Origin of the sequence: Croceicoccus bisphenolivorans (assembly GCF_001634625.1) — a bacterium.
GTDB lineage: Bacteria > Pseudomonadota > Alphaproteobacteria > Sphingomonadales > Sphingomonadaceae > Croceicoccus > Croceicoccus bisphenolivorans.
Genome location: NZ_LRSE01000001.1, coordinates 1 through 55,805, shown reverse-complemented (window position 1 = coordinate 55,805; position 55,805 = coordinate 1). Strand labels below are relative to the sequence as shown.

The following is a 55,805-nucleotide window of genomic DNA, read 5'->3' as shown; positions in this document are numbered from 1 at the left end:
ATGGCCACGCAGCGCCGCTGGACACGCTTGAACTTCAGGCAGCGGATGAGATCCCGGTCGGCCTGTTCGGTTCGATCCGTGCGGCATGGGCGCGTTTCGTGGCCCTGATCGTGGGTCGTGGCCCGATTACGGTACTTCATCTCGAGCCTGACCTTCGCGAACGTCTGCGCGCTGCGGCCATGCGGCAGGGTCTGGACGACGCGATCGTCGCCGAGCGTGCGATCGAGGAATATCTTGGCGCGCTCGCGTCCAAGAGTGCTAACACCGCTTCCGCATCTACGTCGTGGAACTGAGAAGAAATCGAAAGCAAGGACAGCAGATCATGAGCAAGAGCTTCCGCTTCGAAACCCTGAACCGCACAGCCTTGCGGGCCGTCATCGCCGGCACCATGCTGGCCGGTGTTGCCGTGGCGCAGCCCGCACTTGCCGGATCCGTCGACAAGGCGAGCGAGGCGCTGAGCGAGAACGAGACCGACCGCGCGGTCCTCTACGCCGAAAAGGCGGTCGAGGAAGCACCGCGCGATGCTTCGCGCCGTGCCCTGCTTGGCCAGGCCTACTTGCGTGCCGGCCGTCTCGTTTCGGCCCGTGCCGCACTGAACGAGGCGATCACGCTGGGCGAAACCAACCCCCGCGTCGCGCTGATGCTGGCCCTTGCCGAAATCGGCAGTGGTTCGCCGCGCAACGGCGTAACCATCCTTGCGCAGCAGGGTAATTCCATTCCCGCAGCCGATCGCGGCCTTGCCTTCGCACTCGCCGGTGAAACCGCGCGGGGTGTCGAGATTATCTCCGCCGATATCCGCGCCGGTAACGACAATTCCAAGACCCGCCAGAACCTTGCCTATGCCTTCGCCCTCGACGGTCGCTGGCGTGAAGCCCGCCTGATGGCGGCGCAGGACGTTCCTGCCGACATGCTGGATCGTCGCATGACCGAGTGGGCGATGAATTCCCGCGCCGATCAGGTCGGCAACCGCGTCGCCGCGCTTGTCGGCGCAACGCTTCAGGCCGACAGCGGCATGCCGGTCGCGCTTGCTTTGGCTAACTTTCCGACACCTGCGGCCAAGGCCGCAGCGCCGATGATGGCAGAGGCCAAGCCTGTCGCCCCGGCACCGGTCAAGGCAGCCGCGAAGCCTGCTCCGGCTCCGGTCGTGGTGGCCAAGGCCGATCCCGCGCCGGTTGTCGTTGCAAAGGCGGCTGAACCCGTCGTGGTGGCCCGCGCGGAACCTGCCAAGTCGGAAGTGAAGACCGCTGCGGTTCCCGCTTCGAAGCCGGCCACGATGCAGATGGCCGTCATCCAGCCGACGCAAGAAAATCCTGCTGCCAAACCTGCGGCTATGAAAGTTGCGATGACAACTGCCAAGCCCGCGCCGGTCAAGGCCAAGGTGGCTGCACCCGCCCTGCCGGCTCCGTCGGCAAGTGGCACGCATGTTGCGCAGCTCGGCTCCTACACTTCGGAAGCCAACGCCCGCGCCGGGTGGAAGGTGTTCCAGTCGCGCTATGCCAATCTCAAGGGCGCACAGCCCGTGATCACGCAGGCCAAGGTGGACGGCAAGGATTACTGGCGCGTGGCCGCCGGCAGTTTCGATGCCAAGGGTGCCAATGCGATGTGCGCGGCCGTGAAGGCCAGCGGCAACGGCTGCCTGCCCATCGCGCAGTCGAGTGCCAAGGCCGACAGCAAGGTCCGCGTCGCCAAGGCGGACTAGGCACGGAAAGATTTGCTCCCGCCACGGGTAGGGGGACAGCGAGAGCGGCGCTCACCAAACGGTGACCGCCGCTTTTTGCATTCTTGCGTATGGCTTAGCCCCGCGATGGCGGGGTGTAGCTTCCTTCGGGAAGGCGGATCATGCCTTCCTGCGACGCGGTGGCGACAAGCTGGCCGTCGCGCGTGAAAAAATGCCCGCGCGTCAGGGCACGCCCGCTGCCGAGGAACGGGGAGTCGGTGACGAACAGGATCCAGTCGTCCACCCGCATGTCCGCATGGAACCACAAGGCGTGGTCGAGACTGGCCATTCGCGCCGCGTTGAACTTGGCCCGCAGGCCGCGCCTCAGCAGCGCTGTGCTCAACAGGCCGTAGTCGCTGAGATAAGTAAGCGCGAGCCGATGCTGGGCAGGGTCATCGGCCATCGGTGCCATGACCTTGAACCACAACACGGTGTGTTCCGCCCCGCCGGCGTTACCCTCCCACTGCGCGGCAGGCGCGCGCATTTCGAAGGCACGGTGCTTCACAAGGGCAGGCGCGGGGCCTTCGTATTCGACCGGATGACCGCGTGAGGGTGCGTCAAGCTCGTCCTGCAGGCCGTCGGGGCCCGGCACGTCGGGCATCTCGATCGGCCATGCCGGGGCGACCGACTTGCGCTGGAAGGATGCGGTCAGGTTCAGGATCGGCGTGCCGTTCTGCGATGCAATGACCCGCCGGTTGGAGAAACTGCCGCCGTCGAAATCCCGCTCCACCCGCAATTCGATGGGGAAATCCTCGTTCCCGCCGCGCAGGAAATAGGCGTGCAGCGAATGGGGATTGCGCCCTTCCTCCACCGTCTGTTGCGCGGCGGCGAGCGCCTGTGCAACCACCTGGCCGCCGAAGATCCGTCCCAGACCGTCCGGCATGCGCGGGGCGATGAAAATGTCGTTGGCGACTTTTTCGACGGTGAGCAGGCGGGACAGGATGCCAACGCGCTCTGCGTCCGTTCCGGAGACTTGTGCCCTGCGGGTATCGTTCATGCCGTTGCCATGGGCGGTCACCAGGTCGCCGTCAATGTCGTATTTATTGTATCCTTGCAAAGAAAAACGCCCCGCCCGGATTGCGCCGGACGGGGCGTTTTCCCGTTTATTTCGGGCCTGTCGTCAGCCGGCAGCAAGTGCCGCCAGCAGAAGCAGGGCCACGATGTTCGTGATCTTGATCATCGGGTTCACGGCCGGGCCGGCGGTGTCCTTGTAGGGATCGCCGACGGTGTCGCCCGTCACCGCAGCGTGGTGGGCGTCAGAGCCTTTGCCGCCGTGGTTGCCGTCCTCGATGTACTTCTTGGCGTTATCCCATGCGCCGCCGCCCGCGGTCATCGACAGGGCGACGAAAAGCCCGCCGACGATGACGCCGAGCAGCAGTGCGCCAAGCGCCGCGAAGCCGTTCTGCGGACCTGCGATCAGCGTGATCACGAAATAGACCACGATCGGCGCCAGCACCGGCAGCAGCGAAGGCACGATCATTTCCTTGATCGCGGCCTTCGTCACGAGGTCGACCGTGCGGGCGTAGTTCGGCTTGCTGGTGCCGGCCATGATGCCCGGATCGGCGGCGAACTGGTCGCGCACGTCCTTCACCACGTCGCCCGCCGCGCGGCCCACCGCCGTCATGCCCATCGAACCGAACAGGTACGGCAGCAACGCGCCCAGCAGCAGCCCGACGATGACGTATGGGTTCTCGAGGCTGAAATCGACATCGAGATCGGGGAAGAAGTGGGCAAGGTCGGTTGTGTAGGCGGCAAAAAGAACGAGAGCCGCAAGACCCGCCGAACCGATCGCGTAACCCTTGGTCACGGCCTTGGTGGTATTGCCCACGGCGTCGAGCGCGTCGGTCTTTTCGCGAACCGATGCGTCCATGTCGGCCATTTCCGCGATACCGCCCGCGTTGTCCGTCACCGGACCGTAAGCGTCGAGCGCCACGACCATGCCGGCCAATGCCAGCATCGCAGTTGCGCCGTAGGCAATGCCGATTAGGCCTGCCAGCTGGTACGCGATGATGATGCCCGCCACGATCACCAGCGTGGGAAGCGCGGTCGCCTCCATGCTGATGGCAAGGCCTTGGATCACGTTCGTGCCGTGGCCGGTTTCCGACGACTTGGCGATGGAACGTACCGGACGGAAGTTCGTGCCGGTATAATACTCGGTGATCCAGATGATCAGGCCGGTGATGGCAAGGCCCAGCATGGAACACCAGAACAGGTCCATACCGGTAAACCCGCCGACCTGGCTGGCCGTGCCTTCTTCCGACAGGGGCATGCCGGGATCGACATTGGCGACAAGGCCCGGATCGCCGGCCTGGATCGGCGTATTCATGTCGCCCAGCGCCAGTTGCGTAACGAACCAGATCGCCGGGATCGACAGGATCGCGGTGACGAGGAAGCCCTTGTACATCGCGCCCATGATGTTCGTGCCGCCACCAAGGCGAACGAAATATGTGCCGATGATCGAGGTGACGATGCACGAACCGCCGATCAGCAGCGGCAGCGCCATCAGGCCCTGAAGCTGCTCCACGCCCGAAAGCAGTAGTGCGGTCAGCACCATGGTGGCGCCCACGGTCACGACGTAGGTTTCGAACAGGTCGGCCGCCATGCCGGCGCAGTCGCCGACGTTGTCGCCCACGTTGTCCGCGATCACTGCGGGGTTGCGCGGATCGTCTTCGGGGATGCCCGCCTCGACCTTGCCGACAAGGTCGGCACCGACGTCGGCGGCTTTGGTGAAGATGCCGCCGCCAAGGCGCGCGAAGATCGAGATCAGCGATGCGCCGAAGGCCAGAGCCACCAGCGCATCGACCACGGTGCGGTTTTCGCCGCCCACCTCGTATCCGGCGATTGCCGTCAGGTAATAGTAGAAGCAGGCGATTGCCAAGAGGGCGAGGCCCGCCACCAGCATGCCGGTGATCGCACCTGCGCGGAACGCCAGCGTCAGGCCTTCCTGAAGGCCCTTCTGCGCGGCGGCGGCTGTGCGCACGTTGGAGCGGACCGAGATGTTCATCCCGATGAAGCCCGCAACGCCCGAAAGGATCGCGCCGATCACGAAGCCGACAGCGCTGATCGGTCCGAGGAACACGGCGACCAGCACCGCGACGATCACGCCGACGATGGCGATGGTGGTGTATTGCCGCTTCAGATAGGCCTGAGCCCCTTCCTGAACGGCGGCGGCGATTTCCTGCATTCTTTCGCTGCCGGCGGCAGCGCTCAGCACCTGTCGACTGGTGACGAAGCCGTAGATCACGGCAAGTAGCCCCAGGACAATGGCGATCGTGACCAAGTTCACTACGCAATCCCCTCCAAATATTGTTTCGCATCCCTTTTTCGGGATGTCGGCGGGGAAGCTACACGGAAAGGTGCGCGGCGCAAGCGCGCTTTGCACAGGTCCTGTTCATTAAACCCCGTGGCGATAGCCTAGCGAGGTTCCTTCTTCGGGGGGCACGCCGTCCAGCAGCAGCGGCGCTTCGCCGCGGGGCAGGACAGCGCCGATGCGCGTCGCCGGGACAGGAGGATCTTCGCCCGCTGGCAGCGTGAACAGCAACTGGTAGTCGTCTCCCCATGTCATCGCCTCAAGCCTTCGATCGGCCAGCCCGGGCGCGACGGGAACTGATGCGGCGGCGATATCGATCGTGGTGCCGCTGGCCTCGGCCATGCGGCGGGCATCGATCAGCAGGCCGTCCGATACGTCCATCATCGCACTGACGAGCCGGGCCAGTGCCAGCCCTTGGGCAACAAGCGGAACGGGGCGGCGATAGGACAGTGCGCCCGCCATGTCGCCACGTTGCAGTGCCTCGAACCCGGCAAGGGCAGCGCCGAGAGTGCCCGTAACCCACAGCGCTTCACCCGGTTTTGCATCCTGCCGCGACGGGGAAGGCGCGACGCTTGCGCGCCCGATCGCGGTCAGTCCGACGGCCCGCGCGGAAGACGGCGGTGCGCCGACCGTGTCGCCGCCCAGCAGGGGCACCTTGAAGTGCCTCACCGCTTCGGCAAGGCCATTGGCGAAGCGCAGGTCCCATCCGGCATCGCCAAGTGTATAGCCGAGCAGGATGGCTTGCGGCTCGGCACCCTTGGACGCAAGGTCCGACAGGTTGACCGCCACCAGCTTCCACGCGACGTCTGCCGCGTCCTGATCGGGATGCCAGTGCACCCCTTCGACCATCATGTCGTGGGTTACGACAAGCGTTGCATCGCCCACGCGAAGTTCGGCAGCATCGTCGGCAAGGCCGCGCGCGCCGGGATCTGTCGCGATGGCGCGCAGGGCGGCGATGAAACGATCCTCGCCGCTTTCGCGCACGTCAGGCCCGCACGTCTTTCGCGATTGCGTCCAGCAGGCCGTTCACGAATTTGGCTTCGCGTTCCTCGAAGAAGGCATGGGCGACATCGACATATTCGCTGATCGCCGCGGCCTTCGGCACATCGGCGCGGGCGAGCAGTTCGTAAGTGCCCGCGCGCAGGATCTGGATCATCGTCCGGTCCAGCCGCGAGAGCGACCAGCCTTCCGCCAGCTTGGCCGAAACCAGCGTGTCGATCTCGTCACGGCGCGAATCGACGCCCGTCACGATATCGTCGAAAAAGGCGACCTCCGCGTCGGCGTATTGCGCATCCTCGATCTCGCGGCCCAGCCGGTGCTGGTGAAATTCGTCGAGAAGCCGCGCCAGCGGGGTCTTCTCCATGTCGATCTGGTAAAGCGCCTGCACAGCGGCAAGGCGGGCGGCGGATCGGGATTTTGATCGTGCGTTCATTGGTCCGTTTTCAGGCGCAGGGCGCCGATATAGTCGCGCTTGCCGATCTCCACGCCAAGATGGCGGAGAAGGGCATAGGCGGTGGTGGCGTGGAACTGGAAATTGGGCAGAGAAAAGCTGAGCAGGAAGTGTTCGGCGGTGAACGGCAGGACGAAATCGTTGAACCGGAATTCGGCGTCCTTGCCGATCAGTGCCTCGAGTTCAGCCGGATCGATCGCCTGAAGTGCCGACACGGCATCGGAAATTTTTGTTCGCAGTCCGTCGAAATCCTGTGGCGGCTCCGATAGTTCCGGCCCGAAAGTCCCAGCCTTGGCACCCTCGATAGCCAGCTTGGAATGGGTGTGGCACGATTTCACCTGATAGGCGAAGTCGTTCATGTCGGGCGCGAGACGGGCGTTGATGATCCGCGACGGCTCCCACCCGTTCGCTTCGCAAAATGCTTCTGCCTTGTCGATCAGGCCGGCCACGGCACCAAGCTGCTGCAGGCAGGTCGGAACAAAAGCGTCGTAAAGCGTGATGGGCATCCTCAATCTCCCTTGCGCCGGTCGAGCCGGATTGAAACGGAACGGGCATGCGCGGGCAGCCCCTCTGCATTCGCCAGTTCCACTGCCGCCGGACCGATGGCCGCGAGCGCGGCATCGTCCAGTTCGATGAAGCTGGTGCGCTTCATGAAGTCCAGCACGGACAGGCCGCTGGCAAAGCGGGCGCGCCGCCCTGTTGGCAGCACGTGATTCGGCCCTGCGACATAATCGCCGATCGCTTCGGGGGTGCTGCGGCCGATGAAGACGGAGCCTGCATGCCGGATCGATTCCAGCAGCGGCTCCGGCGCTGCAACCGCAAGCTCCACGTGCTCGGCGGCAAGCGCGTTGGCCAGCGCGGGCGCTTCGTCAAGCGAGGCAACCTCGATGATGACGCCGTGATCCTTCCACGACTGTTCGGCCACCTTGCGCGTGTCCAGCATGGCAAGCTCGACACCGACACGGTCGGCCACGCGGTCGGCAAATTCGGCGTCGTCGGTGATCAGGATGGACTGGGCCACCGGATCGTGTTCCGCCTGGCTCAACAGGTCCGCCGCGATGAAGCCCGGATCGTTCTGGCCATCGGCAATGACAAGGATTTCGGACGGCCCCGCCACCATGTCGATGCCGACCGTGCCGTAAAGCTGCCGCTTCGCCTCTGCCACCCAGGCGTTGCCGGGGCCGGTGATCACGTCGACGGGCGCGATCCTGTCCGTGCCATAGGCGAGCGCGCCGACAGCATGGGCACCGCCGATGCGCCAGATTTCGTCCACGCCCGCAATATGCGCCGCGGCCAGCACCAGCGGATTGGCGTGGCCCTTCGGTGTCGGGGTAACGACGGCCAGCCGCCCGACCCCTGCGACCTTGGCCGGAATCGCATTCATGATCAGCGAAGACGGATAGGCCGCGCGGCCACCGGGAACATAAAGCCCGGCGGCGTCGACCGGACGCCAGATCGCGCCAAGCCTGACGCCCGCATCGTCGCGATAGTCACGGCGCTGCGGCAACTGCGCCTCGTGATAGGCGCGCACACGTTGCGCGGCGGTTTCCAGCGCATCGCGCAGCACACCGTCAAGCGCGTGATAGGCGGCGGCGCAAGCGTCTGCGGGAATGCACCAGTCGTCGTCGGACACGAGATCCCAGTGGTCGAAACGCTTGGTATAGTCGGCCAGCGCCTCGTCACCCTCCGCCTTTACCCGTTCGAGGATACGGCGAACGTCGCGGCTGACATCGTCATCCGCCTCTCGCCGGTCGGCAACGAGTCGGGCAAATGCCTTTGCAAAGCCGGGGTCGGAAGAGACCAGCCGCTTCATCAGGCCGCTTTCGCCTCTGCCGAGAGGGCACGGAAATTCTCGATCAATGCGCCCAGCCGTTCCGGATCGGTCTTCAGCGCCGCGCGATTGACGATCAGGCGCGCCGATACGGGCAGAAGCTCCGCCGTTTCGACAAGGCCGTTTTCACGCAGCGTCGTGCCGGTGGAGACGAGATCGACGATCTGGCTGGCGAGGCCGAGCGAGGGGGCAAGTTCCATTGCGCCGTTCAGCTTCACGCATTCGGCCTGAATACCCTTCGCCTCGAACCACCGGCGGGTGAGGTTGGGGTACTTGGTCGCCACGCGCAGGTGGCTGGCATTGCCCGATGAGGGGGCAACCGCATCCTTCGGCTCGGCTATGGACAGGCGGCAGTGCCCGATGTCGAGATCGACTGGCGCATAGAGATCGGGGTAGTCGAACTCCTCTATCACGTCGGAACCGACGATGCCCGCCTGCGCGGCGCCATGTGCCACGAACGTAGCCACGTCGAAGGCGCGCACGCGGATGACGCGTGTGTGCGGATCTTCGCAGGCGAATGAAAGCGAGCGGTTCTTCTTGTCGTGGAATCCTGCCTCCGGCACGATCCCGGCGCGCGCCATCAGCGGCAACGCTTCGTCGAGAATGCGCCCCTTGGGCACGGCGAAAGTGAGAGTGGCGGTCATGACAGGCGGGCAGATAGGCCGCATGGGGCGCTTAGGCTAGGGGTAACTGACGGTCTTGGGCTTTTCGGGGATGGGAATGAACTCCTTTTCATCCCCCGGAACGACGGGAAAGCGGCCTTCCGTCCAGTCTTCCTTCGCCTGTTCGATCCGTTCCATCCGGCTGGAAACGAAATTCCACCACACCCTGCGCGGGCCCATCGCTTCCCCGCCCAGCAGCATGATCCGCCCGCCGCTGACCGAGGCCAGCCGCATCGCACGCCCCGGCCGCAGGACATGGAGGGCATAGAGTGTAAGCGGTTCGCCATCGATCTCTGCCTCTCCCGAAATCAGCATGACGCCGCGTTCGTCCGCTTCGGCATCGATGGGCAGGCTTGCGCCAGCGGCCAGTGCGATGTCGGCATAGATCGTTTCCGAGTGGCAAGTCGTCGGCGCGGTTTCGCCCCACAGGCTGCCCATGATGATGCGGGCTTCGACACCGGTATCGGTGATGACGGGCAGATCCTGCGCGGCGGTGCCTTCGAAAGCGGGGTCGGTTTCCTCCAGCCGTTCGGGCAGGGCCAGCCATGTCTGCATGCCGAACAGGTGCAGGCCTGTCTCCCGCTCTGGCGGCGGGGTGCGTTCGGAATGGACGATGCCGCGCCCGGCCGTCATCAGGTTCACCGCACCGGGCCTGATCGTGGCAAAGGTGCCCAGCGAATCGCGATGGTCGATCGCGCCTTCGACAAGGTATGTCACGGTCGCAAGTCCGATGTGCGGGTGGGGGCGCACGTCCATCCCGCTGCCGGGATTGAGGAAGGCCGGACCGAATTCGTCGACGAAGACGAACGGGCCGACCATGCGCCTGCGCGGTGAAGGGACCGCGCGGCGAACGGTGAAACCGCCCAGATCGTGGCTGACAGGCTCTACCGTGATGTCGATCGCCGTCGACATGTCGTCCTCAATGCTCATGGGCGGCTTCTCCTGCGACGAGTGGTGTTTCGGGCGCTTTATTGGCGGCTGTTCTGGCTGAATGCGGTTTCGGTTTCGTTGCGATCATGCGCCACGTGGCGCGTTGGGGCAATGCCTCCACTCCGGATCAATACCTATCCCGTCCGCTCCGTTTTCGAATGGCTTCCGCGCTTACGAGGTCAATGGTCATGGTAACCGGGATCGTAAGCAAGTGACCACGGCCGAAGGGGTAATCCGGCCGCTTCCGGATGGATCCGCCAGCTTATCCGAAAGGGGGGAATGGCGGCGTGGTGCAAGCGTGCCGGGCCGTTGCAGAAACGATGGAGCAAGTTCGTCAATTTGTGGCCGATCCGGCCGTCGTGGAAGAACGCAGGTCGGGACTGGCCCCTTCGCAAAGGGTCGTGATCCAGTTTTCTCTGGGCCTGTCGGATTTTCTGGGCACCTATCTCGCCTTCGCGGGGGCGGGCATGTTGCATGGTCTGTCCGTCGGCGGTGGCGCGACGGTCTTTGCGACGATCGCGCCAGTTATGGTAGTCGCGATCGCCATGTTGACGGGGTCATACGACCGCATGGTCATCGGCAGACCGGCAGTGTCGGCGGGCAGGGGCGTGCGCGCGTTGGTTTATTCCGTCCTTGCAATCATTGTCTTGCTGTTTGCCGCCAAGGCCAGCCACGACGTATCGCGCATTTCCACTGTCGGTGGCCTGATCCTGGCATCGTGCGCAATGGTGGTAACACGCATCGTGTTTGCACTGCATGTGAAACAGCTTGGCGGCAACGTGATAGAGCGCAAGCTGTTGATCGAGGATGGCCGATCCGTACCCGGCATGTCATGGGCGCGCCGGATCGATGCGCGGGCGTTGGGGCTGCAACCGGACGCTGACGACCCGGTGACGATGAGCAGGATCGGTGAAGTCGTCCATCGCATGGACAGAGTCGTGGTTGCTTGCCCTGCGGACAAGCGCAAGGCTTGGGCCGCGCTGCTCAAAAGTTTCGACGCGCAATGCGAGATCGTGGACGAGTGTGTCGACAATCTGGGTGTGATTGGCGCGTCGCGCGTGGGCGGGCACGGTACGCTGGTTATTTCCGCGCACCCTCTGGCCATGCATTCGCGCCTTTTGAAGCGGGGGTTCGACATGATTGTGGCCGCCAGCGCAATCGTAATGTGCCTGCCGCTTTTCGCGGTAGTGGCACTGGCGATCCTGCTTGAGGATGGCGGACCGGTCTTCTTCCGCCAGCAGCGGATGGGGCAGGGCAACCGCACGTTCGACATGTTCAAGTTCCGCTCCATGGGCGTTGCGCAATGTGATCACGCCGCCGCGCAGCTGACCCGGCGTGGCGATGCGCGGGTTACGCGCGTCGGCCGTTTCATCAGGGCGACCTCCATGGATGAACTGCCGCAACTGCTCAACGTGCTTAAAGGGGAGATGAGCATCGTCGGCCCGCGCCCGCACGCTGCCATGGCGAAGGCGGGAGACAAGCTCTACTGGCAGGTCGACCGGCGCTATTGGGAACGCCACGCCCTGAAACCGGGCCTCACCGGTCTGGCGCAGGTTCGCGGGCATCGCGGCGCCACCGAACGGGAGGAGCAGTTGAGCAGCCGCCTCCAGGCCGATCTGGAATATCTGGACGGCTGGTCGATCTGGCGCGATCTGCGGATCGTTGCGGCCACGGCCCGCGTGCTTGTGCATCCGCAGGCGTTCTGACCTTCGTTAACCCGCACCCTAAGGCGGGAAGTTTCAGGCGGATCTTGCGGGGATGATCCGCGCGGGATTGCCGATGGCCCGCGCGTTGGCTGGCACATCTTCAAGCACCAGCGCATTGGCCGCGACGGTCGCGCCAGCGCCAATCCCGATATCGCCGACAAGGACTGCCCCAGCACCGACGAATGCACCATCGCCGACCACTGGCATTTGCGTGTCCGCCGGATTGCGGCGGCCCAAAGTGACATTCTGCAGGATGGTGACGCCCTTTGCCACTTTCGCGCCGTTGCCGATCACGATGCCGAACGGATGCGGGATGTAGAGGCCACCGCCGATTTCCGCGGTCGCGCCGATCTCGCTGGAATAGACCATTTCCAGTGTGAACAGGCCGATGCGAAACAGGGCCGGACCGACGACCGGCACGCGGCGCAACCGGCGTGCGATGCGGTGGCCCAGCACGAAATTAAACCCCGGGCGGAGCATGAGGTGGCGGGCGTAGAAGCGCCAACCGGGTGTCTTGCTCGCATGGTGCGCCCAGATGGCGACATCCTGCGCGACCAGTCGTCGCAGCGATTGTTCGGTAGCGGAGCCTGTAGTCTTGCTCATGACGGGTCAGTTGCCCGAAGGGATACGGCCTGTCGGTAGACCTCGACATATTCGCCTACCAGTCTTTCGACAGAGAAGCGGTGCGTCAGATCGCCATCGATGGCGATATTCTGCCGTCCGGTAGCGATGCTGTCCTGCATCAGCTCCGCCAGAGCCGAAATATCGCGTTTCGGGTAGACCCGCGCGTGCGGCGACATTGCGGCCACTTCCTTCGATCCACCGGCATCGGAAACGATAGCAGGCAGCCCGCTGGCCAGCGTTTCGATCAGCGTGCGCGGCATGGGCTCGGGCCAGATCGAGGGGATCACTGTCAAATCCACGTCAGCGAGAAATCGTTCGATCGGCACGAAGCCCAACCACGTCAGCGGCAACCCTGCGTACTTGTTTTTCAGGTGCGCCAGATAGCCTTCGTTACCGCGCCCCGCTATCGCCAGCGACCAACCGCTTTCCGGCAGGCGTCGGCAGGCATCTAGCAATATCCCGATCCCCTTTTCCGGTTTGATCGCCCCTGCAAATCCGAAGCGGAACGGGCTTCCATGCGCATCGGTGCGGCGGGGTGCATCCGGTAGCTCAGGAACCGCGTTGTAGATCGTTTTCGCCGCAGTGGCCCTGAACATCCCGAACGCGCGATGCTGCTCTATCATGTAAGTACTGTTCCCGACGACGACATCGACATCGGCTGCCGTCCTGATGCGCGGGGTGGTTATCGCCCTGCACGCGATGCAGCGCCTTGTGCAGTCCTGGCCATCACGGAACAAGCTGGCGCGCGCGCAGAGCAGGCTGAAATCGCGCAGCGTATGCACAACGGGCAGACCCATGCGCCTTGCCATTGGCACGATACCCGATCCGAAACCGGTGAGGTTGTTGGTGTGCAGAACATCGGGCGCGATTTGGTTCAGCAATTCGGCCACGGAATCTTCGACTGTTGCCTTCCCGCGATCGCGCAAGTGCCAGGCCGCCTTTTCCAGTTTCCCGCGCTGCTTGCCATCAAATGGCCAGTAGGCATTGCCATGCGGCAGCCTATGGACGCGAACTGACACCACGGTCTCTGTTCGGACGCTCCCGACATCATCCAGCACGATGGCGTGAACGTCGTGGCCGGTACGGGCCAATCCTTCGGCGAGAACGGCAACGCTGCGCTCTGCACCGCCGACAGTTGTGGGTGGATAGAGTGTGTTGATTATCGCGATCCGCATGGCATTTCGATGAGGCAACTGCGCCTTGGCGTCACCCCCTATATTCGTTTGTTTTCGAGCATTTGGGTCGGTTTCGGTGAGGGTTTCTACGGATGTCTCCAAAACGGTTCCGAAACGGGCTGCAACCCATGCGAGAAGCGGGGTAGCCGGATTTCAGGGTTACCTCGTTGGCAAGAACGAAGGAGAAAGTGATCATGGCAAGACTGTTTATCGGTGCGATGGCCGCAATGGCGGTAATGACCGGACCGGTTGCCGCCGCCGCAAAGCCCGTGCGCGCCAGCGACGCCGTGCCCACCGGTGTCGCAACGAATGTTTCGGCCAAGAACCTGCCGTCCCGCGCGTCGCGCAAGGCGGAGGAGAGTTCGGACATCCTGCCGCTGGCCTTCCTGATTCCGGCAATCATCGGGGCGGTTGTGGCCGGTGCGGTTGTCGTTACGGCTTCGTCGGACAGCAATGGCTGACTGATCGCGGCGGGTTCTGCGCGCTTCGCAAGAACCCGTCCGGTCGGATCGGGGGGCAACGAATACTGCGGCGCCTTTTCGCTTCGCGGGGCAAAGGCGGCTGCTTGCGCGGCATGGGATCTGGCATAGGAAGGGGTGGTTCGTGAACATATACCGTTTCGCTCCTTCGGATCGGGCCCGGCGCAGTCCCTCGCATTTTTCCTTGGCGGGAAGGGCCATGTTGCGGGGTGGTTTTTCGGTCGATCTCGCCCTGCTACTTTTGCTGTTGGTCGCAGTGCTGGCCGGCGGCGGCGGTTCTCCTTCGCCGCTGGGGGAAACGGTAGTGATTCTCGCCGCTATCGCGATCGTCATTGGGCTGGCGTTCAGCACGAACGGTGAAATCGGACGGCCGGATCGAAGTGCGGTTGCACTCGCGCTGTTGCTGCCACTGCTGGCGGTTGTGCAGCTGGTCCCGCTTCCGCCGGAACAGGCGCTTTCGCTACCTATGCGTGAAGGTCTGCGCGCGGCACTGGGCGCGGCGGGTGCAGCAGACGCGTGGTGGCCGCTGAGCCTTGATTCGATGTCAACGCTCTGGGCGTTGCTCGCCCTCGTGCCGCCCATGGCCGCGTTCCTGCTGGCAACACTCGTGCCGCGCGACAGGTTCGCGCTTGTTCTGGTGGCAGTCGCGTTGCTTGCCCTGCTGTCGGCGATGCTTGGGTGGCTGCAACTGCTGTCCGGTGGCGGTTTTCAAATCCATCCGCGCAGCATCGATGCCGGGCCGGGCGGGCTGTTTGCCAACCAGAACAGCCAGGGTGATATGCTGCTGATCGGCATGTGTGCGATACTGGCCCTCTGGTTTGATAGTGCGCCGGGCAGAATGGCCGGTCGTGCTATGCCTGCCTCGCTGGTGGTGGGTGCGGTTAGCATTCTGGGGCTCTCGGTCGTGCTCACTGGATCGCGTGCGGCAATGGTACTGCTGGTCGTGCCCGTGATGCTCTATTGCGCGCTTTTCGCCCGCAAGCGGTGGGCTGTCCGTTCGAAGCGGGAGCGGTTGCTGATGGTCGCTACGCCCGCAATCCTGCTGGTCTGGCTGGCACTTATGTGCTGGCAAGTACCGGCGATGGGTGACGCGGTCGCGCGTTTCGGCATCGGTAGCGAGGCGCGGATCAGCGATATCTGGCCTGACAGTATCGTGCTGGCGGGTGCGGCATTTCCGTGGGGAACGGGGCTGGGGACGTTCGCCCATGTCTTCCCGCTGGTCGAGCGGCTGGAGGTTATCGATACGACGTACGCCAATCGGGCGCACTGCGATTACCTCGAATTCGTGATCGAGGCGGGGATATTCGCGGTCGCGGTTCTGGCCATTGGCCTGGTTACGGTTCTGCGCAGCGCATGGCGAAAGGCGCGCCATGGCATGAATGCCGCAGACCTTTGGGCCGGTTCGGCCCTTGCGATCGTCGCTGCCCATTCGCTCGTCGACTATCCGCTTCGTTCAATTTCGCTGGCCGTGATCGCGGCCATTGCGCTTGGCCGCTTCATCACGGATCAGGGGGATCATAGCCATGTCTAGGGCTGCATCTGCGCACAGTCGCGCTGCCTTTGCCGTCGCCTGCCTTGCCTCGCTGGGTGCCTGCCAATCGGTGCCCGATGCATCGATGGCGCGCGGGGACGTGGCTTATACCGCCATGGGGCAGCAGCGGTCGGCGGGCCACGTCGCCTATCGCATCGGCCCGTTCGACCGGCTGACGATTTCCGTCTTCAACGAACCGTCATTGTCCTTTGCCGATATCCCCGTCGATGCCGAGGGACAGTTCGAATATCCGTTGATCGGCACGGTCGCCGCCGCCGGCAGGACGAGCGAGGAGTTGACCGCCGATATCAAGCGCCGGCTGGACCGCGACCATTACAACGATGCCCGCGTGACGATCTTCGTCAACAGTTCGGCCAGCCAGTTCGTCACGGTCGAAGGCGCGGTTACGGAGCCGGGGCGTTACGAACTGCCCAACGGCCGGGCGACCCTGCTGGAGGTGATCGCACAGGCGAAAAGCCCAACGCGAACGGCCAAGCTGGATCAGGTGATGGTGTTCCGCATGGTAGAGGGGCAGCGCATGGGGGCGGTGTTCGATCTGGTCGATATCCGCACCGGCGCGGCAGACAATCCTGCCCTGCGCGGCGGAGACATCGTGGTGGTGAATAATTCCGCGGTGAAGGGCGCGTTCCGCGACTTCCTGCTGACGGCCCCGTTCTTCAACGTATTCCGGACGTTCTGAACATGAACAGCATATCATCGATCACGAATGCCATGCCGGACCGGAGCGGCTTTGATGCCATGGATAGCGTGCCGGTTCTGGACCTGCGGCGGATTGCCGGTGCGATATGGTTCCACAGGTGGCTGATCGCCGGTGTGACGGCGGGGTGCATCATGCTCGGGCTGGTGGCAACGATGCTGCTGACGCCAAGGTACACGGCATCGGCTAGCGTCCAGATCGATCAGGAAGAGCAGCAGATCCTGGAATCGCAGACCGAGCTTTCCGGTGCGGCGTGGCAGGATGCGGAACGGTTCCTGAAGACCCATGTCGATGTGCTGCGCAGCCGCCGGATGGCCAAACGCGTGGCCGGTGAATTGAAGCTGTTCGACAATGCGGACGATTTCTTCGCCAAGATGCAGGTGTCCCCTTCGCCTGCTGCCGCTGGAAAGGCGGCAAGGGATGAACTGGTGCTGCGCACGATTGCCGAAAATCTCGACATTCACCTTCCGGCTACCTCGCGGATCGTGACGGTCAGCTTCACCAGCCCCGATGCGGAATTTTCGGCGCGGTTCGCAAACGCCTTTGTCGCCAGTTACTTGCGATATAATGTGGATCGCAGGCTGGACAGCACGGCCTATGCCCGCGACTTCCTCTCGCGCCAGCTTGGCGAGGCGAGAGACCGGCTGGAAGCGGCAGAGCGGGATGCGAACGACTATGCCCGATCGGTCGGGCTGGTGCGCACGTCGCCCGGTGCTGCCGGTGTGCCCGATCTGTCGATCACGGCGGTGGACCTTGGCAACGACAACAACGCGCTGGCCGATGCCCGCAACCAGCGGATTGCCGCGCAGAGCAAATGGTCGCTCGTGGCCGGTGCGCCCGACATGGCCATCGGGGATGCGATTTCGAACCAGGCCATGCAGCAGTTGATCGCCAGCCGCGCGGAAGTCGATGCCGAGCTGCAGGCACAGCTCGCCGACAAGAAGCCGACCCATCCGGCGGTTGCTCCTCTGCGCAACCGGCTGGCCGAATACGATGCGCAGATCGCGAAGCTGGCGCAGGGTATTCGCCGTTCGGTCCGCGATGCCTATCTGATGGCCGGCAGGCGTGAGGCGGAGCTTCAGTCCCGCGTCAATTCGTTGAAAAACCAGACGCAGCGCGAACGTGACGATGCGGTGCAACTGAATACGCTGATGCGGGAGGTCGATACCAGCCGCCAGCTTTATGACGGGTTGTTGCAGCGTTATCGCGAGATGAGCGCGGAAGCGAACATCACCAGCAACAATGTGCAGCAGATCGACCATGCCATTGCCCCCATTCGCCCGTCTTCGCCGCGCCCGTTGCTGAACCTGGCGCTGGCCGCGCTGTTCGGACTGCTGCTTTCGGCGGGTATCGTGTTCCTGCGCGAACAGGCGGACGACCGGCTGAAAACACCCGGAGAGATCGAGGAAAGGCTCGGCCTGAAGCTGCTGGGCATCACACCAAGGTTGCGCGAAGGGCTGGATCCGGTGGAGGTTGTTTCGGAACCGGGGCAGCCGCTGGCAGAGGCATTCACGTCGCTGCGCACGGCGCTGTTCTTTGCAACGCCTGCCGGTCTTCCCCGAAAACTGCTGCTGTCTTCGACAGAGGCGGGAGAGGGCAAGTCCTCCACCGCCTATGGCATTGCCCGATCGATCGCCGAAAGCGGGCGCAAGGTGCTGCTGATCGATTGCGACCTGCGCCGCCCGTCCATCCATGCGATGCTGGGCATCCGGCAATCGCCGGGCCTGTCCGAAGTGCTGACCGGTCAGCTTGCCTGCACGGCAGCGGTCACGCCGACGGATATTCCCCAACTGTCCGTATTGACCAGCGGTGCGCGCCCGAATGTGCCGACCGATCTGCTGTCCTCTGCGCAGTTTGCCGAACTGCTGGTCAGGCTGGAGGCGAGTTATGACACGATCCTGCTCGACGGGCCGCCCGTCCTCGGCCTTGCGGATGCAGCCATTCTTGCCAGCCAGCCGGGCGTTGCAACGCTCTTCGTGGTAGAGGCCGGGCGAAGCCATCGCGGGGTGGTGAGGAATGCCGTGAAGCGTCTGTCGGACAACGGGGCCGGCATGATCGGCGCCGTGATGGCGCGGTTCGATTTCGCGCAGGCCCGGCGGCAGGGGATCGGCCACGAATACGGGAACGGCTACGCCTATTACGAATATGGCGCGTGACCGGCGCGGCAGGCTGATCGTGCCAAGGCTGCTGTCTTGCGCGGCGGCAATGGTAGTGGCGGGGCTTGCCGTTGCTGCGGGGGCGGACCGGGCGGGGCACCCGCTGGTCGATCGCGGTCCGTTCGCCCTATCGCGTTTCGCCAACAATCCTGACGCGGCAGGCGTGGCACCGCTGCGCATTGGAATGCTTACCTCGCTTGCCGTCGCACAGACCCGATCCGGCGATGGCGATGCTTCGGCAAAGACCTTCGCGGCGGCCAGTGCGTTGGGTTGGCGCGATCCTGCCGTGCAAGCGTGGGCGGCGGGGCAGGCGCTGGCATCCGGCCAGCCGGAGATCGCCAGCCTGCGCGCAGAGGCATTGCTGCGCGGCGATCCCGATGGCGACCTTGCCGTTGCGGTCATGACAGCCATTGCGGCTGATCGGGATGCGCGCATTTCCTTCATGGACCGGATGGCGCAGGAGCCAACTCTGGCTTCGACCGCGCTACGAACGATCCCGCGCTTTGCCGAAGACGCTCTGGACGATGGCGTGGCCTTGGTCGAAACGGCCATGGCCAGTGGAGTGCGGTTGGATGCGGCCAGTGCCGCTTTGGCCGGCAGCCGTATGGCGCAGCGCGATCTGCCTGCCGCCATGTCGCTTCAGGTCGCGCTCTACGGGATCGGAGGGCTTAACGATTTCGGTTTCTGGGCCAGAACTTTCGAGGCTGTTTCTGCGAGCGATGACGCGCGCAATCCGTTCGTGTGGACGCGGTCGGAAACGACCGGCGCACAGTTGGAATCGATAGCGGGCGGGGACGGTCAGGCTCGCCTTGCCGTGTCCGGCCTTGCCGGAAGGCCCGAGCATCTCGCCGGCATCATCACCATTGTCGGGCAGGAACGCTTCGAACTCGCATGGCAAGCCAGCCGCGCGGGCAATGGCGGGCCGGACCTCACACTTGATGCCACATGCGCGCAACCGGCTGCCGCGATCGAGAATGGCCGATTGGCCGGAAATGCATCGGGCTGGACCCGCACGGTGTCCGTGCCCACCCGATGCAAGGCTGTTCAGATCCGCGTTTTTGCGCCCGGAAACGGTGGTAACAGCCGGTGGCTGGCAAATCCGCGTGTCACGCCGCTGGACTGAATCTGCGTCGATCCGCGCGACCCGCCGATCCGATCTCCACCAGGCACATTCCGCTGGTCGCATAGCCGATCGCCAAGAGGGTGAACGCGGGCGAGAACGCTTCGATCGACAGGGTGTAGAGGTTCAGCGCGAAGAGCAGCATCAGCTTGGTGCGATCCGCCTCGCGCACGGCCGCGACCACCATGCCGACAAGCAGCGGCAGGTAACCGATCCCGAACATCGCGAAGTTCACGATGTGAAAATTATCCACCGGTTGCAGCCAGTTGGACCAGGCGGAATACTTCATCGGGAACGTCATACAACCAAGCCCGCAACCGGATAGCAGGGAGGCAGGAGAGCGGTCTTGCAGCATCAGGAACGGATATTGCCAGCTGCTTTCGATCCGTTGTTGAAAGCTGGCGAGAGAGGGCGTGATCGTATCGAACCGGATGGTGGAGGACAGGGCGACCAGCGCCAGCGGCAGGACGACGATGGCAAGCGATCCAAAGGCAAGCGCCCGATGCGCACCATGATCGCGCAGGCGTGCCAGAAGAAACGCTTCGGTCATCACATAGGCCACGGTGACCGATGCGACTGCAAGGGCCGTGCGGCTGGTGGTGACGTAACAAGCCACCACCACGGCGATCCCCAGCATGAGCGCTGTCAACGGCCGGACACTGCGATGAACCATCAGGTAGGTGAACACGGCGATGGCCGCAGCCGCCGTGGATTCGCCGGCGAACCCGCCGATCCGGTCGACAGCTTGAATGGTCCAGACCTTGTCGACCGCCTTCGTCACGCCGAATTGTTCGACCGAAAATCCTTGCCATGGAAATACGACCACGGTGTCGAGCCAGATTCCTGCCATCGTCAAAAGGCACGCGGCCAAAAGGATTGCGCGCACGCGCGGCATGGCCGCCAGGTTCACACCGGCAAGAAGCCATCCGGCATAGAGCGGCAAGATCATCTTGGTGGCGGAAGCCAGATAGGCTGGCGACGCATCCACCGTACCAGCCGCCACCAGTAGGGAGACCGGCAGAAGCGCAAGAGCGTAGAGAGCGAAAGCACTGCGGCGTCTCAGGCCGCATTCCACAGTAAATGCTACGAGTGCCGCACAGCCGATTACGTCCACAATGAACCATGCTTGCGGTATGCCCACCCAATCCAACGCCCAGCGCCACACCACTCCAAAGGTATCGCGCAGCAAATAGGCGATAGCGGCAAGGATGCCGATCGTGGTGGCGATGTCCGAACGACCCGCAATTCGCAAAGGCGGCATGGCTCGGTCCATGTTCATGGCATACGATTTTCCCATAACCTGCTGCTAGACTGCCGAAACTATCGGGGCCAGACCGGTTTGATCCGGCCCCGATCATTTACCAGTTGGCGACGGTGCCGTTGCCCTGTGGCCCGGATCGCAGCGGCGGCATGGCGCGCAGGCTGACCAGCGCATCAGCATCGGCAGAGGCGTGGGCACGGGCAGGCGGCATGGCGATGCGTGCCCTGTCCGCCCAGATGCGCGCGCGTTCGTTCGCCATGATGGCCGCCGGCGTGGTGCCGCCGCCCGCTACGAGATCGCCGCGATCGTCTTTGATGCGGGTTCCGGCAAGCCATGTCAGCGTATCGCCGATGCAGCGCACGCTGCCGCCATTCGTACGCCCGAACTCGCCGGCAAGATCGGCACCCACCACGTCCTGATGCGTGGTGAAGCTGTTGCAGCTTTGCGCGCTGCCCCGTCCGCAGAGCACGGCGCGGCAATTCACCGTGACGAAATGGGATTCGCTGCCCGATAGGGACTCGTTGCTGGCCGAAAAACCGTCCTTGCTGTTGTTGCTGGCATCGCAATCCACGAACAGCGCAAGGCCATGCAGATCCGCGATCAGGGTGCCATTGCTGTTCGCCGCCGCACCACCGCAGTAGGAGAAGGTGCTGCGCTCGACGACAACGGCTTTCATCGATGCAGGCTTGCTTGTCGGCTGATAATGAAACGCCGCACCGTCGCTGCCGCCCATCGTGTCGAAGCCCGAGATGCTGTCGCCCGCGCCGACGAAGATGCTCACCGGCGTATCGAACCGCCACGATCCGCCAGACGAGCGCAACACGCGGGTGTTGGCATTTGTGACGGGCAGGCCATCGGCGCGGTTGATGTAGATCTTGCCGCTTTGCAATGTCCAACTGCCCGGAATCCGGTTGCAGGTCGCGGCATCGGTCACGCGCTGCAGGTTGGGGAAGAAGCCGTCGGCGTCGTGTCGCACCCTGTCGATGACGCGGTCCACGTTGCCGAGGGTGTAGCTGTAACAGTTCTGGTAAGTGGCATCGATCGACGAGGCGGGGAAATCGTCCCAAGTTCCGGTGATCACGCGCCCGCCGGTCGCAACGAATGCGATATCGACGCTTGGGCGCAAAGACAGGAACTGGGACGGATTGTACGGTTTGCCGTATTCCCCCGCCTTGATCATGATTGCCGCAGGCTGACCGCTTGCATTGGCAACGGCAACCGCTTTCCAGATCGAGCGATAGGGCTTGTTCTCCGTGCCGTCGCCGGTGGAATCGTTGCCGTTGGGAGAGACGTGATACGTGTTCGCCGGGGCCGACCGGGCGGTCGAAAACAGGTCGAAAATCTCTGCCGCGGTCTTGTCCAGCGTCGCGACCGCGCCATCGGCGTGATGCACCAGACCGACCTGCGGCACATATTGCGCGACCGACCATGCGTTTGCCCATTCCGCCGGCGGTGTGGCAGGTGTTTCCACCAATCCCGTCGGCACCGCCATCGTTGCCAGAGAGGAGCGGCTGATGCCGCCGATTGATCCGCTATGGTGCATGTTCAGGCCTCCGCGATGAGGTTGGCCGCAGTGGTGCCCGTAGCGCGCACGTGGCTGGCGCGCACCGCGATATAACTGGCGTCGGGAAGGTTGCGGTAAGTCACGTCCTGCGCGCCATCGATGCCGCGCAAGGTAACGTCACCTCCGATCCCGACGTAGATGCCCTTCGGAACCGTGGGCAAAGCTGCGATATCGCTGGGCACGATGGTGAAGGGTGAGCGGGACGGCGAAAAGGCGCTGTCCTGAAATGACTCGAAACGATCCATGTTCTTGCTCCGTTCTGTTGGAGCATGGTCCTTATGCACAAAACGGATGTGTAGGAAAATGAAAACCGGCGGGGCCCTTATGGCGCAGGAAAGACTGTCTTCACCCGATAGTAGGCAGACCCCGCCACAGGGTTGGAACCGGCATGGGGATATAGTCGTGGATGCGGGGCAACTGCCTGAATTGCGGGATCTTGCCAATCGCCGTTTCAGGCAGGTGGCTATCGTTTTTCACTGGCTGGTCCAGATGCGCGGCGGCGAACGCGTGCTGGAACGGATGCTGGACCTGTTTCCGAATGCCGATATCTTCACCCACGTCTATCGCCCGGAACGGATTTCGCCGAAGATCCGGGCGCGGAATGTGCGCACTACTTTCATCAACCGACTTCCCGCAGCGGACCGGCACTACCAGAAATACCTGCCCCTGATGCCACATGCGCTGGAGGAGCTGGACCTGCGCGGTTACGACCTCGTCATCTCGAACGAGGCGGGGCCGACGAAGGGGGTGATTGCCGCGCCCGATGCGCTGCATGTCTGCTATGCCCATTCGCCGATGCGGTACTTGTGGGATCACTACCATGAATACCGCGCTTCGGCAGGGGTGCTGTCTCGCGCGGCCATGTCGCTCACCTTTCCCGCGCTGCGCCGCTGGGATGTTACTTCGGCGGCGCGGGTGGACCGGATCATGGCCAATTCGCGCTTCGTGAGTCAGCGGATCGAAAAGTACTGGCGCCGTTCGGCCGAGGTCGTGCATCCGCCGGTGTCCGTCGCCGATTTCAGGCCTTCGCCCGATGCGTCGGGGCGCTATCTCTGGGTATCCCAGATGACGCGCTACAAACGGCCCGATCTTGCGGTGGAGGCGTTCAATCGCACCGGCCTTCCGCTGCTGATGGTCGGCGACGGAGAGATGCATGACGAAATCCGGCGCAAGGCGGGGCCGAACATAGAGGTTATCCGCCGCCTGAACTTCGATGGCCTGCGCGATGCCTATGCAAAGGCGCGCGGCCTTGTCTTCACGGCGGAAGAGGATTTCGGCATCGTTCCGGTGGAAGCGATGGCGTCGGGCCGCCCTGTCCTCGCACTGGGGCGGGGCGGGGCGCTCGATACCGTTTCGCCCGGTGTCAGCGGGTTGTTCTATGACGCGCAGGATGTCGAAGCGCTGGAGGCGGGCATAGAACGGTTCGAACAGTGGCTGCCATCGTTCGATCCGTCTGCCGCCGTTGCACACGCCGCCAAATTCGCGCCGGAAGTGTTCGACCGGCGCTTCTGCGAAGTCATTCTTGCGAGCTGAGCACTTGGTCGATCAGCGCGGAAAGCTTGTCGGCAGACCTGTCCCACGAATAGCGGGCGGCTTGCGCATGTCCGCTGGCAATCAGACCGGTGCGCAAGGCGGGGTCATCCATGACGCGGGTCATTGCCGCTGTCATGGCGGCCGGATCGTGCGGATCGACAAGGATTGCCGCATCCCCGCACACTTCGGGAAGAGCGGAGGCATCGGCTGCGATGACCGGAGTGCCCAGCGCCATCGCCTCGATCGCGGGAATGCCGAATCCTTCGAGCAGGGAGGGCATGAGGATAACCGCCGCCTGTTCGATGACGGCACGCAGGGCTTCGTCCGAAATGCGGGGCAGACGGTGGATCCGCGGGTGCGCCTTTGCCGCACCGCCATCCGCGAAAATGCGCGCATCGCTACCGCCGACGATGACGAGATCGAACGACGGGTCGGGAATAGCGGAATAGGCGGCAAGGGCCGTGCCGAAATTCTTGTTGGGGTTCGCACTGCCGACACACAGCACATAGGGCCGTTCTGTAATCCCGAGGCTGGCAGGCGCTTGCCGGTCGGGCATGACGGACAGGATATGATCTGCCGCATTGGGAATGACAGCGATGGACGCGGGATCGAGATCGTATGCTTTCGCGATTTCGCGGGCAGACCAGTGCGAGACGGTGCAGATCTTTGCCCGCCGCGCGAGCAGGGTATGGATCGCGCGGTAGGTCCACCGGAACTTGCGCGAGTAGCCATCGGCACCGATCAGGTAATTGACGTCGTGGATCATCACGATCTGGCGAGAGAAGGCGACCGGCCCCGTCCCGCCAAGGCCCAGCAGCCAGTCATCGCGCCCGGCAAGACGTGGCAGGGCCAGTTGTTCCCATGCGTGCCCGCGCAGTCTGCCATCGGAGGGCACGCGGACGGGAATATCGTAGGTCGCTGCCGGTTCATCCGGCGCGACCGCCGCGATGTCGCTGCGCATCGCAAGCAATCTTCGGCCCAGCTCGTAAGCGGCGCGTTGCACACCGGTCATCGGCTGGCCGGTGAAACGGGCATTCAGGATGATCAAGCGGCCCCCTTCCGCACACTATCGGCGGATCCGGTATCAGGGGGTAGTCGGAAACATAATCCCTATCAAGGACTTGCAGGCCGATGTGGGTAAATGGTGGCAAGATCGCGCTGATCCGGCTCGCCACGCTGGCGATGCGTCTGGCGCTAACCGTTTACGTCACCGGCATGCTTGGCCTTGCCGCACTGGGGCAGTTCGGGATCGTGCTGGGCCTTGCCGCATTCGTGCCTGCGGCCGTGGGCATGGGGCTGAATTTTCATCTGTGCCGCGAAATCGTGGGCGGAGACGCTGCCGATCGCATTGCCACCATCCGTGACAGGATGCGCTGGACATGCACCATGCTGGCGGCCGCAAGCGCGATTGCCCTGCCGGTCTGGTGGTATTTCGCGGGGCCGCCGACGGTCATGATCCTGCTCGCGGCGGCGACCCTCTGGCTGGAGGCGCTGGCGATGGACATCTACCTCGCGATGACCGGCCTGAGGGAAAACGTGCTTGCCAATATCGGCGTCGCCCTGCGCAGCGCGGCCTGGGTGCCGATTGCGATCGGTGTCGGCCTGTTGTGGCCTGAGTTGCGCAGCCTCGAAACGATCCTTGCGTGCTGGATCGTCGGGCATCTGGCCAATCTCTCCATGCTTGCGGCGATCATGGCCCGTCGTGGCTATGGACGGAGATGGCGGAGCGATGCGCCGACGGGGTGGGTGCGCGGCTCTCTGGCCAAGGGAGTGCAGGTATGGCCGAGCGATATTGCGCTCGTCCTCATAACCTTTGGCGATCGCTTCATCCTGTCGGCCACGGTCAGCGATGATGCGGTGGGCCTCTACGTATTTTACTGGACTTTTGCGAACATGATCCAGACGCTGGCGCAATCCGCGATCGTCACGCCCGCCCTGCCGCGACTGGTGGAACAATACGGGGCAGACCGCGGGCAATGGATGGTAAGCGTCCGGCGGCTAGGCATTGCAATCCCGCTGGCCGGCATCGCCATGGCAGCGGGTATTCTGACCGTCATCTGGCTGGGTCACCGGTTCGTGCCGCAGGCCGGATTCCCGTGGCAGGCGTTGATCGCCGTGCTGGTTTTCGCCGCCGTGATCGCGCGGTTCGCGGGCGATTTCCTGTCGACCGTGCTCAACAGCGCGGGCGCCGTGCGCAGCTATACCCTGCTCAACACGGGCTTTGCGGCAGCCCTGATGCTGGCCATCGGGGCAGGGGCGCTTGGCGCGGGGATCGAGGGCGCGGCGGTGGCCAGCCTTTTGACCGCTCTGCTGTTCAACGCGCTCAAGCTGGCTGCAATAGTGCGTCTGCGATCCTAGGTTTCGTCCGGCGCGCTTGCCTTGATCGCAAGGGCGTGGACGCGCTGGCCGGGAATGTCGCCAAGCGCGCGGTTCACCATGCGCTGGCGTTCCAGCCGCGATACGCCGGCAAAGGCATCGGCAACGATTGTGACAGTGAAGTGCGATTCGCCAGTGCCATCGTCGCCGGTATGCCCGCGATGGCTGGCGCTGTCGTTCGAAACGAGGAGCGATTGCGGCGCGAACGCTGTTTCGAGAATCTGGCGGATTTCGGCTTCCACGGGGCCGGGAGTGCTGTTCATGCGGCTCGATATGGCGGCAAGGGGTTACATTTGCAAAGGTGATCCCTAATCTTTGCGGCAATGCGACATGACAGGTTTCACGGACGGTTCGAAAGCAAGGGGCGCGGGTGTGAAGCGCCGGGATGCGACGAATCGGGAGAATTCCGCGCACCCGGATCGCGCGGTAGCAGTTTTGACGGCCCCGGCGAATGGCGCTGGTTCTGTCTTGAACACGTTCGCGCCTTCAACGCCGGATACGATTTCTTCGACGGGATGAGCGCGGACGAGATCCTTGACGCCCAGTCGCCGGTGTTCGGCTGGCGCAACCAGTCGCGCGTCTATTCGGGCATGGGTGGCGATGGTCCGCGCTGGGCGGATTTCGACGATCCTCTCGACGCGATTTCGGCGCGTGCGAAAAACATCCGTGGCGACCGGGAACGGCAATGGCAGCAGGATGCCGAAGCGCGCCAGCGCGGGCTGGATGCAGTCGATCGCCGCGCGCTTGATGAACTGGGACTGGGCTACGATGCGGACCGTCCGGCGCTACGGCGGCGGTATTCGGAACTGGTCCGCCGCTACCACCCCGACCGCAACGGTGGAGACCGCACGCATGAAGCGCGCCTGCAGCGCGTTGTCGATGCGTACCAGCACCTGCGAAAGGCGCGACGTTTCGCCTGATCAGAGCCCGCGTAGAGCGCGATAACGGGCGGCGCGCGCTTCGCCGAACAGCGCGTCGTAATCCGTCTGGCTGTAGAAGACCTCGCGCACGTTTGCCTGTTCGGCAATGACGACCCACGGCTGCTTGCTGCGGGTGAAAATGTGGATGTCGGGCGCGAATGCGTCCGGATTGTCGAGCGTCCCGATCCGGACGAACGAACCCTTCTCGCCCATGCCGCCATAGTGGCTCCACAACGCGACCTGACATTGCGGGCACCGCGCGATGAACTGTCCCTTGCCGCTGTCGGACGGGGTTTCCACCCGCACCGGCTCTCCGGCAAGGATAGTCAGTCGATCTGCCTCGATCAGGCCGTTGAGGGCAAAGGCGCTGCCGCTTTCGCGCTGGCAGGTGCGGCAATGGCAGCAATGGACTGCGAAGGGTTCGTCATCCAGCCGGTAACGGACATGACCGCACTGGCATCCGCCTTCGTATCTGGCCCCTTCGTAACCTGCGCCGTCGTAACCGGACACCTCAGCCGCCCTCGCACAGTGCCGCGAACTGGTCGGCCACCGCGCTCCAGCCCTGTTCGAAGCCCATTTCCTTGTGCTGGGCCATTGTCTCCTCGCTCCAGTGGCGGGCCCATGCGGTATAGCGGGTACCTTCGCCTTCGGGCGTGACTTCCCAGCCGCCGATCATGAATGCTTCGGACGGCACGTATCCGTCGCCATTTCGAACGACGGCGTCGGTTACGACGAACCGCGCGCCATCCACCCAGTCGAGGTAGATCCCGTCTTGCGGCATCCTCTCTCCATCGGGGCCGAGCATGACCATGGCCGAACGCCCGCCGGGGCGGCGTTGCTGCTCCACGATCTCCACCCGCCACGGGGCAGGGCACCACCACTCCTCCTGCCGGTTGACGAGGACGTCCCAGCATTTTTCGGGTGGAGCGGCAACCAGGCGGGTGACTTTCAGTTCATGCATCGGCGGCTCCTTCAATCCCGATCGGGCGCGCCAAGCGGGAAGAGATGGCGATAGGGATAGGCCGCATCGACACAGCGTACCACTTCGGGAAGGGAGAGCAGGCGGGCGCGCAGGGCGCGAAGATCGGGGCAGTTCGCGCCAATTTCCTCCACCCAGTCGGCATAGAACAGTGCGGGCGCCGCAGCGCATTCGACCAGCGTGAGCCGTCCACGGCAAAGGGCATCGGCACGCGGTTCAAGCCATGCGTAGACCCGGCGCAGCTTTTCCCTCGCTTCGTCCTGTCGCGCCTTGTCGGGCGCATCGGGGCTGCGGATCTGCTCGTCCACGGCCACCTGCATCACGTTCATGACGTAGTTGTCGAAAACGCGGTCCATCTGCCGCAGCTTTTCCGCCCGGCCTGACGGGAGCAGACCGCTGGCCTGCTGGTGATGGGCGGCCAGATGTTCGATGATGGATGTCGCTTCGAACACCACGGTGCCGGCATCGTCCAGCACGGGAAATTTGCCGAACGGCCCGCCATTCTCTGCCACGAAGGCGAGATTGTCGGGGTGGCCCGGATCCAGCATGTGGAACTTGTAATCCAGATCCGCGGCGTGAAGCGCGATCTGCGCCTTCCAGGTATAGGACGAGAACGGGTGTCCGTAGAGTTCGATCATGCCTTGCGTGCCCTCTCTATGGTGGCGATGTCTATTTTCTGCATCGTCATCATTGCGCCGAACACGCGCTCTCGTACAGCAGGATCTGGATCGGCCATGCCGTCGGTCAGCTGGACAGGCGTGATCTGCCACGAAAAGCCCCACTTGTCCTTGCACCAGCCGCAATCGGAAGCCTGCCCGCCATTGTCGATTATGGCATTCCAGTAGCGGTCGGTTTCTTCCTGCGTAGTGGTGGCGACTTGAAACGAAAAGCTTTCGTTCGGCGTGAACTGCGGCCCGCCGTTGAGGCCGATGCAGGGAATGCCGAGAACGGTGAACTGCACCGTCAGTGCGTCGCCCGCCTTGCCGCCGGGAAAATCGCCGGGTGCACGGAACACTTCGCCAACCGCGCTGTCCGGAAAGGTTTCGGCATAGAACTGCGCGGCTTCCTCGGCCTTTCCGTCATACCACAGGCAGAGCGTGACCGGCGCGGTCATGCCGGGGCCCCGATGTCATCCATCTTCTTGCCGGTGCGATAGGCGGCGCGGCCGCGTAGCCGTTCGGCATAGGCCACGAATTCCGGACGCTCAGGCATTGTCTTGAAGGCCAGCCCCCAGTCGACAGTACTGCCGACATAGACATCGGCCATCGTGAACCGGTTGCCGCAGACATAGTCGTTCTGTCCCAGCCACCAGGCCAGCGTATCGACCGCGCGGTCATAGTTGCCGAAGCCGGCCATGCCTTCCTGTTCGGCCGTCGGCGCAAAGCCCATCGCCTTGCTGGTTACGGCATGTTCGATTGGTCCGGCGGCAAAGAACAACCAGCGGAAATAGTCGGCCTTTTCCGCATCGGTCGGCAACAGGCCGGCCTCTGGATATATCTCGGCAAGGTAGTGGCAGATCGCCGCAGATTCGCTGACCACGTGGTCGCCGTCGGCGGCGTGATGGATAATCGTGGGGATCTTGCCCATCGGGTTGGCATCCATCAGCGCTTGCGGCTTTGCCTGCCAGTCGACCGGCACGACTTCGTAGTCCGCGCCCACTTCCTCAAGCGCCCATCGCGCGATCTGGCCACGGCTCATCGGATTGTGAAAGAAGGTAATTGCGGGCATCGTATATCCTTTCGCGATCTATCTTGAACGGGCCTGGCCCGATGGGGCTTATTTCTGCGGCGCAGCTTTCTGAGGTGCAACAAGGCCAAAGCCCGCGCCAAGCGGATCGATGGCGAAGATAATCCTCTGTCCGCCGGGAACGTCGTGCGGTCCCATGACAACCGTGCCGCCATTGGCTTCGACCACTTCCTTCGCCGCCTCGACATCGGGAACGTGGAAGAAGAAGCGCCAGCCGGTCGGGACCTCGGCCATGGCCTTCATCGCCGCGCCGAGCCGCATCGCGCCGAGGTCAAGGAAGCAGTAGGCACCGTATTCGGGTCCCATGTCCATCGTCTCGTTGACTTCGTAGCCCAGCAGCGCCTTGTAAAAGGCGAGGCTGCCGTCGAGATCGCTGGTCATCAGCTCGTTCCACCCGCACTTTCCTTCTTCGTAGGCGCGTGCATAGACATCGCTGGTGCCTTCGGAAAATCCGCGCATCAGGTAAAACGTGTTGCCCTGCGGATCGGCGGCGAAGGCCATCCGGCCAACCCCTTCAAGATCGAGTGGCCCCATGTGGACCGTACCGCCCAGTCCGGCGACTTTGGCGGCAGCCGCGTCGACATCGTCCACCGCGAAATAGACGTTCCACTTCGGCTTGGCGCCGCCGCTCTGCATCTCTTTGCTCAATTGCATTACACCGCCAGTGGCCTGCCCGTCACGGCGCTGGATGAAGCGGTAGCCGTCTACAGACTGCATTTCGGGCGGCGGGGCGTTGATCTTCCATCCGGCGGCAGCTTCATAGAAGCCTTGCGCCTTGTCGATGTCGATCGTCAGAAGTTCGTACCAGATCGGTTCGCCGGCGGAATTTTGCATGACTAATCCTTTTCCGGATGTCGGCGATCAGCGGCCCAGAGTGAAGATCGGCGCGAAACCGCCGTAGATCATCCGCCGGCCGTCGAACGGCATGGTCTCGCCCATGTCCTTGAAGGGGCTGTCCTCGCCCATCATCTTTTCATGTGTGGCGTCGCATGTCGCCTTGTCCGGCCAGATCATCCAGCTGAAGACGATCTTTTCTCCCGCTTCGGCCTGCACCGCGCGGCGAAAATCGGTGAGATTGCCGTCGGGAACATCGGTTTCCCAGCATTCGACGACCTCCGTTGCGCCTTGTTCGACGAACCAGGCGTTCACTGTTTCAGCCATCGCGAGATAGTCCGCCTTGGCGCCCTCGGGCACCGGGATCACGAATCCTTGTACATACATCTTTCAGGCCTCCTGTTTCGGATTGGGTGCACGGCTGTCGTCGAAATCGGCAAGTTGTGCCGCAAGCGCGGACTGGAAGGCAGGCCGGGCCATGCCGCGCTGCAGATAACCCGCCAGGTCGGGGTGCGGATCCAGCAGGTCCTTGCCGTGCAGCTCGCGCAAGACGGTTACCATCGCGATGTCGGCAACGGAAAAGGCTCCGGCGAGCCATTCGCGGTCGCCGATCGCGGTCTGCAGCCGGTCAAGTGCGCTGGCGATCGTTTCTCGTAGCGATGGCTCGCGCAGCTTCGCCCAATCGGCATCACCGGCCATCGCTACTCGCGTCATTTCGAAGCTCAACGGCTCCACGCTGTTGTAAGCTGCGAACAGCCATCCGGTTGCATCGGCCCGCGCCTGCCCGTGTCGCGGGAGAAGGCGTTCGTCCTTCTCGCCAAGGTGAAGCAGGATGGCGCCGCTTTCAAACAAGTGGATGTCGCCGTCCTTCAGCACCGGAACCTGCCCCCACGGTTGTTCGGCATAGAACCATTCGGGCCGGTCGAAGGCGCTGATCAGCCGTGTTCGATAGCCGATCCCCGCTTCTTCGCATGCCCAACGCGCCCGCAAGTCACGAACGTACCCTTTGGCAAAGTCCGGAACCCAATCGAATCCCGTTATGACGATCTGGCTGGATTGATCGATGGGCACGTTCTTTCCCTTCAGGCTTCGGATTCGGCTTGCTGCATTCGCTCGAACTCGGCTTCGTCCATCCACATCGGTTCCCAGATATGTCCGTCGGGATCGGCGAAAGCCCTGCTCATCATGAAGCCGTAGTCGGTGGGTGGATCGGCATCGGCCATGCCGTTGTTTGCACTTGCCTTGCGGTTCATCTCCTCCACCTCCCCGCGAGAGGGGAGGTTGATGCACAGGCGCAGGCTGGACGCGCCTTCGGCCGCGAAGGGACGGTCGGTGAACTGGCGCCACTTGTCATGCGTAAGCAGCATGATGACGATGTGATCGGACCATTGCATGGCAGCGGCGGTATCATCGGTGAATTTCGGTTCGTTGACGAAGCCAAGAGCCGTGTAGAAAGCCTTGGAACGTGGCAGGTCCGTCACGGGTAAGTTGATGAAAATCTTGCGCGTCATCAGCGTCTACTCCGGTTGGCGCGGCGCGATTCGCCGTCTTTCGTTGCGATTCGTGGGTTATTGAGTTACAAAAAGCAACTATGAAGTTTCAAAAAGATACTAACGCGGGGCAAGGCGTTGAGCATGGCCGCTGGTACGGCGATGCCTGCGGCGCTGCGTTCGCGATGGAACTGATCGGCGAACGCTGGTCACTGCTGGTAATGCGCGAACTGATGCTTGGGGCCCTGCGGTTTTCGCAGATCCGCGCCAACTTGCCCGGAATCAGCGCCAAGGTGTTGACCGAGCGGCTGGAGAAACTGGAAGGTGCTGGGCTGCTGACGCGCCGGATGCTGCCGCCGCCGGCTTCGGCGCAAGTCTATGAACTGACCGAATGGGGTTATCAGACAGAGGAGATCATGCAGGTCCTCGGCCGCTGGTCCGTGCGATCGCCGTGCCACGATCCGACCCTGCCGCTGACGCCGGTTTCGGCCATGCTGTCGCTGCGCACGATGATCGATCCGGTTGCCGCTCGCGACATTGCACTCGTGATCGACTTCGTCTTGGGTGCGGAGAGGTTCGTGGCGCGGCTGGCGGGTGGCGAACTTCGCGTATCGAAGTGTGATGGAGCGTCGCCGGAAGCCGACCTTACGTTCGACGGTGACACGGCCAACGCACTGCTGCCCTATTTCTACGGCAAGCGACCTCTGGCCGAGGTGGAGGCCGAATGCGGACTGCGCTTTCAGGGCGATCGGGAACTGGCGGATCGCTTTGCCGCCTTGTTCGCACTCCCGCCAAAGAACGCGATCCACACAAAGGATAGCGCATAGGCTGTTGCAGCGCAGCGCGCAGGCGTTTACCGCGACCCGTGCAATGAACGACATGACAAACAGCCACCACACCGCCCTTGCCGCACCGGACGTCGAAGTCGACGTGCGCGACACTTTCGGCATCGACATCGACATGAAGGTTCCCGCCTTTTCGAAGGCCGACGAACGCGTGCCTGATACCGACGATGCCTACGTGTTCGATCCGGACACGACGCTGGCGATCCTCGCAGGCTTTGCCCACAACCGCCGCGTGATGGTGCAGGGATATCACGGCACCGGCAAATCGACGCATATCGAACAGGTCGCGGCGCGCCTCAACTGGCCCTGCGTGCGCATCAACCTCGACGCGCATATCAGCCGTATCGACCTTGTGGGCCGTGACGCAATCGTCCTTCGCGACGGGCTGCAGGTCACCGAATTTCGCGAAGGCCTGCTGCCGTGGGCGCTGCAGACGCCGACCGCGCTGGTGTTCGACGAATACGATGCGGGCCGTCCCGATGTGATGTTCGTGATCCAGCGCGTGCTGGAAACGGCCGGCAAGCTGACCTTGCTCGACCAGAACCGCGTGATCCGCCCGAACCCCTACTTCCGTCTGTTCGCCACCGCGAACACTGTGGGGCTTGGCGATACCAGCGGGCTTTATCACGGTACGCAGGCGATCAACCAGGGGCAGATGGACCGCTGGAACATGGTCGTCGCGCTGAACTACCTGCCCGAGGCGACGGAAGTCAGCATCGTCAAGGCCAAGGTGCCGGAGATGGACGAGGAAACCATCACCCGCATGGTCCGCACTGCCGATCTTTCGCGGCAAGGTTTCATCAACGGCGATATTTCCACCGTGATGAGCCCGCGCACGGTGATTTCGTGGGCGCAGAACACGCAGATCCTTGGCGACATCGGCTTCGCCTTCCGCCTCTCGTTCCTCAACAAGTGTGACGAGACGGAGCGGATGCTGGTTGCCGAATACTACCAGCGCGTGTTCGGCAAGGACCTGCCGGAAAGCGTCGTCCACAAGGCCTGACCTGCCGTGTGAAATAGGGTATCCTCCTGTTCCATAGCCAGAACAGGAGGATGTCATGTCAGACCACGTCTTCAAGCTGACCGAGATCGTCGGGACTTCGCACAAGGGCAGCGATGCCGCGATCGAGGTTGCGCTAAAGCGCGCGCAGGCGACGATCCGCAAGGTGAAGTGGTACGAAGTCGTCAGCCAGCGCGGCTATGTCGAGGATGACGGCACGATCCAGCATCAGGTCGTGCTGAAGGTCGGCTTCGTGCTCGAGGATTGACCGGCTATTCGTCCGGATAGACGGCCTTCACGAAATAGAGCCCGTCCGGCGGCGCGTTAAGGCCGAGTGCCTTTCGGTCGCGGGCCTCCAGCGCGCTGCGCACGTCGCCTGGCGTCCAGCGGCCCATGCCGACAAGGGCGAGGCATCCGACCATGGAACGGACCTGGTGATGCAGGAAGCTGCGCGCCTCTGCATGGATGCGGATTTCATCGCCGGCACGTTCCACATCCAGCCTGTCCAGCGACTTTTCCGGGCTTTGCGCCTGACAATGGACCGACCGGAACGTGGTGAAATCATGCTGCCCGACAAGATGCTGTGCAGCCTCGTGCATCGCCGCGTGATCCAGCGGCTTGGCGACTTGCCATGCCTTGCCACGGTCCAGCGTCAGCGGGGCGCGGCGGTTGACGATGCGATAGACATAGGCACGACCAATGCATGAAAAGCGCGCGTGCCAGTCGCCGGCCACCGCGCGGCAATCGGTGATCGCGATCGGATCTGGGCGCAGCCGTGCATTCAACCCTTCCATCAGGCGGAAAGCCTCGATGTCCTTCGCAACGTCGATATGCGCGCGCATGGCGAGTGCGTGAACGCCCGTATCTGTGCGGCCTGCCGCGTGCATGCGCACGTCCTCGCCGGTAATCGCGGCTGCCGCTTCCTCCACCGATTGCTGCACCGATGGGCCGTGCGCCTGCCGTTGCAGGCCCATGAAGGGCGAGCCGTCGAATTCGATGGTGAGGGCGAAGCGCGTCACGTGCCGGTTACCTGATCTCTGTACCTGCGGGAATCGGATAGCCACGCAGCATGGCCGCCGTTTCCATTGCCGGTTTGCCCGCGCGCTGCACCAGCGTGGGCCTGATCGCGCCGAAGCCGCAGGCGATGGTCAGCTGGTCGTCCAGCGTGGTCGCTGTCGCGCCTTCGCGCCCGATGACCGTTGCGGCAAGCACGCGGATGCGCTCTCCCTCAAGCTCGAAGAACGCACCGGGGCGAGGGGCGAAGGCGCGCACCTGTCGTTCGATCGACTCCGCGCCTTTGGCAAAGTCGATCCGCGCTTCGGCCTTGTCGATCTTGTGCGCGTAAGTCACGCCTTCCACCGGTTGAGTCTCGGCGCGAACGTGGGGAAGTCGTGACAGCACCTCGACCATCGCCCCGGCACCCATCGCCGCGATTTCGTCGGTCAGCTCGCCTGCCGTCTTCTCGTCGATGCGCGTTGTTCGTTTCAGCAGCATGGGGCCGGTATCGAGGCCCTTTTCCATCTGCATGATCGTAACGCCCGTCGTCGCGTCTCCGGCAAGGATCGCGCGCTGCACCGGCGCCGCCCCGCGCCAGCGCGGCAGGATCGAACCATGGACGTTGAGGCAGCCGAACTTCGGCGCCTCCAGCACGGCGACCGGCAGCAGCAGTCCGTATGCGGCGACAACCGCAACATCGGCCTGCAGCGCGGCGAAAGCGTCTTTCTCCTCCTGTGGCTTCAGAGAAGGCGGGGTGCGCACCATGATGCCCATCTCCTCTGCCGCGAGGTGTACGGGCGAGGGCTGCAGCTTCTTGCCGCGACCGGCCGGACGGGGCGGCTGGGAATAGGCGGCCACGACCTCGTGCTCCGCGGCCACGATGGCCCGCAAAGTCGGCACCGCAAAATCCGGCGTTCCCATGAAGATGACGCGCATCGGTAGAGTTCCTTGTCGGCGGACTTCCTGTCCGGCGCGGCAGTCCCTATCTTCGGGTGCATGGCATCACAAGGTCTTGGTGGCGGTCCGGGTTACCGCGGCGATCCGATAGAGGCACTGGCTTCCGCATTGGCGCGACTGCCGGGGCTGGGGCCGCGTTCGGCCCGCCGTGCGGTGCTCTGGCTGGTAAAGCGACGGGAAACCGCACTGGTCGAACTGCTTTCCGCGCTTCAGGCGGTTCGTGAAACGCTGGTGGAATGCGGCACGTGCGGCAATGTCGATACCATCGATCCCTGTCATATCTGTGCCGACCCGCGCCGCGATGCCCGGTCGATCTGCGTGGTGGAGGATGTCGCCGATCTCTGGGCGCTCGACCGGGCGAAGCTCTACACCGGCAAATATCACGTGCTGGGCGGCAAGCTGTCGGCGCTTGATGGCATCGGGCCGGAAGATCTGGCCATAGGCAGCCTGCTTGCCCGCATCGAAGAAGGCGGGATCGACGAGGTCGTGCTGGCCATGAACGCCACGCTGGAGGGGCAGACGACGGCGCATTACATCGCCGAACGGCTGGAGGAACGGCCTGTTCGCGTAACGCAGCTTGCCCATGGCCTGCCCGTCGGCGGCGAGCTGGATTATATGGACGAAGGCACGCTGGCGCAGGCTCTGCGCGCGCGCCGTCCTGTAGGGTGATGGCGGTGGGGTGAAGGGGGCGTTCACGCCACCTTGTCGGAATCGTGCACAATCCCTAAATAGCCGCCATGGCTATCCGCGAAATCATTGAAGTGCCCGATCCGCTGCTCAAGCAGGTCTCCAAGCCGGTCGAGAAGTTCGACGACGAGCTGAAGCAGCTGGTCGAGGACATGTTCGAGACGATGTACGATGCACCTGGCATCGGCCTTGCCGCGATCCAGATCGGCGTGCCGCTGCGCGTTCTCGTCATCGACCTGCAGCCGGAAGATCCGGATGCGGAGCCGGTACCTTGCGACCATGACGGGCACCACCACCATCACCAGCCGACGAAAAAGGAACCGCAGGTTTTCGTGAACCCCGAAATCCTCGATCCCTCGGAAGACACCAAGGCCTATAACGAAGGCTGCCTGTCGGTCCCCGACATCTTCGCCGAAGTCGATCGGCCCGCCACTTGCCGCGTGCGCTGGCAGGATCTTGAGGGGAACACACACGAAGAGGCGATGGACGACCTGATGGCCGTGGTCATCCAGCACGAGATGGACCACTTGAACGGCATCGTCTTCATCGACCACCTGTCGCGCCTGAAGCGGAACATGGCGATGAAGAAGCTGGAAAAGCTGCGCAAGGCCGCTTGATCCGAATAACTCGAAGGGCCGCCGCTTGAGCGGCCCTTTTTGCATCGGGATTGCATCGGGGAGAACTTTGCCACGTGTCGGGGTGAGCGCTTGCGTCGCGTGATGTTCGATGTATGTTCCGTGCATGGATATACTTGCGCTCATCCTCGTGATCGTCGCCCTTGTTATAGGGATCGGCATCGGCTGGTTTCTCGGTTCCCGCCCTTTGGCGGACTGGCGTACGCGCCATGCCGGTCTTGAAGGGGAACTGAGGGAACGTGACGAGAAGTTCCGCACCGCGATCGCCGAACTCGCCACGATGAGCGAACGGGCCGATCGGGCCGCCGGTCTAGACGAAGCATTGCGCGATGCGCGGCTTCAGAATGATGGCTTGCGCGTGCAGGTGGCCGAACTGAACAAGGACAGGGCCAACCTTGCCGAGCGTGAAGCGCTGTTGAAGGAAGCGCGCGAGGAACTGGGCAAGCAGTTCGAGGCGATGGGCGTAAAGGCACTGGAAGGCGCGCAGGCCCGGTTTCTGGAACGCGCGAACGAGCGGTTTACCGAAAGCGAAAAGACCAATGCGGAAAAGATCCGGACGTTGCTGGAACCGGTCGGCGCGCGGCTGAAAGCCTATGAGGAGCAGGTTGCTGCGCTGGAAGAGAAGCGGGTCAAGGATTTTGGCAGTCTTGCCGGTGTGATCGAACAGATGAAGCTGGGCCAGGAAGCGGTTCGCCGCGAAGCGCAGCGACTTGGCAATTCGCTGACCAATGCCCCCAAGGCGCGGGGACGCTGGGGGGAGCGGGCGTTGCAGAACGTGCTCGAACAGTGCGGGCTTGCCGAGCATACGGACTTCCATCTCGAACATTCGATGGAGACGGAAGAGGGACGCCTGCGCCCCGATGCCATCGTCAACGTGCCGGGGCAGAAGAAGCTGGTCATTGATGCCAAGGTTTCGCTGAACGCCTATCAGGCTGCGTTCGAGGCGGACGAGGGTGAGGAGCGGACGAGGCATCTCGACCTCCATGCAAAGTCGATGCGCAACCATGTGCAGACGTTGGGATCGAAGGGGTACCAGAGCCAGTTCGACGATGCGCCGGACTATGTCGTGATGTTCGTGCCGGGCGAACACTTCGTCGCCGCCGCGCTTGAGCATGATCCGGAGCTTTGGGATTTTGCGTTTCGTAACAAGGTTCTGCTGGCTACTCCTACCAATCTGGTTGCGATTGCGCGAACGGTCGCACAGGTCTGGCGACAGGACACGATCGCGCGTGAGGCGGTGGAAATCGGCAAGGCCGGGGCCGAACTTTACGACCGACTGGCCGTGGCGGCAGAGCATCTGAAGCGCGTTGGCGGCGGACTGGAAACTGCGGTCAACAACTACAACAAGTTCGTCGGAAGCTTTGAACGCAATGTGCTTTCGTCCGGTCGCAGGCTGTCGGAAAAGGGCATCGAGATCGGCAAGCGCGAGATCGAGGAGGTCCCGCTGGTCGAGGCTGCGCCGCGTTACGGCAGGGACGACGTGATGCCCGATCCGGAACCGGAAGGCGGGCTCAAGCTTTCCTATGCCGATGGAAACGAAAGCGGATGATCTGACTTGCGTGCCGGGGCGCTGATCCCCGGCATCGGCGCGGCGACGCTCGCGGTCGGGCTCTTGCTCGTCTCGGCAGGGGAACCCCAGTCGGCGGAAATGGCCGCGCCGGTTGCGGTCCCCGCGCTTCGGGTGGACGGTGAGCCGGCGACCGGGCCTTACGCGCCGCTGGACGAATGCCGAATGCTTCCCGGTTTCGACGCCTTCCGCTCCGGACTTTTCGCGGCCGTCGAAAACCGCGATGTCGATGCTCTGGTCGGTCTTGCCCATCCCGCCATCAAGCTCGACCTTGGCGGCGGCGCGGGGATAGATGAATTTCGGCGGCGGCTCGAAACGGACGAAAGTCTGTGGGGCGAACTGGACGAGCTGCAGCATCTGGGTTGTGCCTCCGACAACCGCGAAGATGCGGTGTTACCCTGGATCGCCACCCGCGCGGGTGGCGATACTGATCCGGCATTAACTTATTGGGTGACAGGAAGCGGCGTCGCCATGCTTGCTGCGCCCGATGCTGCTGCGACGAGAGTCGGGTCCGTCGATTTCGATCTGGTCAAGACAACAGGCGATGAAGAGCCCGTAGATGGGTTCAGGCAAGTTGCGACGCGTGACGGGACTGCGAAGGGCTATGTCGCCGAAGACAAGCTGCGTTCGATCGCGGATTACCGGCTGGCCATGACGCGCGGGCCGAACGGCTGGATGATCGACATGTTCATCGCCGGCGACTAGCCGACTGCGGCCAGCACTTCATAACCAAGTACGGCAGCGGCCACGGCGGCGTTCAGGCTGTCGGCTCGCCCCAGCATGGGCATATGGACGCGCAAATCGCATTCCGCTTCATAGTCTTCCGGCAGCCCTCGCGATTCGTTGCCGACCATGACGAAACAGGGCGCTGCGTAGGGAGCCTTGCGATAGTCATGCGATTCGCGAAGCGATGCGGCAACAAGTTGACCCGCGCCCGATCGCAGCCAATCGCGGAACTCCTCCCACCGCGCCTGTGCCAGCGGGACGGTGAAGATCGCCCCCATGCTGGCGCGCACTGCTTCCACGCTGAACGGGTCGGCGCAATCGTCGATCAAGATGACGCCGCCCGCACCGACGGCATCGGCTGTGCGCAACATCGTGCCGAGGTTGCCCGGATCGCGCATGGCCTGCGCCACGAGGAAGAGGGGAGCGGATTTCCGGTCGATCCCGGACAGCGCGGTGTCGAATTCCTCGAACACGCCGCATACCGCCTGCGGATTGTCCTTGCCTGTGATCTTCGCCAGCGCGGCTTCCGACAGTTCGACAACGTCGCCGTCCGCCGCTTCGACATCGGCGATCAGTGCATCGAGCAGCGGATGCCGCTCGCGCCCTTCGGCCATGGCGAGCATCGCGGGCAAATGCCCGGTTTCGCGCGCGTCGGTCAGCAGGCGCAGGCCCTCGGCAAGAAAGCGACGCTCGCGACGCCTGTGCTTCTTGTCGCGCAGGGCGCGCAGGGATTTTACGGTGGGGTTGGACAGGCCGGTGATGCGGCGCATGGCTCGCCCGGCTCCTATTCTTCGCCGAAGCGATCCTCGACAAGGGTGCAGAGCGCCTCCAGCGCTTCTGCCGCGTTCGATCCGGCGGTGATGATCTCGATCTCGTCACCCTTGGCAGCGCCCAGCATCATCAGGCCGAGGATCGAGCCGCCAGCCGCTTCGTTCGCATCGCGCACCACTTTCACGCTTGTCCCTGCCGGAAGCCCGGCCACGACACCGACGAACTTGGCGCTGGCCCGCGCATGGAGGCCGCGCTGGTTGCAGATCGTGACGCGGCGGCGATAATCCGCGACCGGCGCGTTCATGCGTCCTGCCCCAGGAATTCGGAGGCGATGGTGATGTAATTCCGGCCCGCTTCCCGCGCCGCGATGACGGCATCCGTCACCGACATTTCGACCCGCGCGCCGGCAAGCCGGATCAGCATCGGCAGGTTGATGCCGGCAATCACTTCGACCTTGCCCGCCTGAAGCAGGGATATGGCAAGGTTGGACGGTGTGCCGCCGAACAGGTCGGTGAGCACGATCACGCCCTTGCCCGAATCGGCAGAGGCAATCGCATCGCGGATTTCGTTGCGACGCTGTTCCATGTCGTCGTTCGGGCCGATGCAGATCGGCACGACATCGTCCTGCGGTCCGACCACGTGTTCCATCGCGCGGACGAACTCTTCCGCAAGATTACCGTGGGTTACGAGAATAAGCCCGATCATGTCGTTCCTAAAGCAGTCCCAACCTCTTTACTATCGAGGCGTCGATTAACCAACCATGGCCTTGTCCTGAAAGGCAAACACGGTCCTTGCAATCCAGATGATTCGGCACGCTCATGCGCGGGTCGCGCCTTCGACCAGATCGGTGGTGCCTGAGTCAAGGTTGCGATGCAGGACATTCGGCGAATAGCCCAGATCGCGAAGCGCCGCCGCCATCGTTTCGGTCGCGAAAACGGAGCGGTGTTTGCCACCGGTGCAGCCGAAGGCGATGTTCACATACGACTTGCCCTGCGCTTCGTAGCGGGGGAGCAGCATCGCCACCAGGTCGCGGATGCGCGTGAACGCTTCTTCCCACGCAGGGTCGCTGCGGATGTGTTCGGCCACGGCTTCGTCCTTGCCGGTCAGGGGGCGCAATTCATCGATCCAGTGTGGATTGTCCAGGAAGCGCATGTCGAACACGAGGTCTGCCGTCGGCACCATCCCGCGTGAGAAGCCGAAGCTGGAAACCGTGACGGTCATCTCTTGCGGGGCACTGGGCGCGAACAGCTCGCGGATCGTGCGCTGCAGGTCGTTGGTAGAAAACTGCGTCGTCGAGATCACCACATCGGCAACGCGGCGAAGCGGCTCCATCATATCGCGCTCTGCCGCGATACCTTCGGCAAGTGGGCGGTCTGCGGCGAGTGGATGGCGGCGACGCGTCTCGTTGTAGCGACGCTCCAGTTCCTCTGCTCCGCAATCGAGGTAGAGCAGGCTGAACGATACATCCTCCGCCTCTGCAATGGCTGCGATGTCTGCCACCGTCGCGTGCGGATCGAAGCCGCGCGTGCGCGAATCGAACCCGATGGCAAGGGGGGTGTCGCCGTCCGCGCCGTCGCTGTCGTGCCCGGGGCCGGGGGCGGTGTGGATCAGGCGGCCGATCAGGCGGACGGGGAAGTTGTCGACCGGTTCCCAGCCCAGATCCTCCAGGGCGCGAAGAGCGGTCGTCTTACCCGCGCCAAGCAGGCCGGTGACAAGCAGGACCCGCGTTTTTCGAGTTGGCGATTCGGTCAGCATCGTATCGCCATCTTTACCCGTTTCGCAGTCATGCGGTGAGCCCGTGCACGGCCAGTGCCAACTCGGCACGAAAAGCGCCGATCGGGCTGGATGGCCAGAACGACAGGCAGGGCAGTTCCATGCCATGGCGCAGCACTTTCCCGGGCGCGTCGATATGGCGCGGGGCAAGATCGCTGAGTTCCAGCACGAGAGCTGCCGGCGCATCGCCGCAATGCATGGTGACAATGCCGACATTGCGGACCTCGATAAGCCCGCGCGTGTTGGGGTGCGGCAGGACCCAAAGGCGGTCATCGCGCCTTTCCAGCAGGACGCCGTCATCCCCGATCAGCTTTGCCCCCCTGTCGATCAGTGCGAGGGCGAGGCTGGTTTTGCCGATGCCCGGTTCGCCTTCGATGAGGATGGCCCGCCCCTCGATCGCGACGCAGGTGGCCTGATGGGAAATGGCATTCAAGATTCCGGCTCCAGAGAGGGGAGGGTGACAACCATCACCGCACCCGATTTGCCGTCCGCCCGGTCCCGCACGGTCAAGGTGCCGTCATGCGCGGCCATGATCGAGCGGGCAATGGCCAGTCCCAGCCCGCTGTGCGAGCCGAAGGCCGCTTCGGGGCGGACCGAGTGGAAACGTTCGAACACCTTGTCGCGTTCCTCCTCCGGTATGCCGGGGCCGTCGTCGGTAACCGTCATCTCGACTCGTTCGCCAAGGTCTTCGAAACCGACCGCGATCCTGCCGCCATGGGGCGAAAAACCGGCGGCATTGTCGACAAGGTTTTCCAGAACGCGTTCCAGCCGCGCCGCATCGCCCATGACCATCGTCGCGCTCGTCGGCGCGCCTTCCACTTCGAAGGTGAGGTCGCGTTCCTCCCCGATCCGCGCAGCCATCGTCCGGCCGCCGATTACCCCTTCGGCGAGCGCAAACAGGTCCACCGGCGTGAATGTAGTGCGCGACAGTTCCGCATCGACCCGCGTCGCCTCCGCAATTTCGGTAATGAGGCGGTCCAGCCTGCGCACGTCGGCCTTGGCTATATCGACCAGTTGCCGCTTGAGATCGGGATCGTCGACAGTTTCCAGCGTGTCGAGCGCGGTACGCAGCGACGCCAGCGGGTTCTTCAGTTCGTGGCTGACATCGGCAGCGAATGCCTCGCCCGCATCGATACGCTCGCGTAGCGCGCCGGTCATGTCGGAAAGCGCGCGGGCCAGCATACCGATCTCGTCCCCGCGCTCCGGCAGACGCGGGACGACGACTTCGCGGTCGCGACCCAGCCGGACACGGGCGGCGGCGCGGGAAAGCAGCTTGATCGGTTGAACGATTGTGCGGGCCAGAAACAACGATAGCTGGATCGAGAAGATAATGCCGAGCGTGAGGAGGATGAGCAGCGTCTGCCGTGCCGAGCGGACGGATTGGGTTATGTCCACTGCGTTGCGCATGGTCAGCAAGGTTTCGCCTTGCGGGCCATAGGGCGCTGCGGCGGTGATCACCGGCGTCCGGTCTGGCGCGTAGCGAAGTTTTACAGCGCCTTGCCCTGCCTGTTCGGCCACGAAGACTTCCGGCCACTGCGACTTGGTTGCAGGCCCTATATCGTTCGCCGGTTCGTATGGCGTGACCGGCGGTGCGCCGACCAGGAAATCGACGACCTTGTCCAGCCAGCGTGCAAAATCCTGCACCCAAGTCTCGTGATCGGGGTCGGCGAACGTGAACGAAGGTTCGCCAACGACGAAACTGTCGGTCTGAAGTTCTCCCAGCGCGTCGAAAGTGCGCAGCCGCAATTGCTGTTCCGCCCCGATGCGGGCCAGAAGTGCCGCATGTTCGCTCGACGGTGCCTCTGCCAGCGCGTTGGCGATGATCTCCACTTCGGAACGGGCCAGCTTGAACCGTTCGGCGATCAACTGCTTGCGATAGGTGTCGAGGAAAAACAGCCCGCCCAGCACCAGCCCGACGATCAGGACGTTCACCGCAAGAATGCGCGTGGTCAGCGAAAAGCGGCGGGTCCAGAACAGGCGATCCGGCGCATCGGGCAGGGACTGGGCCGCGATCGCTTCCGGTTCGGCAAGCGTATCGAGGCGGGCATGGGGTTCCGCTTGTTTCTGGTCAGTCGCCGGCAAAGCTGTAGCCTGCGCCATATAGCGTCGAAATCCCGCCGAATTCGGGGTCGACCTCGCGGAACTTGCGACGCAGACGTTTGATGTGGCTGTCGATCGTGCGGTCGTCGACGAAAACATCGTCCTGATAGGCCGCGTCCATCAACTGGTTGCGGGTTTTCACTACGCCGGGCCGCTGGGCCAGCGCCTCCAGTATCAGGAATTCCGTCACCGTCAGCGAAACCGGCTTGCCATCCCATGTGACGCGGTGGCGCTCCGGCTCCATGTCCAGTCGCCCGCGCGTGATGACTTCCGCCGGAGGTTCCTCGGTGCCGCCGGTCAGGCGTGCGCGAACCAGTTCCTCTCGCCGCAGCAGCGCGCGGATGCGGGCAATCAGCAGGCGTTGAGAGAACGGCTTGGCGATATAATCGTCCGCGCCCATCGCAAGGCCGATCGCTTCGTCCTGTTCGTCGGTCTTGCTGGTCAGGAAGATGACCGGCAGCGAACTTTTCTCGCGAAGGCGGCGCAGCAGTTCGAGCCCGTCCATGCGGGGCATCTTGATGTCGCATACCGCCAGATCCGGGGGATTCTCGATCAACGACTCGAGCGCGGTCGATCCGTCGGAATAGACCCTTGTGTCGAACCCTTCCGCCTGAAGGGCGATCGAAAGGCCGGTCAGTATGTTCCGGTCGTCATCGACCAGCGCGACTACCTGCGCCATGTGTCATCCTTGATCGAAGCATCGAGTGTTGCATCCATGCCAGCCGCTTAGCCAATCGTAAACGGATTCGCCAATCCGGTGCGGGAAAAGTCCCCTGCGCACATGCGGTAAAGCCCTGTCCGAATACGGGATTCGCGGGCGGCTTGTCGTTCATTCACAGGCGGTTTGACGCGAAACCGTCGCTCGACTATGCGCAATTCCGGTTCCGGCGCAGGCCGGAGGGCAGACAGGACGAGGGAGAACGCCGGTCTGGCCCGCTCGAACAGTCGAGAGCTGAAAGGCCCGCCTCAATGAAGAGGCCCCGCCCCGCCTACGCCATCGGCAGGGGCGCTGACAGGAGACAGACGTGTCGCTCAATACGCCGCTCGCAGCCCAGGGTATCGAAACCCGGGCGAAAATTTACGCCAATCTCGGCACTGCCCCGCTCGTCGAACATGCGCTGACCAACGGTGAAGGCCGGCTGAGCAAGCACGGCCCGCTCGTCGTCGACACAGGCCGCTTCACGGGCCGCAGCGTCAAGGACAAGTTCGTCGTTCGCGATGCGACGACCGAGGACACGATCAACTGGGGCAAGATCAACCAGCCGATGTCGGCGGAGCACTTCGCCAACCTGAAGACCGACTTCATGGAAGCGCTGAAGGATCAGGAAACGCTCTACGTCGCCGATCTGTTCGGCGGTTCGCAGCCGGAATATCGCGTGAACGTACGCGTCATTACGCAGCTGGCATGGCACTCGTTGTTCGTGCGCACCCTGCTGGTTCGCCCGACCGAGGAAGAGCTGGCCGGGTTCGACCCCGAATACACGATCATCAACCTGCCCAGCTTCAAGGCCGATCCCGAACGTCACGGCAGCCGTTCCGACACGATGATCGCCGTCAGCTTCACAGAGAAGCTGATCCTGATCGCCAACACCGAATATTCGGGCGAGATGAAGAAGGGCGTCTTCGGTCTTCTCAACTACCTGCTGCCCGAACAGGGCGTTATGCCGATGCACTGCTCGGCCAATGTCGGCGCAGACGGCAAGACCGCGATCTTCTTCGGCCTGTCGGGTACGGGCAAGACGACGCTGTCGGCCGATGCCAGCCGCACGCTGATCGGCGACGACGAGCATGGCTGGTCGGACGATGCGGTCTTCAACTTCGAGGGCGGCTGCTACGCCAAGATGATCAACCTGTCGGAAGAGGGCGAGCCGGAAATCTACGCCACCACGCGGATGTTCGGCACGATCCTCGAAAACGTCGCGATGGATGAAGACACGCGCGAGATCGACTTCACCGATACCAGCAAGACCGAAAATACGCGCGGTGCCTATCCGATCGATTTCATTCCGAACACTTCGGAAAAGAACCTTGGTCCGGTTCCGTCCAACGTGATCATGCTGACCGCCGATGCCTTCGGCGTGCTTCCTCCGATCTCGCGGCTGACGCCGGATCAGGCGATGTACTACTTTCTGTCGGGCTACACCGCGAAGGTTGCCGGCACCGAAATCGGCGTGACTGAGCCGGAAGCGACATTCTCCACCTGTTTCGGCGCACCGTTCATGCCGCGTCACCCTAGCGTTTATGGTAACCTGCTGAAGGAACGTATCGCGAAGGGCGGCGTGCAGTGCTGGCTGGTGAACACCGGTTGGACGGGCGGCAAGTACGGCACCGGATCGCGCATGCCGATCAAGGCGACGCGCGCACTGCTCAACGCAGCGCTCGACGGTTCGCTCAACGATGTCGAGTTCCGCAAGGACGAGAATTTCGGTTTCGAGGTTCCGGTCGCGGTTCCGGGCGTCGACACGACCATCCTCGACCCGCGGGCAACCTGGTCTGACAAGGAAGAATACGACAGCACGGCACAGAAGCTGGTGCAGCTGTTCGTCGACAACTTTGCGGATTTCGAGGCCCACGTCGATGAAGGCGTTCGCAAGGCCGCGCCGACCGCAGCCTGATCGCATCCGCTAACCGGCAAGCAAAACACCCCGGATCTTTGCGATCCGGGGTGTTTTCGTTGGGATGTGATGTTGCGCCCTGCAGAAATGGAAAAAGGCGCGGAATGCCTGAAACATTCCGCGCCTTCAAATCCCCCGGATTCCGTTGCGCCGGTCCCCCAACCTGCGCACCGGATGCCGAGCTTTCGCAAGGACTGCGACCCTATCCGAGCGATATGGACACTGGCCCCTTACGACCCTTGCTATATGGAAGGGCCAATAGTGGCAGTGATCTTGCGCACAGCTATGAAAAGCCCTCCTTGCTGCCGCAAGCTGGCAGGGTCCTTTCGAACAGCGTTTGTCATCTATCGACAACGGTTGTCATGGTTTGGCGTCAGCGTCGCGCCAAGGCGGGGCATTGCGGAGCCGCCGCCGTGTGCCTAGAGAGCGCTCGCAACCGTTCAGAACAAATTTAGCGACAGGATTCATGACAGACACCGATTCGCTCCGCGCCGAGGCCTTGGCGCGCATTGCCGATGCGGAAACACTGGATGCTCTTGAACAGCATCGCGTGGCCTATCTCGGCAAAAAAGGCAGCATTTCAGGGCTGATGAAGACCCTTGGCGGAATGAGCCCTGAAGAACGCTCAAAGGCCGGTGCGCTTTTCAACGCTGTGCGCGACGAGGTTGCCGCCGCGTTGGCAACGCGCAAGACCGCGCTGGAAGGTGCCGCTCTGGAGGCAAGGCTCGCTTCCGAAACGCTGGACCTGTCGCTCCCTTCGCCTGACGCGCCAACCGGTTCGGTTCATCCTGTTTCGCAGGTGATGGACGAACTGGCGGAAATTTTCGCGGATCTGGGCTTTGCCGTCGCAACGGGGCCTGAGATCGAGGACGACTGGCATAACTTCACCGCGCTCAACATGCCGGAAAGCCATCCGGCGCGCGCGATGCACGACACGTTCTACTTCCCGGATATGTCCGAGGCCCAGCCGGCCTCAAATAGCGAAGCGGTAGGCCAACAAGAGTTCCGCTCGATGCTGCTGCGCACGCATACCTCGCCGGTGCAGATCCGCTCGATGCTGAAGGAAGGCGCGCCGCTGCGCATCATCGCGCCGGGCCGCGTTTACCGCTCTGACAGCGATGCGACGCACACGCCGATGTTCCACCAAATCGAAGGACTTGTCATCGACAAGGGCATCCATCTCGGACACCTGAAATGGACACTGGAGACCTTCCTCAAGGCCTTTTTCGAGCGTGACGACATCGTCCTGCGCCTACGTCCCAGCTACTTCCCCTTTACCGAACCTTCGGTCGAGGTCGATGTCGGTTATTCGATGGAAAAGGGCAGGCGGGTCGTCGGTGGTTCGGGCGACGATGAAGGGCATGCGTGGATGGAAGTGCTCGGCTCGGGCATGGTCAACCGCCGCGTCATCGAATTCGGCGGGCTTGACCCCGACGAGTGGCAGGGCTTTGCATTCGGCACCGGTGTCGACCGGCTTGCCATGCTGAAATATGGCATGGACGACCTGCGCGCGTTCTTCGACGGTGATCTGCGCTGGATGAAGCATTACGGATTTGCGGCGCTCGATGTGCCCACCCTTTCCGGCGGCGTGGGAGTAGGCGCATGAAGTTCTCGCTCTCCTGGTTGAAGGACCACCTCGACACCGAAGCGACCGTCGCTGAAATCGCGGCGAAGCTTAACGCGATTGGCTTGGAGGTTGAAGGCATCGAGAATCCCGCGCAGGCTCTCGCGGGGTTCCGCGTGGCGAAAGTGTTGACCGCCGCGCCGCATCCCGATGCCGATAAGCTGCAAGTGCTGTCGGTCGATCTGGGTGACGGCAACCCGCTGCAGGTCGTCTGCGGCGCGCCCAATGCGCGTGCGGGCCTTGTCGGCGTGCTCGGCACTCCGGGCGCGGTCGTGCCGTCGAACGGCATGGAAATGCGCAAGGCCGCGATCCGCGGTGTCGAATCGAACGGTATGATGTGTTCGAGCCGCGAGCTTGACCTTGGCGACGATCACGAAGGCATCATCGAGCTTCCCGCCGATGCGCCGATCGGCACCGAGTTCGCGACTTTCGCGGATCTCGACGATCCGGCCTTCGACCTCTCGATCACGCCGAACCGCCCCGACTGCATGGGCGTGTACGGCATTGCGCGCGATCTGGCGGCGGCAGGCCTCGGCACGCTGAAGCCGGTGGCCGATACGGTCCACGCGGGCAGCTATCCCTGTCCGGTAGAGATTCGCAGCGACGACCGCGAAGGATGCCCCGCGTTCTTCGGCCGCGTCATCAAGGGCGTGACCAACGGGCAGAGCCCGGCATGGATGCAGGCGCGCCTCAAGTCGGGGGGGCAGCGTCCGATCTCGGCGCTTGTCGACATCACCAACTATGTGATGCTGACTTATGGCCGTCCCAGCCATGCTTACGATGTCGCTAAGCTGTCCGGCGCGATTGTCGCACGCCGTGCCAAAGCGGGCGAGGGCGTCACCGCGCTCAACGAAAAACACTACCTGCTCGACGAGAGCATGACCGTGATCGCCGATGACAACGGCGTCCACGACATCGCGGGCATCATGGGCGGTGAGCATTCGGGCTGCGGCGACGATACCAGCGACGTCCTGCTCGAAGTCGCGTATTTCGATCCCGAACGCATCGCCCACACAGGCCGCGCGCTCAACCTGACGAGCGATGCACGCAGCCGGTTCGAGCGCGGGGTCGACACCGATTTTCTCGGCACCGGTCTGGAAGTCCTGACAGGCCTCATCCTCGACATCTGCGGGGGCGAGGCGAGCGAGGCGGTCCATGTCGGCGCGCCCCCTGCGGGCGGCAAGGTCGTCCGCTACGAACCCGCGCTGGCCGAAAGCCTCGGCGGCGTCGCCGTGCGCGAGGACGAACAGCGCCGCATCCTGTCCGCGCTGGGCTTCGAGATCGCCGAGGTCGAGAACCACTGGGCGGTTACCGTGCCGAGCTGGCGTCCCGACGTCGACGGCGCGCCTGACATTGTCGAGGAAGTGATCCGCATCCACGGTCTGGACGATGTCCCCTCGGTCGCGCTGCCGCGTGCCGAGGGCGTCGCCAAGCCGACCGCGACCCCGATGCAGAGCCGCGAACGCCGTGCGCGCCGCGCCGCTGCTGCGCGAGGGCTTCACGAGGCGATCACCTGGTCGTTCCTGCCTATGGCGGAGGCAGAAGCCTTTGCCGACGAACCGCTCTGGGTCCTGGCCAACCCGATCAGCGAGGACATGAAGGCCATGCGCCCCTCGCTCATCCCCGGCCTGCTCATGGCGGCAAAGCGCAACATGGCGCGCGGCGCTTCCTCGGTCCGCCTGTTCGAGGTTGGCCGCCGTTACCTGCGCGGCAAGGGCGGCGCGAGCGACGAGCGCCTGACGCTCGGCGTTGTGCTGGCGGGTGAACGTACTCCGCGTTCGTGGCAGTCCGGCAAGGCGCAGGGTTTCGACGCGTTCGACGCCAAGGCCGAGGCTATTGCTCTTCTGGAAGCCGCCGGTGCGCCGGTCGGCAACATGATGATCATGGGCGAGGCGGGGAGCCAGTATCACCCCGGCCAGTCGGCCACGCTGCGTCTTGGCCCCAAGAACGTGCTCGCGCGCTTCGGTACGCTGCACCCCTCGGCCGCCAAGCAGTTCGACCTTGAAGGCACAGTCGTGGTGGTCGAAATCGACCTCGAAGCGATTCCGGCGAAGAAGGGCGCGGCCACGTTCACGCGGGCCAGCTACACGCCGCCCTCGCTTCAGGCCGTGTCGCGCGACTTCGCGTTCCTCGTCCCTGCCGATCTTCCCGCAGGCGATCTGGTTCGCGTGGTGAAGGCTGCGGACAAGAAGCGCATCGTCGATGCCCGCCTGTTCGACGTATTCACCGGACAGGGCGTGCCCGAGGGGCAGAAGTCTCTGGCGATCGAGGTCACGATGCAGCCGGTCGAAGCGACGTTCACCGATGCCGATCTCAAGGCGGTCAGCGACGCGGTAACGGCTGCTGCTGCCAAGCAGGGCGCAACACTCAGGGGTTGATGACGGGGGGATGAGCGAGACTTACGCCATCGGATCGGGCGGGCTGACCGCTCGCATCTCGTCGCTCGGCGCCGAACTGGTATCGTTGACCGATGCCAGCGGGGCCGAGTGGATGACCGATGGCAACCCCGAAGTCTGGTCGGGCCGCTCGCCGATCCTGTTCCCCATCGTGGGCGAACTGGCGGGCGGCAAGCTGCGGCTGGACGGGGCAGAATATGCCCTTCCAAGGCATGGCTTTGCCCGCAAACGCGCTTTCGACTGCGTTTCGCACGACGATGATGCAGCGCTGTTCCGGCTGTCGGACGACGATGACACGCGGGCGGTTTTCCCCTTCGCGTTCGACCTCGACCTCCATTACGCGATAGAGGACGCGACGCTCGCGATTACCGCAACCGTTCGGAACACCGGTGAAAGTGCGATGCCGTTCAGCATCGGCTTCCACCCCGGTTTCGCCTGGCCGCTTCCCGGCGGCGGGGACAAGCGTGACCATTCCGTGCGTTTTTTCGAGCGAGAGGCAGGCCCGATCCGCCGCCTCGACAGCGACGGACTGCTCTGTTTCTTCGAAGATACGCCGGTCGTGGATCGCAGGATCGCTCTCCATTCCGGGCTGTTCCGTGCCGACGCGCTGATCTGGGACAAGCTGGAAAGTCGCGGCCTGTGCTACGAAGGCGCGGTTCCCGAAGGTGAGGGCGCCAGCGCAGCGGCGATCCAGATGGCCTTTCCCGATTGCCCGATGCTGGGCATCTGGCAAAAGCCGGGGGCCGACTTCATCTGCCTCGAGCCGTGGGCGGGTCACGCCGACCCCGTTGGTTTCGACGGCGATTTCCACGAAAAGCCCGGCGTCATGGAACTGGAACCGGGCGAAGAGCGCTCGTTCCGCGTAGACATCACGATCCGACCAGCCGTTACAGGAGACTAGACCATGCCGACCGCACTCGTGACCGGAGCGACTTCGGGCATCGGCGCAGCCTGCGCGCGCGAATTTGTGGGCGCCGGCTGGCATGTCGTGGGTACGGGCCGCCGCGCGGACAGGCTGGAGGCGCTGCGCGACGAACTGGGCGACCGTTTCATGCCTGCCGCCTTCGACGTGCGGGACGAAGCTGCGCGTGATATCGTGCTGGACGCGCTGCAAGGGGAGTTCGCAGCGGTGGACTGCCTGGTCAACAATGCAGGGCTGGCGCTTGGCACGTCAAAGGCGCAGGACAGCGATCTCGACCAGTGGAAGACCATGATCGACACCAACGTGACCGCGCTGGTGTCCCTCACGCGGAAACTTCTGCCGCTGCTGATCGAGCGTAAGGGGGCGATCGTGAACCTGTCGTCTGTTGCTTCGACTTATCCCTACACCGGCGGCAACGTCTATGGCGGGACAAAGGCTTTCGTCCGGCAGTTCAGCCTCGGCCTGCGCTCCGATCTTCACGGAACGGGCGTGCGGGTGACATCGATCGAGCCGGGCATGGTCGAAACCGAATTCACCGTGATCCGCACTGGCGGCAGCCAGAAGGCCAGTGACGATCTTTACGCCGGATCTGATCCGATGACGGGTGAAGATATCGCAGAAACAGTGCTTTGGGTGGCAACCTTGCCGCCGCATCTCAACATCAACACACTCGAACTGATGCCGGTAAGCCAGAGCTTTGCCGGTTTTCAGGTCGCACGAAAGCAAGACTGAAATCCAGATGGCATCCCAGCGCCGCACTTTCGCGATCATTTCGCATCCTGACGCCGGTAAGACGACGCTTACCGAAAAACTGCTGCTGACCGGCGGGGCGATCCACCTTGCAGGCGAGGTGAAGGCCCGCGGTCAGGCGCGGCGCGCACGTTCTGACTGGATGAAGATCGAACAGCAGCGCGGCATCTCGGTCACGTCGTCTGTCATGACGTTCGAGCGGGTCGACGAGAATGGGGACACCATCACGTTCAACCTGCTCGATACACCGGGCCACGAGGACTTCTCCGAAGATACTTACCGCACGCTGACCGCGGTCGATTCCGCGATCATGGTGATCGACGCGGCCAAGGGGATCGAGCCGCAGACCCGCAAACTGTTCGAAGTCTGCCGCCTGCGTTCGGTGCCGATCATCACCTTCGTCAACAAGGTCGACCGCGAAGGGCGCGAGCCTTTCGAACTGCTCGACGAAGTGGCCGACATGCTGGCGCTGGACGTCTGCCCGATGACGTGGCCGGTGGGCATGGGCGGCCGATTCGAAGGGATCCTGGACCTTGCCGATGGTTCGGTCGCGCGGCCCGAAGGCGGATCTAAGGAGTTCCTCGGCAAGGTCGATGAAAACGCGACGATTCCGGAGGAATTTTCCGAGCAGGCGGAACTGGCCCAGATGGGCTACCCCGAGTTCGACGTGGAAGCTTATCGCGGCGGCGACCTGACGCCGGTCTATTTCGGTTCGGCGCTGAAGAATTTCGGCGTTGTCCAGCTGATAGAGGCGATCTCGCAATACGCCCCGCCGCCGCGTCCGCAGCCGAGCGAAGCCGGACCGGTCGAGCCGACGCAGGACGAGGTTTCGGGCTTCATCTTCAAGGTGCAGGCCAACATGGACCCGCAGCACCGCGATCGCATTGCGTTCATGCGACTGGTTTCCGGCACCTTCAAGCGCGGCATGAAGCTCACGCCTTCGGGGCTGGGCAAGCCGATTGCGGTCCATTCACCGATCATGTTCTTCGCGCAGGACCGCGAGATCGCGGACACGGCGGAACCGGGCGACATCATCGGCATTCCGAACCACGGCACGCTGCGCGTTGGCGACAGCCTTTCGGAAAAGAACGACATCCGCTTCACCGGCCTGCCGAACTTCGCACCCGAAATCCTGCGGCGCGTCCAACTGGTCGACCCGACGAAGACCAAGCAGTTGCGCAAGGCGCTGGACGATCTTTCGGAAGAGGGTGTGATCCAGGTCTTCTATCCGGAAATCGGCAGCCAATGGGTGATCGGTGTTGTCGGCCAGCTGCAGCTCGACGTGCTGATCAGCCGCCTTTCTGCCGAATACAAGGTGGAAGCGGGGCTGGAGCCTGCACCTTTCGCAACCGCGCGCTGGATCAAGGGCGACGACCGCAAGATCGAGGAATTCGCAGGCTTCAACCGCGCCAATATGGCGAGGGATCGCGATGGCGCTCCGGTCTTCCTCGCGAAATCATCGTGGGATGTCGGTTACCAGCAGGAAAAAAACCCGGACCTTGGTTTCGGCGCGACGAAAGAACGCTGACACGGCTTGCCCGCATCGATAAGGTCAGGGCATGGCACAATTCTTCGATGCGCTGGACGAACGGCATGGCGCGATGATCGCAGCCCAACCGGTGTTTTTTGTCGCTACAGCTGCGCCTTCGGGCCGGGTCAATCTCAGTCCGAAGGGTTATGATGCCTTTCGCATTATCGGCCCGAACCGTGTCGCCTATCTAGATCTTGCCGGATCGGGCAACGAGACGCACGCCCATCTGGCTGTCGACCCGCGGATTACGATCATGTTCTGCAATTTCGCCAATCCGGCGATGATACTCCGCATATATGGGCGGGGCAGGCCGGTTCTTGCGGAGGATGAGGGCTGGAGCGATCTTGCTGAGCATTTTACCATCTTGCCCGGCACCCGGCAGATCTTCGACATTGAGGTCCAAACCGTACAGACCAGTTGCGGTTACGGCGTTCCTTACATGGAGTTCGAGCGAGAGCGACCGACACTGACGAAATATCACGCGCAAACAGGCGAAGACGAATGGCTTGCCAGGCAGCAGGGGCGCAATAGCAGTATTGATGGATTGCCGGTGCGGCCCCCCAAGCGATATTTCGGTTCCGGGCAGGGACAGTCAGAACCCGATGCTTCCTGAGGCGTTGGGACGATAATGGAGCTGAAGTTCGCCACCTACAACATCCATAAGGCAGTCGGGCTGGACAGGCGAAGGGATCCGGACCGGATCCTCGCGGTCCTGCACGAAATGGATGCTGATATCGTCGCCTTGCAGGAGTGTGATCGCCGGTTCGGGCAGAGGGAGAGCGTCCTTCCCCGCGCAAGGATCGAGGATTCCGCCTATCGCCCGATCGCTTTGCCGGGCCGGCCCGGCAGCCTTGGCTGGCATGGCAACACGTTCCTTCTTAAAAAGAACATTGCGGTGGTTGAAGCGGACCCCCTTGTTCTTCCGACCCTCGAGCCGCGCGGGGCCGTTCGCGTCGATCTGGAAGTTTCCGGACACCGCATTCGTGCGGTCGGCATGCATCTCGACCTGTCGGGGTTTCGCCGTCGTCATCAGGCCGAGGCCGTGCTGAACCATATCGACGGCTGCTCCGAAAATTGCCCGACGGTCGTGATGGGGGACACGAACGAGTGGTCCAGCACCGGAGGGATGCTTCGGATCTTCCGTGACCACTGGCAGTCGCTGGATTGCGGGCCGAGTTTTCCGACCCGCCGCCCGATCGCGCGGTTGGACAGGATCTTTGCCAGTCGCGAATGGAAACCCGTCGCCAGCGGGGTCCACCACAGCGTTCTCGCCTCTCGTGCGTCGGATCACTTGCCCGTCTGGGCCACTTTCGTGCTCAAATCCTGATCGCAATTGTTGCCTAAAAATTAGGCATACTTGCAGCCTTGCTCGGATTCAGGGCGGGAATATGAATTTTGGGTTACACTGGTGAGGTCCCCGAATTCTGCCGAAAATCCATTGTTTTCGATTCTGGCACGCTCCTTGCTTCGATGTTGAAACCGGCAGACGGGCCGGGAGGCAAGAAGGGGGCTGAGATGAAATTCATCATCGCCATCATAAAGCCGTTCAAGCTGGATGAAGTTCGCGAGGCACTGAGCTCGCTGGGCGTCGCCGGCATGACGGTCACCGAGGTCAAGGGTTTCGGGCGTCAAAAGGGACAGACCGAAATCTACCGCGGTGCGGAATATTCCACCAACATGCTGCCCAAGGTGAAGATCGAGATCGCCGCAAGCGATGCGCTTGCGCCGCAGATCGTGGAAACGATCCAGAAGACCGGCAGCACCGAAGCCATTGGTGACGGGAAGATCTTCGTACTCG

60 protein-coding genes (1 of these 60 running past the window's edge) are annotated in these 55,805 nt (G+C 63.3%); 27 read left to right on the top strand and 33 right to left on the bottom strand.

All coding sequences use genetic code 11. From position 1 onward, the window contains the following. Both A7A77_RS18235 and A7A77_RS00295 read left to right on the top strand, forming a co-directional pair. On the top strand, positions 1-293 hold the end of the coding sequence (locus tag A7A77_RS18235; protein WP_066552027.1) for a hypothetical protein. It extends 451 nt beyond the left edge of the window; only the last 293 of its 744 coding nucleotides appear in the window; the start codon falls outside the window, past its left edge; it ends in the stop codon at positions 291-293. Positions 294-322: 29 nt separating this feature from the next. Continuing rightward, positions 323-1,699: an SPOR domain-containing protein gene (locus tag A7A77_RS00295; protein WP_066552026.1), complete on the top strand. Its 1,377-nt coding sequence runs from the start codon at positions 323-325 to the stop codon at positions 1,697-1,699. Positions 1,700-1,793: 94 nt separating this feature from the next. Here the strand turns inward: A7A77_RS00295 and A7A77_RS00290 are convergent, their stop codons facing one another. From A7A77_RS00290 to A7A77_RS00255, 8 genes are all read right to left on the bottom strand, one after another. After that, positions 1,794-2,714: an acyl-CoA thioesterase gene (locus A7A77_RS00290; protein WP_066552512.1), complete on the bottom strand. Its 921-nt coding sequence runs from the start codon at positions 2,712-2,714 to the stop codon at positions 1,794-1,796. A 123-nt stretch (positions 2,715-2,837) separates the two neighbouring features. Then, on the bottom strand, positions 2,838-5,003 hold the full coding sequence (locus tag A7A77_RS00285; protein WP_066552023.1) for a sodium-translocating pyrophosphatase: 2,166 nt from the start codon (positions 5,001-5,003) through the stop codon (positions 2,838-2,840). 108 nt (positions 5,004-5,111) lie between these two features. Further along, on the bottom strand, positions 5,112-6,011 hold the full coding sequence (gene thiL, locus A7A77_RS00280) for a thiamine-phosphate kinase (RefSeq protein ID WP_066552020.1): 900 nt from the start codon (positions 6,009-6,011) through the stop codon (positions 5,112-5,114). A gap of 1 nt (position 6,012) precedes the next feature. After that, complete coding sequence (nusB, locus tag A7A77_RS00275) at positions 6,013-6,459, bottom strand: transcription antitermination factor NusB (RefSeq protein ID WP_066552018.1); 447 nt, start codon at positions 6,457-6,459, stop codon at positions 6,013-6,015. Next, positions 6,456-6,983: a DUF1993 domain-containing protein gene (locus A7A77_RS00270; RefSeq protein WP_066552017.1), complete on the bottom strand. Its 528-nt coding sequence runs from the start codon at positions 6,981-6,983 to the stop codon at positions 6,456-6,458. The genes nusB and A7A77_RS00270 overlap by 4 nt, the downstream gene beginning before the upstream one ends. A gap of 2 nt (positions 6,984-6,985) precedes the next feature. Beyond that, on the bottom strand, positions 6,986-8,290 hold the full coding sequence (hisD, locus tag A7A77_RS00265; protein ID WP_066552016.1) for a histidinol dehydrogenase: 1,305 nt from the start codon (positions 8,288-8,290) through the stop codon (positions 6,986-6,988). After that, the gene (hisG, locus tag A7A77_RS00260) at positions 8,290-8,952 is read right to left on the bottom strand and encodes an ATP phosphoribosyltransferase (protein WP_066552015.1); all 663 of its coding nucleotides are present in this window, start codon (positions 8,950-8,952) and stop codon (positions 8,290-8,292) included. The genes hisD and hisG overlap by 1 nt, the downstream gene beginning before the upstream one ends. 36 nt (positions 8,953-8,988) lie before the next feature. Then, complete coding sequence (locus A7A77_RS00255) at positions 8,989-9,900, bottom strand: pirin family protein (RefSeq protein ID WP_245638334.1); 912 nt, start codon at positions 9,898-9,900, stop codon at positions 8,989-8,991. A 341-nt stretch (positions 9,901-10,241) separates the two neighbouring features. Here A7A77_RS00255 and A7A77_RS00250 point away from each other — a divergent pair, with 341 nt between their 5' ends. Beyond that, positions 10,242-11,606: a sugar transferase gene (locus A7A77_RS00250; protein WP_216635524.1), complete on the top strand. Its 1,365-nt coding sequence runs from the start codon at positions 10,242-10,244 to the stop codon at positions 11,604-11,606. A gap of 33 nt (positions 11,607-11,639) precedes the next feature. On the opposite strand, the gene A7A77_RS00245 is transcribed toward A7A77_RS00250, so the two are convergent. Next, a complete protein-coding gene (locus A7A77_RS00245) occupies positions 11,640-12,209 on the bottom strand; it encodes a serine O-acetyltransferase (protein ID WP_082835790.1) in 570 nt (189 codons plus the stop codon). Then, complete coding sequence (locus A7A77_RS00240) at positions 12,206-13,405, bottom strand: glycosyltransferase family 4 protein (RefSeq protein WP_066552010.1); 1,200 nt, start codon at positions 13,403-13,405, stop codon at positions 12,206-12,208. The genes A7A77_RS00245 and A7A77_RS00240 overlap by 4 nt, the downstream gene beginning before the upstream one ends. A 194-nt stretch (positions 13,406-13,599) precedes the next feature. Between A7A77_RS00240 and A7A77_RS00235 the strand changes: the two genes are divergently transcribed. The 5 genes from A7A77_RS00235 (at position 13,600) to A7A77_RS00215 (ending at position 19,412) form a co-directional block, all read left to right on the top strand. Then, positions 13,600-13,866, top strand: coding sequence for a hypothetical protein (locus A7A77_RS00235; RefSeq protein ID WP_156500279.1), 267 nt, complete (start codon positions 13,600-13,602; stop codon positions 13,864-13,866). Positions 13,867-14,083: 217 nt separating this feature from the next. After that, on the top strand, positions 14,084-15,415 hold the full coding sequence (locus A7A77_RS00230; RefSeq protein WP_066552003.1) for an O-antigen ligase family protein: 1,332 nt from the start codon (positions 14,084-14,086) through the stop codon (positions 15,413-15,415). After that, positions 15,408-16,115 carry a polysaccharide biosynthesis/export family protein gene (locus tag A7A77_RS00225; protein ID WP_066552001.1) on the top strand — a complete coding sequence of 236 codons (708 nt, stop codon included), beginning with the start codon at positions 15,408-15,410 and terminating at the stop codon, positions 16,113-16,115. The genes A7A77_RS00230 and A7A77_RS00225 overlap by 8 nt, the downstream gene beginning before the upstream one ends. A 2-nt stretch (positions 16,116-16,117) precedes the next feature. After that, positions 16,118-18,289: a GumC family protein gene (locus tag A7A77_RS00220; protein WP_066551999.1), complete on the top strand. Its 2,172-nt coding sequence runs from the start codon at positions 16,118-16,120 to the stop codon at positions 18,287-18,289. Next, positions 18,279-19,412: a hypothetical protein gene (locus tag A7A77_RS00215; protein ID WP_066551997.1), complete on the top strand. Its 1,134-nt coding sequence runs from the start codon at positions 18,279-18,281 to the stop codon at positions 19,410-19,412. Before A7A77_RS00220 ends, A7A77_RS00215 begins: the two co-directional genes overlap by 11 nt. Here the strand turns inward: A7A77_RS00215 and A7A77_RS00210 are convergent. From A7A77_RS00210 to A7A77_RS00200, 3 genes are all read right to left on the bottom strand, one after another. Continuing rightward, positions 19,396-20,688, bottom strand: a complete 1,293-nt coding sequence (locus tag A7A77_RS00210) for a hypothetical protein (RefSeq protein WP_156500277.1) — start codon at positions 20,686-20,688, stop codon at positions 19,396-19,398. The genes A7A77_RS00215 and A7A77_RS00210 overlap by 17 nt on opposite strands. A 79-nt stretch (positions 20,689-20,767) precedes the next feature. Then, a complete protein-coding gene (locus A7A77_RS00205; protein WP_066551995.1) occupies positions 20,768-22,213 on the bottom strand; it encodes a DUF1565 domain-containing protein in 1,446 nt (481 codons plus the stop codon). Between the two features lie 2 nt (positions 22,214-22,215). Beyond that, on the bottom strand, positions 22,216-22,479 hold the full coding sequence (locus A7A77_RS00200; RefSeq protein WP_066551993.1) for a spike base protein, RCAP_Rcc01079 family: 264 nt from the start codon (positions 22,477-22,479) through the stop codon (positions 22,216-22,218). 214 nt (positions 22,480-22,693) lie between these two features. On the opposite strand from A7A77_RS00200, the gene A7A77_RS00195 reads away from it, so the two are divergent. Further along, positions 22,694-23,767, top strand: a complete 1,074-nt coding sequence (locus A7A77_RS00195) for a glycosyltransferase (protein ID WP_245638333.1) — start codon at positions 22,694-22,696, stop codon at positions 23,765-23,767. Here A7A77_RS00195 and A7A77_RS00190 read toward each other — a convergent pair. Then, positions 23,751-24,815, bottom strand: a complete 1,065-nt coding sequence (locus A7A77_RS00190) for a glycosyltransferase family 4 protein (RefSeq protein WP_066551992.1) — start codon at positions 24,813-24,815, stop codon at positions 23,751-23,753. The genes A7A77_RS00195 and A7A77_RS00190 overlap by 17 nt on opposite strands. Positions 24,816-24,898: 83 nt before the next feature. Here A7A77_RS00190 and A7A77_RS00185 point away from each other — a divergent pair, with 83 nt between their 5' ends. Then, positions 24,899-26,125 carry an oligosaccharide flippase family protein gene (locus tag A7A77_RS00185; RefSeq protein WP_066551988.1) on the top strand — a complete coding sequence of 409 codons (1,227 nt, stop codon included), beginning with the start codon at positions 24,899-24,901 and terminating at the stop codon, positions 26,123-26,125. Here A7A77_RS00185 and A7A77_RS00180 read toward each other — a convergent pair. Next, positions 26,122-26,406: a BolA family protein gene (locus A7A77_RS00180; RefSeq protein ID WP_066551984.1), complete on the bottom strand. Its 285-nt coding sequence runs from the start codon at positions 26,404-26,406 to the stop codon at positions 26,122-26,124. The two genes, A7A77_RS00185 and A7A77_RS00180, sit on opposite strands and share 4 nt — an antisense overlap. A gap of 60 nt (positions 26,407-26,466) precedes the next feature. Here A7A77_RS00180 and A7A77_RS00175 point away from each other — a divergent pair, with 60 nt between their 5' ends. Then, entirely contained in the window at positions 26,467-27,063 is a 597-nt protein-coding gene (locus A7A77_RS00175; protein ID WP_066551982.1) for a J domain-containing protein, read from the top strand. On the opposite strand, the gene A7A77_RS00170 is transcribed toward A7A77_RS00175, so the two are convergent. From A7A77_RS00170 to A7A77_RS00130, 9 genes are read right to left on the bottom strand one after another with little or no spacing between them, the layout of a single operon-like run. Then, positions 27,064-27,573 carry a GFA family protein gene (locus tag A7A77_RS00170; RefSeq protein ID WP_066551981.1) on the bottom strand — a complete coding sequence of 170 codons (510 nt, stop codon included), beginning with the start codon at positions 27,571-27,573 and terminating at the stop codon, positions 27,064-27,066. A 1-nt stretch (position 27,574) separates the two neighbouring features. Then, positions 27,575-28,024 carry an SRPBCC domain-containing protein gene (locus A7A77_RS00165; protein WP_066552500.1) on the bottom strand — a complete coding sequence of 150 codons (450 nt, stop codon included), beginning with the start codon at positions 28,022-28,024 and terminating at the stop codon, positions 27,575-27,577. Between the two features lie 11 nt (positions 28,025-28,035). Then, on the bottom strand, positions 28,036-28,680 hold the full coding sequence (locus tag A7A77_RS00160) for a glutathione S-transferase family protein (RefSeq protein WP_066551980.1): 645 nt from the start codon (positions 28,678-28,680) through the stop codon (positions 28,036-28,038). Beyond that, the gene (locus A7A77_RS00155) at positions 28,677-29,156 is read right to left on the bottom strand and encodes a VOC family protein (protein ID WP_066551979.1); all 480 of its coding nucleotides are present in this window, start codon (positions 29,154-29,156) and stop codon (positions 28,677-28,679) included. Before A7A77_RS00155 ends, A7A77_RS00160 begins: the two co-directional genes overlap by 4 nt. Next, complete coding sequence (locus A7A77_RS00150; protein ID WP_066551974.1) at positions 29,153-29,770, bottom strand: glutathione S-transferase family protein; 618 nt, start codon at positions 29,768-29,770, stop codon at positions 29,153-29,155. The genes A7A77_RS00155 and A7A77_RS00150 overlap by 4 nt, the downstream gene beginning before the upstream one ends. A gap of 48 nt (positions 29,771-29,818) precedes the next feature. After that, entirely contained in the window at positions 29,819-30,622 is an 804-nt protein-coding gene (locus A7A77_RS00145) for a VOC family protein (RefSeq protein WP_066551973.1), read from the bottom strand. 27 nt (positions 30,623-30,649) lie between these two features. Next, entirely contained in the window at positions 30,650-31,009 is a 360-nt protein-coding gene (locus A7A77_RS00140) for a DUF1428 domain-containing protein (protein WP_066551971.1), read from the bottom strand. A 3-nt stretch (positions 31,010-31,012) separates the two neighbouring features. After that, on the bottom strand, positions 31,013-31,693 hold the full coding sequence (locus tag A7A77_RS00135; RefSeq protein WP_066551970.1) for a glutathione S-transferase family protein: 681 nt from the start codon (positions 31,691-31,693) through the stop codon (positions 31,013-31,015). 11 nt (positions 31,694-31,704) lie between these two features. After that, the gene (locus A7A77_RS00130; RefSeq protein WP_066551968.1) at positions 31,705-32,133 is read right to left on the bottom strand and encodes a VOC family protein; all 429 of its coding nucleotides are present in this window, start codon (positions 32,131-32,133) and stop codon (positions 31,705-31,707) included. An 80-nt stretch (positions 32,134-32,213) separates the two neighbouring features. Between A7A77_RS00130 and A7A77_RS00125 the strand changes: the two genes are divergently transcribed. Genes A7A77_RS00125 through A7A77_RS00115 form a run of 3 tightly spaced genes read left to right on the top strand, consistent with a single transcriptional unit; the run spans position 32,214 to position 34,225 of the window. Further along, positions 32,214-32,939 carry a winged helix-turn-helix transcriptional regulator gene (locus tag A7A77_RS00125; protein WP_066551965.1) on the top strand — a complete coding sequence of 242 codons (726 nt, stop codon included), beginning with the start codon at positions 32,214-32,216 and terminating at the stop codon, positions 32,937-32,939. 43 nt (positions 32,940-32,982) lie between these two features. Then, positions 32,983-33,960, top strand: a complete 978-nt coding sequence (cobS, locus tag A7A77_RS00120) for a cobaltochelatase subunit CobS (protein WP_066551964.1) — start codon at positions 32,983-32,985, stop codon at positions 33,958-33,960. Positions 33,961-34,015: 55 nt separating this feature from the next. Continuing rightward, positions 34,016-34,225 carry a dodecin gene (locus A7A77_RS00115; RefSeq protein ID WP_066551963.1) on the top strand — a complete coding sequence of 70 codons (210 nt, stop codon included), beginning with the start codon at positions 34,016-34,018 and terminating at the stop codon, positions 34,223-34,225. A gap of 4 nt (positions 34,226-34,229) precedes the next feature. Here A7A77_RS00115 and truA read toward each other — a convergent pair whose 3' ends face one another. Together truA and fmt are read right to left on the bottom strand one after the other, a co-directional pair. After that, positions 34,230-34,976: a tRNA pseudouridine(38-40) synthase TruA gene (truA, locus tag A7A77_RS00110; protein WP_066551961.1), complete on the bottom strand. Its 747-nt coding sequence runs from the start codon at positions 34,974-34,976 to the stop codon at positions 34,230-34,232. Between the two features lie 7 nt (positions 34,977-34,983). Then, positions 34,984-35,889, bottom strand: a complete 906-nt coding sequence (fmt, locus tag A7A77_RS00105; RefSeq protein ID WP_066551958.1) for a methionyl-tRNA formyltransferase — start codon at positions 35,887-35,889, stop codon at positions 34,984-34,986. 60 nt (positions 35,890-35,949) lie between these two features. Between fmt and recR the strand changes: the two genes are divergently transcribed. From recR to A7A77_RS00085, 4 genes are all read left to right on the top strand, one after another. Further along, entirely contained in the window at positions 35,950-36,579 is a 630-nt protein-coding gene (recR, locus tag A7A77_RS00100) for a recombination mediator RecR (RefSeq protein WP_066551957.1), read from the top strand. 68 nt (positions 36,580-36,647) lie between these two features. After that, on the top strand, positions 36,648-37,214 hold the full coding sequence (locus tag A7A77_RS00095; protein ID WP_066551956.1) for a peptide deformylase: 567 nt from the start codon (positions 36,648-36,650) through the stop codon (positions 37,212-37,214). 124 nt (positions 37,215-37,338) lie between these two features. After that, entirely contained in the window at positions 37,339-38,781 is a 1,443-nt protein-coding gene (locus A7A77_RS00090; protein ID WP_066551955.1) for a DNA recombination protein RmuC, read from the top strand. A 6-nt stretch (positions 38,782-38,787) separates the two neighbouring features. Further along, the gene (locus A7A77_RS00085) at positions 38,788-39,504 is read left to right on the top strand and encodes a hypothetical protein (RefSeq protein ID WP_066551953.1); all 717 of its coding nucleotides are present in this window, start codon (positions 38,788-38,790) and stop codon (positions 39,502-39,504) included. Here A7A77_RS00085 and A7A77_RS00080 read toward each other — a convergent pair. The 7 genes from A7A77_RS00080 to A7A77_RS00050 form a co-directional block, all read right to left on the bottom strand. Then, positions 39,501-40,295, bottom strand: a complete 795-nt coding sequence (locus A7A77_RS00080) for a TrmH family RNA methyltransferase (protein ID WP_066551951.1) — start codon at positions 40,293-40,295, stop codon at positions 39,501-39,503. The two genes, A7A77_RS00085 and A7A77_RS00080, sit on opposite strands and share 4 nt — an antisense overlap. 14 nt (positions 40,296-40,309) lie before the next feature. Beyond that, on the bottom strand, positions 40,310-40,600 hold the full coding sequence (locus A7A77_RS00075) for an HPr family phosphocarrier protein (RefSeq protein WP_066551945.1): 291 nt from the start codon (positions 40,598-40,600) through the stop codon (positions 40,310-40,312). After that, positions 40,597-41,001, bottom strand: coding sequence for a PTS sugar transporter subunit IIA (locus A7A77_RS00070; protein ID WP_066551943.1), 405 nt, complete (start codon positions 40,999-41,001; stop codon positions 40,597-40,599). Before A7A77_RS00070 ends, A7A77_RS00075 begins: the two co-directional genes overlap by 4 nt. 111 nt (positions 41,002-41,112) lie before the next feature. Further along, positions 41,113-42,051 carry an RNase adapter RapZ gene (gene rapZ, locus A7A77_RS00065; RefSeq protein WP_066551941.1) on the bottom strand — a complete coding sequence of 313 codons (939 nt, stop codon included), beginning with the start codon at positions 42,049-42,051 and terminating at the stop codon, positions 41,113-41,115. A 28-nt stretch (positions 42,052-42,079) separates the two neighbouring features. Continuing rightward, entirely contained in the window at positions 42,080-42,502 is a 423-nt protein-coding gene (locus A7A77_RS00060; protein ID WP_066551940.1) for an HPr kinase/phosphorylase, read from the bottom strand. Then, positions 42,499-44,082, bottom strand: a complete 1,584-nt coding sequence (locus tag A7A77_RS00055; protein WP_066552497.1) for an ATP-binding protein — start codon at positions 44,080-44,082, stop codon at positions 42,499-42,501. The genes A7A77_RS00060 and A7A77_RS00055 overlap by 4 nt, the downstream gene beginning before the upstream one ends. 55 nt (positions 44,083-44,137) lie before the next feature. Then, positions 44,138-44,848, bottom strand: coding sequence for a response regulator transcription factor (locus A7A77_RS00050; protein ID WP_066551938.1), 711 nt, complete (start codon positions 44,846-44,848; stop codon positions 44,138-44,140). Between the two features lie 346 nt (positions 44,849-45,194). Between A7A77_RS00050 and A7A77_RS00045 the strand changes: the two genes are divergently transcribed. The 9 genes from A7A77_RS00045 to A7A77_RS00005 form a co-directional block, all read left to right on the top strand. Further along, a complete protein-coding gene (locus A7A77_RS00045) occupies positions 45,195-46,784 on the top strand; it encodes a phosphoenolpyruvate carboxykinase (protein ID WP_066551936.1) in 1,590 nt (529 codons plus the stop codon). A 466-nt stretch (positions 46,785-47,250) separates the two neighbouring features. Further along, complete coding sequence (pheS, locus tag A7A77_RS00040) at positions 47,251-48,390, top strand: phenylalanine--tRNA ligase subunit alpha (RefSeq protein WP_066551934.1); 1,140 nt, start codon at positions 47,251-47,253, stop codon at positions 48,388-48,390. Continuing rightward, positions 48,387-50,786 (top strand): phenylalanine--tRNA ligase subunit beta, encoded by a 2,400-nt coding sequence (gene pheT, locus A7A77_RS00035; RefSeq protein ID WP_066551932.1) that lies wholly within the window; start codon positions 48,387-48,389, stop codon positions 50,784-50,786. The genes pheS and pheT overlap by 4 nt, the downstream gene beginning before the upstream one ends. A 10-nt stretch (positions 50,787-50,796) precedes the next feature. Next, on the top strand, positions 50,797-51,705 hold the full coding sequence (locus A7A77_RS00030) for an aldose 1-epimerase family protein (protein ID WP_066551929.1): 909 nt from the start codon (positions 50,797-50,799) through the stop codon (positions 51,703-51,705). Between the two features lie 3 nt (positions 51,706-51,708). Beyond that, entirely contained in the window at positions 51,709-52,458 is a 750-nt protein-coding gene (locus tag A7A77_RS00025; protein ID WP_066551926.1) for an SDR family NAD(P)-dependent oxidoreductase, read from the top strand. 7 nt (positions 52,459-52,465) lie between these two features. After that, a complete protein-coding gene (locus A7A77_RS00020) occupies positions 52,466-54,004 on the top strand; it encodes a peptide chain release factor 3 (protein ID WP_066551925.1) in 1,539 nt (512 codons plus the stop codon). Between the two features lie 31 nt (positions 54,005-54,035). Continuing rightward, positions 54,036-54,620: a pyridoxamine 5'-phosphate oxidase family protein gene (locus A7A77_RS00015; RefSeq protein ID WP_066551922.1), complete on the top strand. Its 585-nt coding sequence runs from the start codon at positions 54,036-54,038 to the stop codon at positions 54,618-54,620. Between the two features lie 15 nt (positions 54,621-54,635). Then, positions 54,636-55,334: an endonuclease/exonuclease/phosphatase family protein gene (locus tag A7A77_RS00010; RefSeq protein ID WP_066551920.1), complete on the top strand. Its 699-nt coding sequence runs from the start codon at positions 54,636-54,638 to the stop codon at positions 55,332-55,334. Positions 55,335-55,522: 188 nt separating this feature from the next. Then, on the top strand, positions 55,523-55,805 hold a 283-nt coding region (locus tag A7A77_RS00005), incomplete at its 3' end, for a P-II family nitrogen regulator (RefSeq protein WP_066552495.1).

Coding starts and splice junctions, on each gene's coding strand:
- A7A77_RS00295 (WP_066552026.1), top strand. CDS start 323: ATGAGCAAGAGCTTCCGCTTCGAAACCCTGAACCGCACAGCCTTGCGG.
- A7A77_RS00290 (WP_066552512.1), bottom strand. CDS start 2,714: ATGAACGATACCCGCAGGGCACAAGTCTCCGGAACGGACGCAGAGCGC.
- nusB (WP_066552018.1), bottom strand. CDS start 6,459: ATGAACGCACGATCAAAATCCCGATCCGCCGCCCGCCTTGCCGCTGTG.
- A7A77_RS00270 (WP_066552017.1), bottom strand. CDS start 6,983: ATGCCCATCACGCTTTACGACGCTTTTGTTCCGACCTGCCTGCAGCAG.
- hisD (WP_066552016.1), bottom strand. CDS start 8,290: ATGAAGCGGCTGGTCTCTTCCGACCCCGGCTTTGCAAAGGCATTTGCC.
- hisG (WP_066552015.1), bottom strand. CDS start 8,952: ATGACCGCCACTCTCACTTTCGCCGTGCCCAAGGGGCGCATTCTCGAC.
- A7A77_RS00255 (WP_245638334.1), bottom strand. CDS start 9,900: ATGAGCATTGAGGACGACATGTCGACGGCGATCGACATCACGGTAGAG.
- A7A77_RS00245 (WP_082835790.1), bottom strand. CDS start 12,209: ATGAGCAAGACTACAGGCTCCGCTACCGAACAATCGCTGCGACGACTG.
- A7A77_RS00240 (WP_066552010.1), bottom strand. CDS start 13,405: ATGCGGATCGCGATAATCAACACACTCTATCCACCCACAACTGTCGGC.
- A7A77_RS00235 (WP_156500279.1), top strand. CDS start 13,600: ATGGCAAGACTGTTTATCGGTGCGATGGCCGCAATGGCGGTAATGACC.
- A7A77_RS00230 (WP_066552003.1), top strand. CDS start 14,084: ATGTTGCGGGGTGGTTTTTCGGTCGATCTCGCCCTGCTACTTTTGCTG.
- A7A77_RS00225 (WP_066552001.1), top strand. CDS start 15,408: ATGTCTAGGGCTGCATCTGCGCACAGTCGCGCTGCCTTTGCCGTCGCC.
- A7A77_RS00220 (WP_066551999.1), top strand. CDS start 16,118: ATGAACAGCATATCATCGATCACGAATGCCATGCCGGACCGGAGCGGC.
- A7A77_RS00215 (WP_066551997.1), top strand. CDS start 18,279: ATGGCGCGTGACCGGCGCGGCAGGCTGATCGTGCCAAGGCTGCTGTCT.
- A7A77_RS00210 (WP_156500277.1), bottom strand. CDS start 20,688: ATGAACATGGACCGAGCCATGCCGCCTTTGCGAATTGCGGGTCGTTCG.
- A7A77_RS00205 (WP_066551995.1), bottom strand. CDS start 22,213: ATGCACCATAGCGGATCAATCGGCGGCATCAGCCGCTCCTCTCTGGCA.
- A7A77_RS00200 (WP_066551993.1), bottom strand. CDS start 22,479: ATGGATCGTTTCGAGTCATTTCAGGACAGCGCCTTTTCGCCGTCCCGC.
- A7A77_RS00185 (WP_066551988.1), top strand. CDS start 24,899: ATGTGGGTAAATGGTGGCAAGATCGCGCTGATCCGGCTCGCCACGCTG.
- A7A77_RS00180 (WP_066551984.1), bottom strand. CDS start 26,406: ATGAACAGCACTCCCGGCCCCGTGGAAGCCGAAATCCGCCAGATTCTC.
- A7A77_RS00175 (WP_066551982.1), top strand. CDS start 26,467: ATGCGACATGACAGGTTTCACGGACGGTTCGAAAGCAAGGGGCGCGGG.
- A7A77_RS00165 (WP_066552500.1), bottom strand. CDS start 28,024: ATGCATGAACTGAAAGTCACCCGCCTGGTTGCCGCTCCACCCGAAAAA.
- A7A77_RS00160 (WP_066551980.1), bottom strand. CDS start 28,680: ATGATCGAACTCTACGGACACCCGTTCTCGTCCTATACCTGGAAGGCG.
- A7A77_RS00155 (WP_066551979.1), bottom strand. CDS start 29,156: ATGACCGCGCCGGTCACGCTCTGCCTGTGGTATGACGGAAAGGCCGAG.
- A7A77_RS00150 (WP_066551974.1), bottom strand. CDS start 29,770: ATGCCCGCAATTACCTTCTTTCACAATCCGATGAGCCGTGGCCAGATC.
- A7A77_RS00145 (WP_066551973.1), bottom strand. CDS start 30,622: ATGCAAAATTCCGCCGGCGAACCGATCTGGTACGAACTTCTGACGATC.
- A7A77_RS00140 (WP_066551971.1), bottom strand. CDS start 31,009: ATGTATGTACAAGGATTCGTGATCCCGGTGCCCGAGGGCGCCAAGGCG.
- A7A77_RS00130 (WP_066551968.1), bottom strand. CDS start 32,133: ATGACGCGCAAGATTTTCATCAACTTACCCGTGACGGACCTGCCACGT.
- A7A77_RS00125 (WP_066551965.1), top strand. CDS start 32,214: ATGAAGTTTCAAAAAGATACTAACGCGGGGCAAGGCGTTGAGCATGGC.
- cobS (WP_066551964.1), top strand. CDS start 32,983: ATGAACGACATGACAAACAGCCACCACACCGCCCTTGCCGCACCGGAC.
- A7A77_RS00115 (WP_066551963.1), top strand. CDS start 34,016: ATGTCAGACCACGTCTTCAAGCTGACCGAGATCGTCGGGACTTCGCAC.
- fmt (WP_066551958.1), bottom strand. CDS start 35,889: ATGCGCGTCATCTTCATGGGAACGCCGGATTTTGCGGTGCCGACTTTG.
- recR (WP_066551957.1), top strand. CDS start 35,950: ATGGCATCACAAGGTCTTGGTGGCGGTCCGGGTTACCGCGGCGATCCG.
- A7A77_RS00095 (WP_066551956.1), top strand. CDS start 36,648: ATGGCTATCCGCGAAATCATTGAAGTGCCCGATCCGCTGCTCAAGCAG.
- A7A77_RS00090 (WP_066551955.1), top strand. CDS start 37,339: ATGGATATACTTGCGCTCATCCTCGTGATCGTCGCCCTTGTTATAGGG.
- A7A77_RS00080 (WP_066551951.1), bottom strand. CDS start 40,295: ATGCGCCGCATCACCGGCCTGTCCAACCCCACCGTAAAATCCCTGCGC.
- A7A77_RS00075 (WP_066551945.1), bottom strand. CDS start 40,600: ATGAACGCGCCGGTCGCGGATTATCGCCGCCGCGTCACGATCTGCAAC.
- A7A77_RS00070 (WP_066551943.1), bottom strand. CDS start 41,001: ATGATCGGGCTTATTCTCGTAACCCACGGTAATCTTGCGGAAGAGTTC.
- rapZ (WP_066551941.1), bottom strand. CDS start 42,051: ATGCTGACCGAATCGCCAACTCGAAAAACGCGGGTCCTGCTTGTCACC.
- A7A77_RS00050 (WP_066551938.1), bottom strand. CDS start 44,848: ATGGCGCAGGTAGTCGCGCTGGTCGATGACGACCGGAACATACTGACC.
- pheS (WP_066551934.1), top strand. CDS start 47,251: ATGACAGACACCGATTCGCTCCGCGCCGAGGCCTTGGCGCGCATTGCC.
- pheT (WP_066551932.1), top strand. CDS start 48,387: ATGAAGTTCTCGCTCTCCTGGTTGAAGGACCACCTCGACACCGAAGCG.
- A7A77_RS00030 (WP_066551929.1), top strand. CDS start 50,797: ATGAGCGAGACTTACGCCATCGGATCGGGCGGGCTGACCGCTCGCATC.
- A7A77_RS00025 (WP_066551926.1), top strand. CDS start 51,709: ATGCCGACCGCACTCGTGACCGGAGCGACTTCGGGCATCGGCGCAGCC.
- A7A77_RS00020 (WP_066551925.1), top strand. CDS start 52,466: ATGGCATCCCAGCGCCGCACTTTCGCGATCATTTCGCATCCTGACGCC.
- A7A77_RS00015 (WP_066551922.1), top strand. CDS start 54,036: ATGGCACAATTCTTCGATGCGCTGGACGAACGGCATGGCGCGATGATC.
- A7A77_RS00010 (WP_066551920.1), top strand. CDS start 54,636: ATGGAGCTGAAGTTCGCCACCTACAACATCCATAAGGCAGTCGGGCTG.